We start from the raw sequence: 57,671 nt of genomic DNA on the forward strand, positions 1-57,671 counted from the left end.
CGGGGTATCAACATATCTGGCGTTGACTTTTGGCACGCTGTTGAGTTCTCAAGGAACGGTCGCTTCCTTTGTACTCACCCTCTCGGGCTTTCCTCTGGGCGCTTCCCTTCGGTGTTCCAAACTCTATCAGTGTTTTTCCGGCCCTCTGACCACCGTCCTGCAGACATGCAGAAGGCGATCCGAAGATAGGATCTGACAAGTTGGTTGCTGCCCGGCCAGGACGCAAGGTTGCGCCGCTCAGCCCCAAGCAGGAGTACGACTCTACACGCGGCCGCGGAGCGGGTGCAAATCGCTTTGAGGTATGGTCTAGACCACTTCGGAGTGCTCGCGCGGAACCGGCACTTCAGGTGACATACGCTGCTGAACAGTGTGCCGCCCGGTACCTACAGGGGCGGCCCCATCGATCTCCACCCCTGGGAGGCTTCCCATGACCACCGTGACGTCCCCGCTCGCAGGACGCGCTATCGGACTGGCGGCAGTGCCGGATCCGGTCTTCTCCGGGGCCATGGTCGGCCCGGGCACAGCGATCGATCCCGTACGCGAGCCTTCCGAGGCCGTCTCGCCCGTGGACGGCGTCATCGTCTCTCTGCACCCGCACGCGTTCGTCGTCGTCGACGAGAACGGACACGGCGTGCTCACCCACCTCGGTATCGACACCGTGCAGCTCAACGGCGAGGGTTTCGAGCTGCTCGTGAACAAGGGTGACACCGTCAGGCGCGGGCAGGGTGTCGTCCGCTGGAACCCTGCGGCCGTCGAGGCCGCCGGCAAGTCCGCGATCTGCCCGATCGTGGCGCTGGAGGCCACGGCCGAAGCTCTCTCCGATCTTCGCGACAACGGCGATGTGAAGGCCGGCGACAGTCTCTTCCTCTGGAAGTGACGACGGTGCCGTCCTGTGACGGCGAGTACGACAACCACCGCGGCGGCGGGGTCCGCCGCTCTATCGGAGACGGGTGAGATGGAGACAACGCTGCGAGGCGTCGGGGTGAGCCACGGTGTGGCCATCGGCGAGGTTCGGCACATGGGAACGGCGGTGCTGGAGCCGCCCGCGAAGCAGATACCGGCGGAGGAGGCGGAGCGCGAACAGGGGCGCGCCCGCAAGGCCGTCGAGGCGGTGGCGGCGGACCTGATGGCGCGGGGCAACCTGGCCGGTGGCGAAGCCCAGGCGGTGCTCGAGGCGCAGGCCATGATGGCCCAGGACCCCGAGCTGCTGGCGGATGTGGAGCGGCGGATCGCCGTCGGCAGCACCGCGGAGCGCGGGGTGTACGACGCGTTCGCCTCCTACCGGGAGCTGCTGGCGGGAGCCGGTGAGTACCTCGCCGGCCGGGTGGCCGACCTCGACGACGTGCGGAACCGCATCGTCGCCCGGCTGCTCGGGGTGCCCATGCCGGGCGTCCCCGACAGCGACGAGCCCTACGTCCTGGTCGCCCGCGACCTCGCGCCGGCCGACACCGCGCTGCTCGACCCGACTCTGGTGCTCGGCTTCGTCACCGAGGAGGGCGGGCCGACCAGCCACAGCGCGATCCTCGCCCGGGCCCTCGGGGTGCCGGCCGTGGTGGCGCTGCCGGGAGCCGGTGAACTCGCCGAGGGCACGATGATCGCCGTCGACGGCAGCACGGGAGAGATCTTCGTGGACCCGAGCGACGAGAAGAAGGCGCAGCTGGAGGCGGCGGCTGCCGAGCGGAAGGCGGCGTTGGCCGCCTCCACCGGGCCTGGTGCCACAGCGGACGGTCACAAGGTGCCGTTGCTGGCGAACATCGGTGGGCCCGCTGATGTGGCGGCCGCTGTCGAGGCCGGTGCCGAGGGTGTCGGTCTTTTCCGTACGGAGTTCCTCTTCCTGGACGACAGCAAGCAGGCGCCCTCGGAAGAGAAGCAGGTCGCCGCGTACCGGCAGGTGCTGGAGGCGTTCCCCGAGGGGCGTGTCGTGGTGCGGGTGCTGGATGCGGGGGCGGACAAGCCGCTCGACTTCCTGACGCCGGCCGACGAGCCGAACCCGGCGCTCGGTGTGCGGGGTCTGCGGACGTTGCTGGACCACCCGGAGGTCCTGCGCACCCAGCTGACCGCGCTCGCCAAGGCCGCGGAGGGGCTGCCGGTCTACCTCGAGGTCATGGCCCCGATGGTGGCGGACCGTACGGATGCCCGGGCTTTCGCAGACGCCTGCCGTGAGGCTGGGCTGCGGGCGAAGTTCGGCGCGATGGTGGAGATCCCGTCGGCCGCGCTGCGGGCTCGCTCGATCCTCCAGGAGGTCGAGTTCCTGTCCCTGGGGACGAACGACCTCGCCCAGTACACCTTCGCCGCCGACCGTCAGGTGGGTGCGGTGTCCCGTCTGCAGGATCCCTGGCAGCCCGCCCTGCTCGACCTGGTGGAGCTGTCCGCCGAGGCGGCCAAGGCCGAGGGCAAGAGCTGTGGAGTCTGTGGTGAGGCCGCGTCCGACCCGCTGCTCGCATGTGTACTGACCGGTCTGGGTGTCACCTCTCTCTCGATGGGGGCCGCGTCGATTCCCTATGTCCGGGCGACGCTGGCGAAGTACACGCTGGCGCAGTGCGAGCGGGCCGCTGCGGCGGCACGGGCGACGGACAGTGCCGAGGACGCGCGTAGTGCGGCGCAGGCGGTGTTGTCGGGCGAGTAGGCCCGGTCGGGTCGTCTGCGTTTCCCGGGAGGGGGCGCTCCAGTCAGGTGGAGCGCCCCCTCCCTCGTTTTAGTGCTGGTGCCCCTTGGCGGGCTTCTCCTCCCCGAGGTCGGGCGGCGCGCAGTAGTCGACGTTGGATTCCGGGGAGATCAGATCTCCGGATTCGACGTCGGTGCAGTAGGCGTCGAAGACCTCTCCTGCGGTGAGGGGTTCGAGTCCGTAGGAGCGCATGCGCCAGCCGTAGACGCGGTCGGGTGTGCCCGGGGCGGTGGCGCGGATGACGAGGCCCCCGGGGCTTTCGGTGGCCAGGCCGAGGGCCAGGACCGTGGTGAATTCGAGGGCTTCGGTCTCGTCCAGTTCCAGGGCGGCCCCGTCGTCGGTGACGTGGAGGGCGGCCACGAGGGTTTCGGGCGGTCCGGTGACACTGCAGACGAGGTGGCGGTCGCCCGGTGGCGCCGTGTCGAGGATGCGGACGAGGAGTTCTGCGGCTCGGGTGAAGGCGGCGCGTCCGATGTCCTCGCCGCAGGCGGTGCAGGCGCCGAGGCGGGCGAGGAGGGTGGTCGCGTACTCCCACGTGGCCTGCCGGACGGCCTCGTCGACGAGGGCCGGGAGCAGGTCGGCCAGCGGTCGGCCGTCGTAGGGAAGGGTCGGGCCTGTTGCCGCGACCTGTGCGGTGAAGCGTGAGCGGCTCGACGGTGTGTCGGGGTCCAGGTCCTTCCGTGTGCAGAACTCGGCGTACTCCTCGGGGTCGAAGAGGGCCACTGTGGTGTGGCTGCCTTGCAGGGCCCTGGCCCTGAGGAGGCCTTCCACGTGCTTCAGATAGGTCGCGTGGTCGTCGAAGGTGAAGCTCCGGTAGCGCCGCATGGCCCGGAAGTCGTGATCGTCGGTCAGCAGGCCGATGGTGCCGGCGATCTCGCGGTGCAGGACGCGGCGCTTGGTCCGGTTGTCGGTGTGCGTCATGGTTCCCCCTGTGCACGGTCGGTCAATGCTCACTCACAGTAACCGGAGGCACTGACAGTGAGGGTCGGCTCAAGGATCGTGCGCTCGACCAACGACGAAGGCGCAGGTCACAGCGGCTTTCGCTGCAGCCTGCGCCCTGAGGCCTGGTGACAGGGAGTCGCCCGCGGGCGGTTTCAGGCGCGTTTGCGGGCCAGCTCCTCGTAGAAGTCCAGCAGGCCGAGATTGTCGATGGAGCCCGGATTGACCGCCTTCTCCAGCGGGGTGCCCTGGAGGAGGCGTTTGACGGGGACCTCGATGCGCTTGCCGGTCAGGGTGTGCGGGACGCCGGGTACTTCGATGATCTCGTCGGGGACGTGGCGCGGCGACAGTTGCTCGCGGATCGTCTGCTTGATGCGGTTCAGCAGGGCCTCGTCGAGGACGGCTCCGGGGGCCAGGTGCACGAAGAGGGGCATCCAGTAGCCGCCGTCGGGCTGCTCGATGCCGATGACGAGGGACTCCTTGATCTCGGGGAGCCTTTCGACGGCTTCGTAGATGTCGGCGGACCCCATACGGACGCCCTGGCGGTTGAGCGTGGAGTCGGAGCGGCCGTGGATGACGACGGATCCGCGGGAGGTGAGGGTGATCCAGTCACCGTGCCGCCACACGCCGGGGTAGGTATCGAAGTAACTGTCGTGGTAACGGCTGCCGTCGGGGTCGTTCCAGAAGTGGATGGGCATCGACGGCATGGGGTTGGTGACGACGAGTTCGCCGACCTCGTCGACGAGGGGGCTGCCGCTCGGGTCCCAGGACCGCAGGTCGGTGCCGAGGCAGGCGGCCTGGAGTTCGCCGACGTGGACCGGGAGGGTCGGTACGGCTCCGGCGAAGCACGAGCACACGTCGGTGCCGCCGCTGACGGAGGCGATCCACAGGTCGTCACGGACCTCGTCGTGGAGCCAGCGGAATCCGTCGGGGGGCAGGGGCGAGCCGGTGGTGGCGACGCACTGCACGGAAGAGAGGTCGAAGTCGCGGGACGGGTGCACGTCGGCCTTGCGGCAGGCCATGACGTAGGCGGCGGAGGTGCCGTAGAGGGTGGCCTTGGTACGTTCGGCGATCCGCCACTGGGCGCCGGTGTCGGGGTAGCCGGGGCTGCCGTCGTAGAGGACGATCGTGGTGCCCGTGAGCAGGCCGGAGACGAGGAAGTTCCACATCATCCAGCCGGTCGAGGTGTACCAGAAGAAGCGGTCCTCGGGGCCGAGGTCGCAGTGCAGGCCGAGCTGCTTGAGGTGCTCGACGAGGATGCCGCCCTGGGACTGGACGATGGCCTTGGGCAGTCCCGTCGTGCCGGAGGAGTAGAGCACCCACAGAGGGTGGTCGAAGGGCACCTGCTCGAAGACGGGGTCCGTGTCGGCGGAGGTGAGGGCCGACCAGTCCAGGGCGCCCTCGGGTGCCTCGGTGCCGAGAAGCGGGATGTGGATCACGGCCCGCAGGGTGGGGAGTTCGCGCCGCAGCTCGGTGACCACCTCGCGTCGATCGTGCTCCTTGCCGCCGTAGCGGTAGCCGTCGACGGTGAAGAGCACGACGGGTTCGACCTGCTGGAAGCGGTCGAGGACGCTGCGGGCGCCGAAGTCGGGCGCGCAGGAGGTCCAGACGCCGCCGACCGCGGCCGTGGCGAGGAGCGCGACCACCGCCTGCGGGACGTTCGGGAGGTAGCCGCTGATGCGGTCACCGGGGCGCACGCCGAGGGCGCGCAGTTCAGCGGCCAGGGAGCCGACCTGGCGGCGCAGCTCGGCCCAGGTGACGGGGCGTGGTTCGTGGGTCTCGTCGACGTGCAGGAGGGCCGGTTCGTCGGCGCGGGAGGCGGATGCGCGCAGGGCGTGTTCGGCGTAGTTCAGGGTCGCCCCGGGGAACCACTCGGCGCCGGGCATCGAGCGGTCGCCGAGCACACGCGCGTAGGGCTGCGAGAAACGGACGTCGAACCACTCCGTGACGGCCTTCCAGAAGGTGTCCAGCTCGTCGACGGACCAGCGCTGCAGGGCCGCGTAGCCGCCCTCGGCAGGTGCGCCGTGGTGCTCGGCCGCCCAGGCCTGGAACCTGGTGATCCGTGCGCGGGCGATGCGCTCGGGGTCGGGCTGCCAGAGCGGCTGGGGACTGATGGTCGACATGGTCGGCTCCCGGACTGTGCGCGTCGTGTGCGTCCTCCGCGCACGGGCTGGGGTGTGCGCGTGAGCGGCTGGCACGGACAATGCCATGTGATCGACTTCGACACCAGGGTGCGCCCCACATAGTCCGTGTCGTGAAGATGTGGTCCTGGCACGGGTGAACGGCAGTTGAACGACACGCCCGCGCTGGGCCGTCAGTGGCAGGGTGAGCAGCATGAACGGTCGTGACCTGGTGCGTTCGGTGAGAGCGGTGGCTTCGGTGGGGGCGGCTCAGGGTGTGCGTACCGTACGAGCAGCGTGGCGCAGGCGCCGGGCCGACGCCACCGGGCTGCCGGCGCGGGGGGCGGAGCGTGCGCGGGTGCCCGGGCCCGTGGAGGACGCGGAGCCCGGGCCGGGGGGCGGTGTCGTCCGGTTCAGCCGGTCGGAGCTGCGGATTCTGGTCGCCGTGAACGGGGCCGTGTTCTGGGGCTGGGACGGGGCGGGGCCCGAACCGTCCTACGCACTGGCCGGACGCTGTCCGGAGCCGGATCCGCGGGCGGTCCTGGAGCCGGACAAGGACGGCGGCTGGCGTGTGGTGGCCGAGCGGGTGACGGTCGTGGTCTCGCGGCACGGCGCGGTGGAGGTGCGGACGCCGGGCGGGGTCACCCTGCGGCGTGATCTGCCGCCGCGGTGGTGGGAGCCGGTCGGCGGCGGTCCGGCGCGGTGGATGCAGCGGTCCGAGGTGGGCGCCGACGCGCGGTTCTTCGGGCTCGGGGGGCGTACTTCGGGTCCGCGGCTGCCGGACGGGACGTACCGGCTGTGGAACTCCGATCCCGGCCGCGCCTTCGCGCCCGGGGACGACCCGCTGTACATCACGATGCCGGTGCAGCTGGTGGTGTCCGACAGCGGTACGCATCTGGCGTTCCACGACAGCTCATGGGACGGCACGGTGACGCTGTGCGAGGGCGAGGAGGGCGCGGGGTCCGGGCACGACCGGGCCGGGACGAGCGAGCTGCGGATGGACGGCGGTCCGCTGCGCTGCTGGGTGATGGTGGGCACCCCCGCGCGCGTGCTGCTCGCCTGGGCGTCGCTCACCGGGGCGCCCGCGCTGCCGCCCGCTTGGGCCCTCGGGCACCATCACGCGCGGTGGGGGTTCGGCGGCGAGCAGGAGGTGCGGCGCATCGTCGCGGGTTACCTGGAGCGCGGTCTGCCGCTGGACGCCGTGCACCTGGACATCGACCACCTCGACGCGCACCAGGTGTTCACCGTCGACCAGGAGCGCTTCCCCAAGCTGCCCGTTCTGGCCGAGGAGCTCCGGCGGGAGGGCGTCCGGCTGGTGTCGATCGTCGGGCCGGGCGTGAAGGTCCTGCCGGGCCGTGCCGTGTACGACTCCGGGGCGGCCGAGGACGCGTTCGTGCGGGACGCCGCCGGGAAGGTGGTGGAGGGTGTCGTGTGGCCCGGGGAGGTGGTTTTCCCCGACTTCACGCACGCGCGTGTGCGTGCGTGGTGGGGCGCTCTGTACGAGGAGCGGCTCGCGCAGGGCTTCTCGGGCTTCTGGCACGACATGAACGAACCCACGTCGTTCACCGCCTTCGGCGAGTCGACGCTGCCGCGCTCGTCCCGGCATTCCCTGGAGGGGCGGGGTGGTGACCATCGTGAGGCGCACAACGTGTACGCGCTGTGCATGGCCAGGGCGGGCTTCGAAGGGCTGCGGGAGCTCGCGCCCGAGGAGCGGCCGTTCCTGTTCTCCCGTTCCGGGTGGGCCGGCATGCAGCGTTACGGAGGGACGTGGTCGGGGGACGTGGCCACCGGCTGGCCGGGGCTGCGGGCGTCCTTGGCGCTGGTCATGGGGCTCGGTCTGTGCGGGGTCCCGTACTCGGGGCCGGACGTCGGGGGGTTCGACGGGGTTCCGTCCCCCGAGCTGTATCTGCGGTGGCTCCAGCTCGGCGCGTATCTGCCGCTGTTCCGTACGCACGCGAGTCTGCGGGCGGGGCGCAGGGAACCGTGGGAGTTCGGGGAGGAGGTGCTGGAGCACGCGCGCGTGACGCTCGTCGAACGCCGGCGGCTGCTGCCTTACTTCATGACACTGGCGCATCTGGCGCGGCGTACCGGAGCGCCCTATGTGCGGCCTCTGTGGTGGGCGGCACCGGAGGAGCGGGCGCTGCGCGACTGCGAGGACGCCTTCCTGCTGGGCGACAGCCTGCTGGTGGCGCCGGTGCTGGACCCGGGCGTGGGCCGGCGCGCCGTGCGGTTGCCGCGGGGGCGCTGGTACGACGTCGCGACGGGGCAGGCGTACGAGGGGCCGGGGCAGGTGCTGGTCGACGCGCCGCTGTCGCGCATCCCGGTGTTCGCGCGCGGGGGTGCCGTACTTCCGGTACGTGGGGACGACGGGGGGCTGGAGTTGGAGGTGTGGGCGCCCGCCCGGGGACGGACCGGGGGCGGGCTCGTCGTGCCGGACGGGGGCGAGGGGTGGGAGGAGCCGGAGATCGAGCGCTACAGCGCTCGGTGGATGGGCTCCCGGGTGGTGGTGGAGCGGGAGGGCGACGACGGCGGGGGCGCGCCGCCCTACCCGGTGCGGGTTCGCGGGACCGAGGGATCGTGAGCCGCGCCGTGCCCGGTCGCCACGAGCTGCGCCGGCCCCGGGAGCCGGAGCTGCACCAGGCCCGGGAGCCAGGAGCTGCGCCAGGCTGGGGAGCTGCGCCGGGCCCGGGAACGACACGAGTGCCGGGCCGGGGAGGCATCAGTTCCGTTTCGCGGGTCCGGGAGTTGTGAGCTCCACGACGCCCGGGGAGCTCAGGAGGTCATATGTACCGGCCCTCGAACCAGGCCCGGGCCGCCAGGGTGTGCAGGGGGAAGGCCAGTTCCTCGGGCCTGCGCAGGAGGTGCCAGCCCTCCGTCTCGTCCGTGGCGGCGGAGGAGGGCAGGCTCTCGGCCGGGCGTTCCGGGAGGAGGCCGAACAGCAGCAGGTGTCCGTCGGGTGAGCTCATCGCGTCGGCGAGACGTACGTCCCGTCCGGCCGCGTCGATGCCTGTTTCCTCCCGTAGTTCGCGTATGACGGCCTGCCGCCAGTCCTCGCGGTCGTCGATGTAACCGCCGGGCAGGGCGGTGCCCCCGCGCGCGGGAGCGATGGTTCGGGTGATGACGACCAGGGCGGTGCCCTTGGTGTCGTACACGGGCTGGAGGGCCACCGCGACCGGGAGCGGGTTGCGGTAGGCCACGGCCCCGCACACCGGGCAGGTGCGGGGCCAGCCGGTGATGCCCTCTCCGTAGGGCGCGCCGCAGCTCGAACAGTGGGAGTTCGGCGCGGAGTTGGAAGCGGAGTGCTGAGTTTCGGACACGCGGCGGACTGTAGCCGATCAGGAAGAGGGCGCCATGAGCAGGCTGCTCAGTGAGCGCTGGTGAGCGACTTCCCGGCCACGGGGAAGTCGAAGTACGTGTCCGGATGGGCCTCGGGCTTGAAGGTGTAGTGCCACCACTCCTCCGGCAGGTTCACGAAGCCGAGGTCTTCGAGGGTGTTCTTGAGAAGCAGCCTGTTGGCGCGCTGCCGGCCCTGAACGCGTGGGTCGAGGGTGTGCGAGAGGGTGTCGAAGCAGTCGAAGCCGGTCCCCATGTCGATCGAGTTGTCCGGGAACCGCTCGCCCTGGGGCGCGAAGCACGGTGCCAGGGGCTCTCCTCGGTGGTAGGGCCGAGTGGGCTTCGCCGGCAGCCTGACGATTGTGAGGTCGAGGGTCGAACCGCGGCTGTGGCCGGACTTCGCCGCGATGTACCCGTCGGCGAACAGTCGGGTCTTGTCGACGTTCGGGTAGAACTCGCCCTTCATCGTCTGGTCGTTCAGGTCCTCGGCCCAGCGGACGAAGTGGTCCACCGCGCGCTGGGGCCGGTAGCAGTCGTAGACCTTGAGTGTGTAGCCCTGGCGCAGGAGCCGGCGTTGGGCCTTGTGGAGGGCCTCGGCGGCGGGGCGGGTGAGGATGCAGAGGGGCTGACGGTAACCGTCGATGCGCTCGCCCGCGAAGTTGTGCGGGGTGATGTAACGCATTTCCTGAAGGATCGTCGGGTCCACGCTTCTCAGCGCCACGAAGTCCTTCGGCGCCCTGGGGTCGGTGCCGGCCCGGGCGGTCGGGGTGAGGGCGGTTGATGCCAGCAGGGCGGCGACTGCGGCGATCAGGCCACGTGCCACGGTGGTGAGTCGTGTCATGCCCCTGCGTCTATCAGGAGAGTGGACGCGGGGGGAAGGACAGCGCGGGGATGGCAACCGGCCGTCCCCCCAGGCGGATTCCCCCTGAGCCTTACTCTGTGTGATCGATCGCGCTCTTGCGTGAAGGTCTCATGAACCGTGGTCGGGCGTGCGCCGGTGGCATCCGTCATGCTCCCGGGCAGGTCGATGCGGGTGCGGTGCGACGAGCTGGGGGCGCTGCTGGCCGTGGAGGCAGTGGAGACCGAAGCGGAGTGCTCGGCGGCGCTCGCGGCTGGGGCGCAATCGGCGCAGGGCGGGCTGTTCGCGCCGCCCCGCGCGTCTGCCCGCCGCGGAGGTCTACGTCCCGCCCCCTCCCCCGCCGAGGTGACCGCGCCGCGGTCCGGGCCATCGGTGCGGGAGTTCGTCCGGCCCGCTGCTCTGCTGCCCGCGACAGCGTCCGCGGGGCGGGTGCGGGCCCTGGCACGTCCTGTACGCCGACCGGCCCGCTGCCAAGCTCGGTGACGACTTCCTGGTGCTCGCTGATCCGGACCGGCTCGATCCAGCACCTGCGTGTGCGCCTGCATCGGCGTCGGAGGCCGCGGAATGGGGGTCGAGAGGGGCCGGCAGGGCGTCTGAGGCGCAGGGGACAGGGGTGAGTGGTCGCAGGCCCGACCTGGTCGGGGGGCGGCGCCGGGCACCGGGCGTCAGGACGCATCCGCGGAGGCCATGGCTCCGCGGATCTCCTGCGGTTGAGAAACCGCCAGGTCAGGTGAATCCTGGACACTAGCAAGCGAGGAGTCAGGTGCGGCTGGTCTTTTGCCCCCCGGCGGAGTTCAGCGCAGGCCGGACACCATCAGCCAAGCCTCGCGCGGCTCATCCAGGCCCGCGCGGGTCCGGACCAGATCTGAACAACGACCCGACCGGGCGCCGCCGGACCGAGCAACCGGCCCGCCGGCCCGGCGTGAGCCCGGTGACCGTCCGACGGCCGTCAACCGTTGCGGTCGGCGACCTTGACGCCCTCTGAGTGCCGGTGAACACTTCCGGTGTCAGTCGACATCGCCATACATAGCCGACGCATTCCGGCACTGCGGCGCGTGAAAGCGCCTGCGCCAAGGCCCATTCCCCCAGGGGCGATTCGGCTGCGACGGCACGCTCGTCACGGATGCCGGGCGGGGCGCGGACGTCTCCCTGCCTTCGGCTGAAGTAGCCACGGGAAACGCACCCTGCAGGTGAGGACCGGGGCGGCTCGTCCCGGGCCAAGGCTGAGGAGCAGCCATGACCAACGGAGACATTTTCTTCGGTGAGATGATCGGCACGGCGATTCTGATCCTCTTCGGTGCCGGCGTGTGTGCCGCCGTCACCCTGAGATTCTCGAAAGCCCGGGCCTCCGGCTGGATCGTGATCACGTTCGGCTGGGGTTTCGGGGTGCTGGCCGGCGCGTACACCGCCGCCCCCCTCTCCGGAGGGGTCATCAACCCGGCCGTCACCTTCGGCCTGGCCGTCGACACCGGCGTGTGGAGCAAGGTCTGGGTCTACCTGCTGGGCCAGATCACCGGCGCCATGATCGGGGCCGTCCTGTGCTACCTGGTCTACTACGCCCAGTTCGCGGCCAACGTGCGGAAGACAGGCACCACGGAGGGCACGGCGGACGAACCGGTTCCGACGCTCGGGATCTTCTCCACGATCCCCGAGATCCGGAACCCGATCGCCAACCTGATCACGGAGATCCTCGCCACCATCGCCCTGGTGCTGCCCATCCTGGCCCTGGTCGGCCAGGACAGGCATGTGGAGGGCGTCGGCATCGGCCTGATCCCCGGCGGCGGAGGCATCTACGGGTCGGGGATCGCGATCCTGCTGGTGTCCCTCCTGGTCGTCGGCATCGGCCTGTCCCTGGGCGGGCCCACCGGATACGCCATCAACCCGGCACGTGACCTCGGCCCGCGCATCATCCACTCCATCCTGCCGATCCCGAACAAGGGCACGTCCGACTGGGGCTACTCGTGGATCCCCGTCGTCGGACCACTGATCGGCGGCCTGCTGGGTGGCGTCATCTACAACGCAGCCTTCTGAACCAGCCGAAGGGGTAGCCATGACGGACAACTCCGCGAAGTTCGTCGCAGCCATCGACCAGGGCACCACGTCGAGCCGCTGCATCGTCTTCAACCAGGACGGCGCGATCGTCGCCGTGGACCAGCGCGAGCACCGCCAGATCTTCCCGAAACCCGGCTGGGTGGAGCACGACGCCACCGAGATCTGGTCGAAGGTGCAGGCGGTGGTGGCAGGAGCGCTCGCCAAGGCCGGTCTGAGAGCCGACCAGCTGAGCGCGATGGGGATCACCAACCAGCGCGAGACGACTCTCCTGTGGGACCGGGCGACCGGCAAGCCGGTGCACAACGCCATCGTGTGGCAGGACACGCGGACGGCCGCGCTGTGCAACCAGCTGGGCGGCTCGGACGGACAGGACCGTTTCCGCGAGCAGACGGGTCTGCCGCTGGCGACCTACTTCTCCGGACCCAAGGCGGCCTGGCTGCTCGACAACGTGCCCGACCTGAGGGCGCGCGCCGAACGCGGCGAGATCGCCTTCGGCACCATGGACTCCTGGCTGATCTGGAACCTCACGGGCGGCACGGACGGCGGGCAGCACGTCACCGACGTGACCAACGCCGGACGCACCATGCTGATGAACCTGGAGACTCTCCAGTGGGACTCCTCGATCCTCTCGGCGATGAACATCCCCGAGGCCATGCTGCCCGAGATCCGCTCCTCCTCCGAGGTGTACGGCACCGCCGTCGGCCAGCTCGCCGGCGTACCCGTGGCGTCCGCGCTGGGCGACCAGCAGGCGGCCGTGTTCGGGCAGGCCTGCTATGGCGTGGGCACCGCCAAGAACACGTACGGCACGGGAAGCTTCCTGCTGCTCAACACGGGCGACCGTCCGGTGCCGTCGAAGAGCGGGCTGCTGACGACGATGGGGTACAAGATCGGTACCGAGGCGCCGGTCTACTGTCTGGAGGGCGCGATCGCCATCACGGGCGCGCTGGTCCAGTGGTTCCGGGACCAGCTCGGCATCATCCGCACGGCCGACGAGATCGAGCCCCTCGCGGCGAGCGTCGAGGACAACGGCGGCGCGTACATCGTTCCGGCGTTCTCGGGCCTGTTCGCCCCCTACTGGCGCTCCGACGCGCGTGGCGTGATCACCGGTCTGACCCGGTACGTCACGAAGGCGCACCTCGCGCGCGCGGTGCTGGAGGCGACGAGCTGGCAGACCCGCGAGGTCGTGGACGCCATGTACCAGGACTCCGGGGTGCACATCACCACCCTGAAGGTCGATGGCGGCATGACGAAGAACAACCTGCTCATGCAGCACCAGTCGGACGTGCTCGACGTTCCGGTGGTGCGGCCCAAGATCTCCGAGACGACCTGTCTGGGCGCCGCGTACGCGGCCGGTCTGGCCACCGGGGTGTGGAACGACCTGGACGAGCTGAAGGCGCACTGGCAGAAGGACGTCGAGTGGACGCCGAACATGGATGCGTCGGTGCGGGACCGCGAGTACCACAACTGGCGCAAGGCCGTGGAGAAGAGCTTCGGCTGGGAGGAGGACGGCGACAGCTGACCACGCGCGCGTGGAGCGCCGCGCACCGCTGCGGCCCGTACCCCGGTCGGCGGGGGTGCGGGCCGCGTCCGCAGCCGTCGCGGGGTCAGCCGGTGACGGCCTCACGGCGGTCGGCCGCGTACGCCATGGCGTGCTGGACGACGCCGATGAGTGCCTCCTTGACCGACTCCCGGTCGCGGGCGTCGCACATCAGGAGCGGCACGCCCTCGTCGAGGTCGAGGGCCTGGCGGACGTCCTCGATCGGGTAACGGGGAGCACCCTCGAAACAGTTGACGCCGACGAGGAAGGGGATCGAGCGCCGTTCGAAGTAGTCGACGGCGGCGAAGCAGTCCTCCAGGCGGCGGGTGTCGGCGAGGACGACGGCACCGAGTGCGCCCTCGGAGAGTTCGTCCCACATGAACCAGAACCGCTCCTGGCCGGGCGTGCCGAAGAGGTACAGCACGAGGTCTTCACGGAGGGTGATGCGGCCGAAGTCCATGGCCACGGTCGTGGTGTGCTTGCCTTCCACGCCGCTGGTGTCGTCGACCGGGCGCCCGGCCTCGGTGAGCAGCTCCTCGGTGCGCAGCGGCCTGATCTCGCTGACCGAGCCGACGAGCGTGGTCTTGCCCACGCCGAAGCCGCCGGCCACGAGGATCTTGAGCGTGACGGGCTCGACCGGAGGCTTGCCACGCTCAGAACGCCCGAAGATCATCGATCTCTTCTCCTGCTTGATGGGGGTCGGGCGACGGCGGGCCGTAGCCTCCGCCGCCTGGGGTTTCGATGACGAGTACGTCGCCGCTGACGAGGTCCGCGGAGTCGCTGCCGCCCAGTTCGGTCACCGTGCCGTCGGCGTGCTCCACCCGGTTGGCGCCGAGCGCGCCCGGCTCGCCGCCCGCCATGCCGTACGGGGCGACTCGGCGGTGCTGGGACAGCGTGGAGACGGTCATGGGTTCGAGGAAGCGGATACGGCGTACGGCGCCGTCCCCGCCGGGCCACCGTCCGCCGCCGCCGCTGCCGCGCCGGACGGCGAACTCCTCGAGGCGTACGGGTAGTCGCCACTCCAGGACCTCGGGGTCGGTGAGGCGGGAGTTGGTCATGTGGGTCTGGACGACGGGTGCGCCCGGGAAGCCGTCGCCCGCCCCGGAGCCGGAGGCGACGGTTTCGTAGTACTGGTGGCGTTCGTTGCCGAAGGTGATGTTGTTCATGGTCCCGGAGCCCTCGGCCTGGACGCCGAGCGCCGCGTAGAGGGCGCCGGTGACGGCCTGGGAGGTCTCCACGTTGCCCGCGACGACGGCGGCGGGCGGCTCGGGGGCGAGCAGGGAGCCGGGCGGGACGACGATGCTCAAGGGGCGCAGACAGCCGTCGTTGAGGGGGATGTCGTCGGCGACGAGGGTGCGGAAGACGTAGAGGACCGCTGCGTTGACGACGGAGAAGGGGGCATTGAAGTTGGTCGGCAGCTGCGCGGACGTGCCGGTGAAGTCGATGGTCGCGGCCCGGTGCTCGCGGTCCACGCGCACGGCCACCCGGATGACGGCTCCCGAGTCTGTCTCGTAGGCGTACTCGCCGTCGCCGAGGGCGTCGATGACGCGGCGCACGGCCTCTTCGGCGTTGTCCTGGACGTGCCTCATGTAGGACTGGACGACGTCGAGGCCGTAGTCCTGGATCATGCGGCCGACCTCGTCGACGCCCTTCTGGTTGGCGGCGATCTGGGCGCGCAGGTCGGCGAGGTTGGTCTTCGGGTTGCGGGAGGGGTAGGGCGCCTCGGTGAGGAGGCGGAGGGTCTCCTCATCGCGGAAGCGGCCGTTCTCGGCGAGCAGCCAGTTGTCGAAGAGGACGCCTTCCTCCTCGATGGTGTGGCTGCCGGCGGGCATGGAGCCGGGGGCGATGCCGCCGATCTCGGCGTGGTGGCCACGGGAGGCGACGTAGAAGAGGATCTTCGGATCCCGCTCTCCACCCGCTCCTCGGTCACTCTCCGTGTCGGTCGCCGGTGTCGTGTCGAAGACCGGGGTGATCACGGTGACGTCCGGCAGGTGGGTGCCGCCGTGGTACGGGTCGTTGACCGCATAGGTGTCGCCCGGGCGCATGCGGGGGCCGCGCCGGCGGATGACCTCCTTGACGCTCGTGCCCATCGAGCCCAGGTGGACGGGGATATGTGGCGCGTTGGCCACCAGGTTTCCGTCCGGGTCGAAGAGGGCGCAGGAGAAGTCCAGGCGCTCCTTGATGTTGACGGACTGGGCGGTGGATTCGAGGCGGGCGCCCATCTGCTCGGCGATCGACATGAAGAGGTTGTTGAAGACCTCAAGCAGCACCGGGTCGACTTCCGTGCCGAGATCGGAACTCTGCGTAATCGCGGCGCGTTCCATGACCAGATGCCCGTCGACGGTCGCCGCGGCCCGCCAGCCGTCGTCGACGACGGTCGTGGAACCGGCTTCGGTGATGATCGCCGGGCCGGTGACGGTGTCGCCGGGGGGAAGTTCCTCGCGGCGACGGAGGGGCACGTCGCGCCAGGCGCCGCCTGTGTGGAGACGGACGGTCCGGGACGCGGCGGGGTCGCGGTCGGGGCCGGCGCCGGGGGTCGTGCCGGAGGCGGCTGCGTCGGTTGCATAGGGAGCCAGAGCGGACAGATCGGGGGGTGCGGTGATGCCGGTGGCTTCGACGGAGAGGGCTTCGACGACGATCGGGCGGTCGAGCGTGAAGGAGTACGTGGCGCGATGACGTTCTTCGAAGGCGTGCCGCATCGTGCCGGGCTCGGTCAGCTCGACGGTGAGGGTGGTGTCGGTGCCGTCGTAGCGGAGTTCCGCGCGGCGGGTGACCTGGATGTGCTCCTCGGGGACGTCCTCGGCGAGGAGTTCGGCGCGGGCTGCGGCTTCGAGGGCTTCGGCGGTTTTGAGGACCCCGGGCATGGAGGCGGGTTCGAGGGGGGCTTCGACGGACTGCTCACGCATGGCCGTGGTGTCGGCGAGTCCGATCCCGAGTGCGGACAGGACCCCGGCCATGGGCGGCACGAGGACGGTGCGGATCCCGAGGGCGTCGGCGACCATGCAGGCGTGCTGGCCTCCCGCGCCGCCGAACGTGGTGAGGGCGTAGCGAGTGACGTCGTGGCCCTTCTGGACGGAGATGCGCTTCACGGCGGACGCGATGTTGGCCACGGCGATCTGCAGGTACCCCTCGGCGACCTGTTCCGGCGTGCGGTCGTCGCCGGTCCGCTCGCCGATCAGCCCGGCGAGGGCGGTGAAGCGGTCCCGGACGACTGCCCCGTCGAGCGGCTCGTCACCGTTCGGGCCGAAGACCTGCGGGAAGTGGGCGGGCTGGATCCGGCCCAGCATGACGTTGGCGTCGGTGACGGCGAGCGGCCCGCCACCGCGGTAGCAGGCGGGCCCCGGCTCCGCGCCCGCCGAGTCCGGCCCTACGCGGTAGCGGGAGCCGTCGAAGTGCAGCACCGAACCGCCACCGGCCGCGACGGTGTGGATGTCGAGCATGGGGGCGCGCAACCGGACGCCGGCGATACGGCTGGTGAAGACCCGCTCGTACGCGCCCGCGAAATGCGAGACGTCGGTGGAGGTGCCGCCCATGTCGAAGCCGATGACCCGGTCGAAGCCGGCGAGCTGGGACATGCGGGCCATGCCGACGATGCCGCCGGCCGGCCCGGACAGGATGGCGTCCTTCCCGCGGAACTGCCCGGCCTCGGTGAGGCCGCCGTTGGACTGCATGAACATCAGCCGTACGCCTTCGAGCTGGTCGGCGACGTGCCGGACGTAGCGGCGCAGCACGGGCGAGAGGTAGGCGTCGACGACGGCGGTGTCCCCGCGGGGGACGAGCTTCATCAGGGGGCTGGTCTCGCTGGAGAGCGAGATCTGCGGAAAGCCGATGCGGGCGGCCAGCTCCCCGACGGCCTCTTCGTGCGCCGGGTGGAGGTGGCTGTGCATGCAGACCACGGCTACGGCCCGGATCCCGTCGTCGAACGCCTCCTGGAGGGGCCCGGTGAGCGCCTCCAGATCGGGACCGCGCAGGACGGTGCCGTCGGCGGCGATGCGCTCGTCGACCTCGACGACCCGCTGGTACAGCAGTTCCGGCAGGTCGATGCGGCGGGCGAAGATGCTCGGGCGGTTCTGGTAGGCGATGCGCAGGGCGTCGCGGAAGCCGCGGGTGATGAGCAGGAGTGTGCGCTCGCCCGTGCGCTCCAGGAGGGCGTTGGTGGCGACGGTGGTCCCCATGCGGACGCTGTCGACGGGGTCGCCGGAGCCGGACAGCAGGGTGCGAACGCCCTCGACCGCGGCGTCGGCGTAGCGTGCGGGGTTGTCCGAGAGCAGCTTGTGCGTGAGCAGCCGGCCGTCCGGGCGCCGGGCGACGACGTCGGTGAAGGTGCCGCCGCGGTCCACCCAGAACTGCCAGCCAGTCACGTCAGTACCCCGCTTCCGCGCTGCTCACAGCGCCCGGAGGCCGTTGATCACGTCGCGCAGAATACTCTCGTCCGGCAGCTCGGCAGGGGGCACGGGCCGGTTCACATGGACGAATTCCGCGTCCACGAGATCTCCGACGAGGACCCGTACCACTCCGATGGGCAGGTCGAGTTCCGCTGCGAGTTCGGCGACCGACTGCGGGATGTCGCGGCACAGTTCGACGATATCCACATGCTCCGGGGAGAGCATGTGGTCGGCTTCCGGATCGTCCGCCTGCGGCTCCGCGACCACGACCGCGATCAGGTCCAGGCGGTGCTGGCCCTGGCTGCTGGTGCGGCCGCGGGTCATGGCGTACGGGCGGACGACCGGCCCGGCTTCGTCGTCGAACCAGTGGCTTCTTCCCTGACCGTCAGCGCTCATGCCATCCCACTACCCGCCTGCGGGCAGATCGGTGCGCGGTGCGGCCGCCAGATGCACGCCCACTCGCTTCACGAGGAGCGTCATCTCGTAGGCGACCTGGCCGACGTCGGAGTCGGCGTCCGAGAGGACGGCGAGGCAGCTGCCGTCGCCGGCGGCCGTCACGAACAGGAAGGCGTCGTCGAGTTCGACGACCGTCTGGCGGACGTTGCCGGCCTCGAAGTGGCGTCCCACGCCCTTGGCGAGGCTGTGGAACCCGGAGGCGACGGCAGCCAGGTGTTCGCTGTCCTCCCTGGTCAGGTCCTTGGACAAGCCCGTCGGCAAACCGTCGCCGGAAAGCACGAGGGCCTTGCGGATACTCGCGACACGGTCCACCAGATCATCGAGGAGCCAGTTCAGCTCCCCCCTGTTGGTCGCTGTGTTGCCGGTCGCCTTCGGTGCGGTCATCGACCGTCCCCCTCTTTCGTTCCTTGTGGTGCTGCGCCGCTGTGGGCGGCATCGCCCGCGGCGTTCTCCTCACGGCCGCGCTGCCAGCCACGCTGGAGCGATGCCATGCGGCTGCGTACTTCATCGGCGTCGCGTTCGACGGGCTCTGCCCTTTCCTCGCTACGCGGCTCCGAGCTCCGCTTCAGTTGCGGAGCCAGGTTGGCCTGCCGGACGCGCCGGGGCAGTGGAGCGGTGCCGGGGCCGGACTGTGGTGCTGAACCGGTTCCCCGGGACGTTGCGTCCGATCCGGCCTCGTGGCCCGGCGCGCCGCCGGTGGTGGCCGGCGTGGAGCCGGAGCGGTGGTCCGATCGTTCCGGGCCGCTCGAGGCGATCTCCGCGCGGCGGGTACGCCTGGGCAGAGCGGACGGCTCCGACCGGTCGACGGCGGCGCCGCCCGGTGAGGCAGGGGACTCCGCCGGGTCCTCGGTGCGGCCGGCCGAGCCGATGCCACGACGGCCCGCATCCGTCCCGCGACGGCGGGCCGGCAGCGGCGGCGGTGTGTCCGGCAGGGCGTCGCCCCGACGGCTGCCGTCCGAGGGGCTCTCGGTGCGGCGCCGAGCTGGAAGCGCGGGTGCGGGTTCGGGTCCCGCCCCGCCGGTGTCGCGACCGGGCGTCGGCTCCTCGCCCCGGTGGCGTGACGGGAGCGCCGAGGTGGCGCTCGCATCCGTTCGACCGGTGGTGCGGGTCGTCTCCTCGTCCGTCCGGCCCCGCCGGGGGCGCTGGCCGGTCACCGGGCGCCCGTGCGAGCTGACCAGCTTGGGGGTGTTGCGGCGGGGCAGCGCGCCGGGGGCGCCCAGCTCGTCGACACTGTCGGTCCGCTCCCCCGTGCCGCGGACTTCGGCGGGCTGCCGGCGCGGATCGGTGCGGCGGCCGGCGCTCTCGTCCGGGTCGCGGGTGAGGGAGTGCCGGGGGCGGAACAGACCGCCGTGTTCACTGTCCTCGTCCTCGATGGCGCCCGGGAAGTCTCCGATGGCGTCCAGGTCGACGGGGGCCTCCAGCTCGACCGGACCGTCCAGCAGGGCGGCGGGCAGGCCGGGGCGCTGCGCGGGCGCGTGGGACAGAGCGGCGCGGCGGCCGGCCTGGGGCTCGTGCTCCGGGGCCAGCTGGGGGCGGTCGAGACGGAACCCGATTCCGTTGGTGTCCGGGACGTCGTCGGTGAGCAGCGTGTCGGGGATGAAGACCACGGCGGTCGTGCCGCCGTACGGGGAGGGCTGCAAGGACACCCGGACGTTCTGGCGCTGCGCGAGCCGGCTGACCACGAACAGGCCGAGCCGGTCGGTGTCGGACAGCTCGAACTCCGGCGTCTCGGCGAGCCGGAGGTTGGCGTCCAGGAGTGCCTCCGCGGCCATGCCGAGGCCACGGTCGTGGATCTCCAGGGTGAAGCCGTTGGCGACACGCTCGCCCAGGACCTGGACGGCGGTGTGCGGCGGCGAGAAGACCGTGGCATTCTCCAGGAGTTCGGCCACGAGATGCGTGAGGTCGGCGACGGCCGGGCCGGTGATGGCGTTCCGGGGCAGGCGACGGACCTCGATGCGCTCGTAGTCCTCGACCTCGGCGACGGCGGCGCGTACGACGTCCATGAGCTGTACGGGCTTGCGCCACTGACGGGAGGGCGCGGCGCCGGAGAGGATCACGAGGCCCTCGGCGTGCCGGCGCATGCGGGTGGTGAGGTGGTCGAGGCGGAACAGGTCGGCGAGTTCCTCGGTGTCCTCGGTCCTGCGCTCCATGGCGTCGAGGAGGGTGAGCTGCTTGTGGAGGAGGACCTGGCTGCGGCGCGCGAGGTTGACGAAGACCTCGGAGACTCCGGCGCGCAACTCGGCCTGCTTGACGGCGGCTTCGACGGCCGCGCGCTGCAGGGTGTTGAGGGCCTGGCCGACTTCGCCCATCTCGTTCTTGTCGTATTCGAGGCGGGGGACCTCGGTCTCGACGTCGACCTGCTCGCCCGCGGAGAGGCGGCGCATGACGCTCGGCAGGCGCACTCCGGACGCCTCGTGGGCCTCCAGGCGCAGCTGCCGCAGATCGCGGATGAGGGTACGGCCGACGCGTACGGACAGGAAGAGGGAGAGCAGGAGTGCGATCAGGCCGAGGGCACCGGCGATGACCGCCTTGGCGATGACACCCACGGCCACGGGGTGGACGCGGTCCTGATAGCGGTCGTTGGCCTGGTCGTTGAGGGTGCCGAGCTCGTCGAGCACGTTGCCGGCGGCGCTGTCCCAGCTCTTCGCGGAGACACCGCGGGGGGTTCCGGCCCCGGAGGAGACAGCGGCTTCCTCGGCCACGCGCAAGGGGGCGGAAGAGGCGTTCTTCCAGAAGCTCTGGTAGCGGTCGCGCTCGGCCACGGGCAGCAGCGGCAGGTTGACGTCGTACATCAGGGTGCGCTGGGCCACGAGGTCGGAGATGTCCCGCTCTTCGGAGTGGGAGATCCTGCCGACGATCAGGGCGGAGCCGAGGAGGGCGTCCTCGCGGGAGAGCAGTTCGCGGGCGCGGGCGAGATTGGCCAGCGCTCGGTACTGCTTGTCCAGTTCGATGTTGTCGACCACGTGCAGGTTGGCGAGGAGGACGTAGCAGGGGTCGACGAGCCGGTTGTAGAGGTCGAGGGCCTGGGTGCGGTTGACGGTGCCGTCCTCGACGCTGCGGCGCAGCGACTCGATGCCGTCGAAGCCGTCCAGGACCGCGGTCAGCCGCTCGTCGGTGTCCGCGCCCATCGCGTCGCGCACGTCGGGGTTCCGGGCGTTGTCGCGGATGCCGCTGACGGCCTTGTCGGTGGCGGACCGGCTGCGCCGGAGCGCGGCGAGACCGTCGGACGCGCGGGGGTCGGCCAGGTAGACGAGGGTCTGGCGGCGTTCTTCCTGGAGGACGCGGACGGTGTCCTCGATGGGGTAGCCGATCTTCTCCACCACGGACGACACATTGAACAGGTCGCTCGCCTCACGTCCCGTGAGCACGGTGGCGAAGGTCCAGATCGCGGTGAGGGACACCAGCGGCACGAGAAGCAGCGCCACGATCTTCCGGCGGATGGACTTCCCGCGAAAGCGCATGGCCTCCCCCAGCTCGGGCCCCCGGCTACCGGGGGTACACATGTGCGTCAACAAACGGCGCGAGCCTACTACCGACCCACAGGGAACTCGAAGGCCGGTCCGGAACCTGAACTTCCGCGCCAGCCGCGAGGCGTGGCGAGTTGTCCGGGCATTGCGGGAGTTGTCTCTCCGAAACCGGTGGTGGCGGCGCGGGTCAACCCACGAGCGACTCGTGGGCGGTTGGCTGAAATTTTTCGGTTTCCGGGAATCTTCGTGAGCGGCCGTTCGTACTTCCCTACGGGAAACGGGGGCGGAATCGGTCGCAGGAGCCGCATCCCGCATCTGGGCGGCGTAAGACAGCGCAAGCCGGGCAGCCACTGGGGAGCACGGGTCTTCGGATGCGAGCGAGCGGTCTGCTGGCGGTGGGGAGTGACACGGTGATGGGCACGGCGGAACGGCGCGGTGCGTCCAGGGCTGGTGGGGCGCAGCTGACGGGGCATCAGGATGTTGATGCGGCCGAACGCGACATCTCAGGGGGCACGGTGGAGCCCTCGAGACACGAGACGGGAGTTCTGCATCGCGGGGCGAGTCGCGGTGCCGGGGAGGGGCGCTACCACCGGCCCCTGTGGGTCGAGGAGCCCGCGCGGCGGCGCCGGCTGCCGGATCCGGTGCGGACGGCGGCCGTACGAGCGGTCCTGCTCATAGCCGTGACCCTGATCCAGGCCATGGTGGCCTTCCTGTGCACGATGGCCGGGTCCTGGCTGGCATTCCCCATGGTGATCAGCAGTGTGGTCAGCACGATCGCCGCCACCTGGGGAGCGCTCGACGTGTGGGTGACACGCCAGGTCTGGAATCAGCGCAACGGCGTGGTGTCCGTGCCGAGCAGCACGGCGCGGGCCCTGCGGCGCGAGCGGCGGCGGACCCGGCGGCAGGAGCGTGCCGCCGAGCGGGCGCAGGGGCGGATACGCCGGCGGGGTGGAGCGGGGCAGTTGTCCCACTCGTGAGGCAGGACGGTGTCGCCGGCGACGACGGTGTGCGGTAGGGCCGTCACGCAGCCGTCGCCGCACGGGACGCCGTCCCTCAGGGCCAGGGCCGAGCCGACGAGGCACGCGGTGTCGGGGACGGCCCCGATCAACACCCGTATGTCCCGATGTCCGGCGGGCAGAATGGGGCGGTTTCAAGCAGTCCGGCGCCGGACGCGAACTCGGGCCCCGGGGCGCGCCGAGTATCGGGAGACGAATTTCATCTGGCGCAACATCCGCCCCACGCATCAGGGTTGGTTCGACTGATCGAACCGAGCCTGAGACACCCATTGGGGAACCGCCCATGAGAACAACCGCAGAGTCGACCGACCCACACGGCCGGGACGACGCCGAACTCACCGAGTTCGGCTACAGACCCGAGCTCAAACGCACCCTCGGCAACTTCCACACCTTCGCCGCGGGGATCAGCTACATCTCCATCCTGACCGGCACCTTCCAGCTGTTCTACTTCGGCTACGGCAGCGGCGGCCCCGCCTACTGGTGGTCGTGGCCGATGGTCTTCGTCGGCCAGTTCATGGTGGCGCTGTGTTTCGCGGAGCTCGCCGCCCGCTATCCCGTGGCGGGCTCCGTCTACAACTGGTCGAAGAAGATAGGCAACCCGCATCTGGGCTGGCTCGCCGGCTGGATGATGCTGATCGCCTCGATCGTGTCCATATCGGCCGTCGCGCTGGCCTACCAGCTGACGCTGCCGCAGATCTCGTCGTTCTTCCAGTTCGTGGGGGACGGCACCGGTACGTACGACGTGGCGACCAACGCGGTCATCCTGGCCGCGGTGTTGATCCTGTTCACGACCCTCGTGAACGCCTTCGGCGTCAAGCTGATGGCGCGGATCAACACGGCGGGCGTGTTCATCGAGTTGATCGCCACCGTCGTACTGATCGTCCTGTTCGCGGTCCACATCACGCGCGGTCCGCAGGTCGTCATGGAGACGCACGGGACCGGCGCGGGTTACGGAAACGGCTACCTGGGCGCCTTCCTGGTGGCCTCGCTGGCCTCGGCGTACGTCATGTACGGCTTCGACACGGCCGCCTCGCTCGGTGAGGAGTCCCTGGACCCGACCCGTAACGCGCCCCGCGCCATCATCCGGGCGATCGTGGCCTCTTTCGTCCTGGGCGGCCTGATCCTGCTGCTCGCGCTGATGAGCGTGTCCAGCCTGAAGGGCGACAAGCTGTCCACGGACGGCCTGCAGTACATCGTGCTGGACGTGCTCGGTCCGACGGCCGGCAAGGCGATGCTGTGGTGCGTGCTGATCGCGGTGACGGTGTGCGCCCTGGCGGTCCACACGGCGGCGGTCCGGCTGGCCTTCGCGATGGCCCGCGACAACAACCTGCCGGCGTCCTCGAGGCTGGCCCGGTGCCACCCGCGGTTCCAGACGCCGGTCCTGCCGACCGTGATCATCGGGATCCTGGCGCTGGCGATCCTGGTGGTCAACATCCGCCAGCCGCAGATCTTCACCGTCGTCACCAGCATCGGCATCATCATGATCTACCTGGCCTATCTGGGTGTCACGGTGCCGCTGCTGGTCGCGCGGCTGCGCGGGAAGTGGCAGCCCGCGGGCGAGGGCCGGTTCTCCCTGGGCCGCTGGGGCCTGCCGGTCAACATCCTCGCGGTCCTGTGGGGTGCGGCCATGACGCTCAACCTGATCTGGCCGCGGGCCGCGGTCTACAACGCCTCGGCTCCCTACCACTGGTACCTGCGCTGGGGTGCGGTGCTGTTCGTCGCCGTCATCGCGGGCGGCGGTTTCGCCTACTACTGGTTCGTCCAGCGGCACCGGACCGGGGTGCTCGCCGAGCACCGTTCCGAGGCCCCGGCCACCGCTCCCGTCGCCGCCCCGGCGGCCGACTGAAGACCGGGGGAGAACCCATGAGCGCCGGGCGTCAGGGAGACCTCACTAGGGCGTCGTGGACGCCGGGCGCTTGTACATCCTGGTCGCCGTGATCTCGCTGTGGACCGCCTCCCCCGCCTGGGGCTGTTGCGGCAGGCCCGGGCGGAGGTGTTCCTCGACGCTGATGTACTTGAGGCCGGCCCTCAGGTCGGCGTCGTTGCGCATGCGGATGACGAGGGGGAACTCGGCCAGCGCGGTGGTGTCGAACAGACCCGTGGTGTAGAGGAGCTGCACGCCCAGGGCGTCCGACACCGCCCGCTGGAGTTCCAGCAGATACGTGGCGTTGGCGCGGCCGATGGGGTTGTCCAGGAAGAGCGTGCCGGCGTGCCGGTGTTTGTCGCGGCCCCGGTCGTTTGAGCGCAGCGCGGCCATCGTGCAGTAGAGGGCGATGGCGGCGGTGAGGAGCTGGCCACCGGAGAAGACGTCGCCCATCTGCCCGACGGGGACGCGCTCGGCGCGCAGCACGGCGTCCGGCTTGAGGATCTCCACGGCGACGCCCTTGGGCTGCAGCGCCGCGGCGACGCCCCGCAGCAGCAGGGACATGCCGTCGCGGCGCAGGTCGGAGTTCTTCTTGACGGCGGCGCGGGTCGCCTCGTCGATGACCTCGCCGAGCCGCTCGGTGAGGGTGGCCTGGTCGGGTTCCTCGAAGCGGATGCGGAGGAACTCCTGCCCCGACCATTCGCCCAGACCTTCCGGCAGTCGCGAGAGCCGCTGGGCGGAGCGCAGGGTGGCCAGGGCCGACTCGACCAGGCCGCGCAGGCGGTCCACGATCGAGTCGCGGTTGCGCTCCAGCTGTTCCAGTTCGTCGGTCAGGACGCGCAGGCGGGGGGCGAAGGCGTCCGCCCACTTCTGGGCGTGCTCCGGCAGGGCGGAGGCGGGCAGTTCACGGATCTGCTGGCGAGCCGGGGTGCGGACCTGCTCGTAGCGGGTGGAGTTGGCGTGCCGGACGAGGATGTCGCTCGCCTCCCGGACGGCGGCCTCGGCGGCGGACAGGTCGGCGGCGCAGCCGCGCAGCGAGCGCCGGGCCTCGGCGGCCGTCTGCCGGGCCTCCTCCGGGCTGCCGGCGTACGGCTCCGTCTCCTCCTGCTCCTCCTCGCCGGCGTGCTCGCGCAGCAGGTCGCGGAGCATGGCGGCGATCTCGTCGAAGCCGCTCGCCGCGTCCTCGGCGGCCCGGTGGGCGTCGAGGAGTTCGGCGTGTGCCTCGCGTGCCCGGTTCAGCGCCTCGGTGTGGGAGGCCAGTTCGGCCGTGGCGGTGCGCAGCAGGGTCTGCGCGTGTTCGGCGTCGCGGGGCCGGATGTCCTCGGGAAGGTCGGTGTGGGCCTCGCCGTCGTCGGCGGGGGCGAGCCGTTCGGCCTCGCCACGCAGCCGTCCGAGCTGCTCGCTCGCGGTCGACATCCGCGTTTCCAGGAGCTGGACCAGCTCCTCGGCGCGGGCGGCGGCGGCCTGGCGGCTGGGGCCGTCGGAGCCGTCTGGTGATTCGAGGAGCTGCTCCGCACGCGTACGGACCTTGTTGCTCAGCCGGTCCAGCTCCGCGCGGGCCGCGCTCTCGTCGCTCTCGGCACGGGCCTGCTCGGCGCGCAGGTCGGCGCCCACGCCGACCTTCTCGTACAGCTGGGACGCGGCCCGGTAGGCCTCGCGCAGGGCGGGCAGGGAGGCCTTGGGGGTCTGGTCCTCGTCCTCGGGCACGTCGTCGGGAGCGCCCGCGATCTCGGAGCGCTCGGCGCGCAGCGCACGGGCGGTGCGTCGGGTGTCGTCGGCGGCGCGCTGGGCGGCCCGCCGGTCCTCGTCGGCGGCCCGGGCCCGCTCGAGGCAGGCCTGGGCGCTCGCCTCGGACTCGGCTGCCTCGTCGGCCAGTTCGCGCAGCTTGACCTGCCAGCCGGCGCGCTCGCGCAGCCGGAAGGCGAGCCCGGCCAGGGCATCGGCGGAGCGGCGGGCCTTCTGCGCGGCCTCCTGCCGCTCGTCGCGGACGCGCGCGGCCTCGGTGGCGACCTCGTCGGCCTCGGCCCGCAGGGTCCGGGCTTCGGCCAGTTCCGCCTCCGACTCCTCGGCGAACTCGTGGGTGTCGTGGGCGGCCCGGGCCAGTTCGGTCAGCCGGCCGGCGGGGCAGCCGGTGCGCCAGGAGGCGAGCCGGGCGGCCAGTTCACGGTCCTTGCCGAGCCGGGCGGCGAGGGTGCGGATCTCCTCGTCCCGCTCGGTGGCCCGGGCGCGCAGCGCCTGCCGCTCCTCGTCGGCGGCGTGCTCGTCGTGCATGGCCGGGTTCGGCGGCACGAGGAACACGTCGCCGCTGTCGGTGTCGGGGGCCGGGGTCGGGGCGAGCAGGGCGGCGGCGGTGCCGACCGCCACGGCGGAGCGGGGCAGCAGTGCCGCGTCGCCCAGCGCCTCCCGGGCCCGGGCGTGGGAGGCCGGGTCGGTGATGATCACGCCGTCGACGAGTTCGGGCCGGGCGGCCAGCACGCGGGCGTGGTCGGCCGGGTCGACGGCCTGGGCGAGATAGCGCCAGCCGGGCAGCGCGGGGATGCCGTGCTCGCCGAGGAACTCGACCGTGGCCAGCACGTCCGGGCCGGGGGGCAGCAGTCCGCCGTCGCCGAGCGCGCCGAGGATGCGGGAGTCGTCGGCCGCGGCCGTACGCAGCTCGAACAGCTGCCGCTCGGCGGAGGAGACGGAGTCGTCGAGCAGGTCGCGCAGGTCGTCGGCGAAGCGGTCGAGTTCCTCGGGGGTGAGCCCCTGATCGCCGGCGGCCGGCTGCGGGGCCGGGTCGCCGTCCGTGCCGTGCCGGGGCTGCGGGATGCCGGGGCGGGTCTGCGGGGTGAGGCTGAGCAGTTCCGCCAGCCGCTCCTCCCCCGCGAGCGCCTCGGCGGTGCGGCGCTCGGCCTCGTACGACCGCTCCGCCGCCGTGGCCGCGTCGGCGGCGCGTGCCGCGGTGAGTTCCGCTCGGCTCTCGGTGGCAGCGGCTTCGCGTGCCTGCTCCGTGGCCCGGCGGGACGCCTCACGGGCCGCGTCCCAGGCCGCGACGGCGGTCTTCTCGGCGTCGCTGGCGGCCAGGGCCGCGCGGGCCGGGTCGGCGTCGGGTGCGGAGTCGTCGAGCCAGCCGGCCCGGACCGCCTCGGCGGTCTCCTGCTCGACCTCGGCGAGGCGCTGCTTGAGGTGCCCGATCTCGCTGCGGGCGCGCTGTGCCTGGGTGGCGGCGGCGGTGGAGTCCCGGTAGGCGGCGTCGCTGACCTCCTGGAGGGCGGCGGAGCGCTCCTCCTCCTCGTTGGCGTGGCTCTCCGCTTTCTCCGCGGCGGCGTGCAGGGCCCGTACGAGATCGACGGCGGCCTTGGAGCGGGCGGCCAGGGCGGGGGCGGCGTCCCGCTCGGCCTCCTGGATCGCCGCGGACACGCGGGTGACGCGGTCGGAGGCGGCGCGGTGGCGCAGCACGGCCTCGGCGGCCTGCCATGCCGCGTAAAGGGTGCGGGCGTCGGCGAGCTCGCGCTTCTGCGCGGCGGCGGACTTCTCGGCCCCGGCGAGAGCCAGCGAGGCGTGCCGGTAGGCGATTTCGGCGGAGATCAGGGCGCTGCGCTCGCGGGCCGCCTCGGCGTGGGTGACGGCGTACGCGGCGGCGGTGACCCGCTGGGCCAGGTCGGCGGCCCGGACCCGCTCCCGCACACCGCGTGCGGACAACCGGCGGGCCAGTGTCCGGGTCCGGCGCTCGGCCGTGGAGTGGATGTCACGGGCGCGTGAGCGGGCCTCGGCGGCCTCGACGATCCGTCCGAGGAGGTCGACGGACCCGGCGGTGAAGTCGCGTTCCGCGATCAGCTCGGCGCGCCGGCCCAGCTTGTTGCCGAAGCCGCTGACCAGGTCGGCGAGCCCGTCGGTGTCGCGGGTGTCGGTGACGGCGCGCAGCAGCAGGTCGGTGAAGTCGGAATCCTTCTTGACGGCGAAGAGACCGGCGGCCTCGCCTTCGTCGGCGTTCATCTCGCGCTGGTAGCGGAAGAGTTCGGGGTCGAGGCCGAGGTCGCCGAGGTGCTCGATCCAGCGGTCGTGGGTCTCCTCCCAGTGCACCTCCAGGTGCGGGTAGTTCTTGCCCGCCTCCGTGAGGGCGTCGCGGAAGCCCTTCATGGTGCGGCGCCGCCCGCGCGCACCGGACTGGCCCTCGGCCGGGGCCCGTACGGCGGTGGCCTCCGCCACGGGGAGGTTGTCCAGGCTCAGTCCGGGCCCGGGCCGGAAGGAGTACCAGGCCTCGGCGAACTTCCGCGGGTCGTTGGAGACCTGCCGCCCGCGCCACTCGCTGACCTTGCCGACGACGACGCACTCGCCGGTCAGCACGTGCTGCCACTCCAGCGCGACATGCCCGCAGTCGTCGGCGAGCAGGAACTTGCGCAGCACGCCGGAGCTGGCGCCGCCGAGGGTGTTGCGGTGGCCCGGCAGCATCACGGAGAAGATCAGCTTGAGCAGCACCGACTTGCCGCCGCCGTTCTCCAGGAAGAGCACGCCCGCGGGCGCGGGCCGGCGCGGCGGGCCGACCGGTTCCTCCTCGAAGAACTCCGCCTGGGCGGGCGCGGGATCGGGCACGATCTCGCCCACACCGCGCAGGTCAAGCACGGTGTCGGCATAGCGCGCACCGGCGGGCCCGATCGAGTAGAGGCGGACCCGGGACAGCTCGTACATGGCGGACTCTCGTAAGTCTTCGTGAGATGGGGAGTTCAGGAGGAGTGGAACGGCAGCCCGGCGTCGGCGACCAGCTCCAGGTCGTCGCTCTCCTCGGCGGGCAGCAGCGTCGGCGTGCCGTCGGTGACCGGGACGACACCCAGGTCCAGCAGCTCGGCCAGGGCAGCGCTGCCGGCCAGGTCGCGGACCTGGAGCTGGTAGCGGGCGGTCGTGCGGTACGTGCCGCCGTGGTCGTCGCCGGTGCGCTGCAGGAAGCCGGATTCGGTGAGGAACGCGGCGGCCTTGGCGACGATGCCGGTGGTGGAACCGGCCAGGCGGCGGGCGTCCTTGGTGGCGCCGGTCGCGCTGCGCCGTACCCAGATCCGCCAGGCGGCCTCCAGGCCGGGCGCGTCGGTCGCCGGGTCGGTGTTCTCGCCCTGCTCCTCGGCGCGCTCCTCCAGCCGGCGGCAGGCCTGGCGGACGAAGGCGTCGACGCCGTTGACCGTAATCCGGCCGATGTAGCCGTCGTCGGCGAGGTCCTCGGGGCGCGGGTACGCCATGGCGGCGACGGCGAGGTGGGCGAGCCCGTGCAGGAACCGGTCACCGCCGTCGGCGGACGTACGACGCGCGTAGTCGCCCATGCGCACGGCGAACACCGAGTCCTCCGCGGCGGTGACGGCCATGCCCGCGCGCGGGGACACCTCCAGCACGATCAGCCCCAGCCCGGTCGCCACGGCGTCCGCGAGCCGCGCGAAGGGCGGGTCCTCGCGGTAGCGCCGCAGCAGGTCCGCGTACTCCTGGTCGCGGGCGGGCTGCAGCTTGGGCTGCAGCCCGAACGACACGAGCCGAGCCGCGTCTGCGGCGTCGGCGGGAGTGACGGCGGCTCCGGCCGCGGGGGCCGGTCCGTCCGGCTCGCTCCACTCGACATGCTCGCTCACGGTCGGGACTCCTTGTGCCACTCGTACTGACTCATGCTGCTTCCGTCCGGTCCGCCGCCATCCCCGCCGCGTCCAGCAGCGCGGTGCCGACGATCAGATCCGCGCCGCCGAACTCCGGATCGTCCAGCTCGGTTCCGTCGTCCACGGCGAACAGCAGCTTCTGCTCACCCTGGCGGTAGGCCGTGCCGACCGGCGGGCTGGCGGCGTGCACCGCCAGCAGGGCCACCAGGTACGGCAGCTCGGGGTCCTGCCGCCGGGCCTCGGCCAGCAGCCCCGACAGCCGGCGCGGCGCGTCCGCGGGCAGGTCGAGCAGCTCCTGCGCCGCCGCCAGCTGTTCCTCGCTGAACCGGCTGTCGTCCGGCGTGGCGATCAGGTCGGGCTCGGGCATCTCGGCACCCAGGTGCTCGCGCTCCACCGGCGGCGTCAGCAGTATGTCGACCAGGTCCCCGACCCGGACGGACACGGGCGTGCGCAGCCCGGTGCCGCGGCCGAAGAAAGCGTCGGTGACGCGGACGGCCTGCTCCAGCGGGAGCGGCAGCACGGGCGAGAAGAGGTGCCCGTAGAGGTCTGTGCCCGAGGTCGTCAGGGGTGTGGCGAAGGCCTGCCGGTCCTGTTCGGCGCGGAACAGCGGCCCGGCCTCCAGCAGCCGGGACTGGAGCTGGGTGTGCCGGCGGATGCAGTCCTTGACGATGTCGACGAGCTCGGCGGTGCGGCGCTTGTGTTCGGGGTCCTCGGACTCGTCACGGGCCTTGCGGATGTTGGTGAGGATCGCGTTCTCGTGGCGGTAGCGGTCGGCGACGTGCTCCAGGGCCTCGGCGATCATGTCGGGCACGGCGGAGAGCCAGTCCACCGCGCGCACGTTGCGCCGGGTCGCGTCCAGGGCGCGGCGCAGGGTCTCGGAGTACTGCACGGTCCGGTAGCGGGCCTGTTCGGCTGCGAGCTGGGCGTCGGCGAGCCGGCCGCGGCTGATCAGGATCTCCAGCTTGACCTCGGCGGCGATCTGCGCACTGGTGACGTCCGTGTCGAGGGCGCCGACGAGGACGTTGACCGCCTCGTCCGTCGTGCGGAGGTAGACCGTGCCGCCGGGGCCGGGGACCTCTTCGATCAGCTTGAAGTCGTAGTCGCGGCGCACATAGGTGCCGTCCGCGCCGAACGTGCCGTACACGGCGCGGAATCCGCGGTCGACGCTGCCGACGTTGATCAGGTTCTCCAGGACCCAGCGGGCCACCCGCTCGTGCTCGGCGGCGGGGCGCTGTGCGGCCTGGGCGGCGATGCGCGGGATGAGGCGGGCGACGATCTGGTCGTGGTCCGCGCCCGTGTCGAAGTCCATGTTCAGGGTGACCAGGTCGATGGCCGCGAGGGCGACCTCCGCCATGCCGTACACCGAGTACTCGCCGGCCAGGTTGGCCTTGCGCGCGTCCAGGTCGTGCAGCGGCGCGGTGCAGGCGAGCGCGCGCAGGCGCCGCGCCAGGCCCTCGTCGGCGGCCGGCCCCGGGGCGGGGCGCGGCCCCGCGCTGAGCTGGGGCGGAACGCTGTCCGTCGATGCAGGCGAAGTCACGGTGCACAGACTAGGTCCTGGGTCTGACAACCACCCAAACGACGCGGTACGCCCTTGGGGCCGCGCCCCTCAGCGCCGACCCGCCGCCCGGTACACCCCTGGATCCGCGGCCCTCGGCCGTCTTCGCCGACCCGCCGCCGGTACACCCCAGGAACCGCGGCCCTCGGCCGTCTTCGCCGACCCGCCGCCGGTACACCCCAGGAACCGCGGTCCTCAGCCCTCCTCGCCGACCCGCCGCCGGTACACCCCAGGAACCGCGGTCCTCAGCCCTCCTCGCCGACCCGCCGCCGGTACACCTCGACCACGCGGTCCAGCGAGTCGTCGAGGTATCCCGCGAGCAGGGTCTCGGCCTTCTTGCGGTCCCCGGCCTGAAGAGCCTCAAGAATTGCGACATTTCGCGCAATATAGGGCTCGTGCAGCCGCTGCGGCTCGTCCACCACGTGGAACGCCAGCCGCAGTTCGGCGAAGACGCTCCGCATCAGCTCGGCGGTGCGCTCGCTCGCGGCGAGGGCGACCAGTTCCCGGTGGAAGTGGATGTTGGCCGTACCCACTCCTTTCCAGTCACCTTCCCCGGCCGCCGCCCGTCCCTCCGCGACCGCCCCGGCGAGCCCGTCCAGGGCGTACGGCGGCTCACCGAGGCCCCGGACGACGGCGCACTCGACGAGCCGCCGGGTGCGGTAGATGTCCTCGACGTCCTCCACGGTCAGGACCCGGACGAAGACCCCGCGGTTCAGCTCGTGGACGAGCAGCCGCTCGTGCGTGAGCAGCCGGAACGCCTCGCGCAGGGTGTTGCGGGAGACGCCGAGCGCACCGCCGATGCTGTCCTCCGACAGACGGGTGCCCGGCGGGAAGTACCCCTCGGCGATCCGGCTCCTGAGGATGTCCGAGACCCGTTCCGCGGTGCTGGTGCGCCCCAGGAGGGCCCGGTCGTCGGCGAGGTCCTTCAGCTGCTCTGCCATGCCGGAATTCAATCGCAGATCGCAAGAACGAACCAACACGGGTATTGAAGGATCGTTGAACAATCCTCTACGGTGCTACGCACAGCGTCGCGGCGACGGGGCCGCTTTCCCCGCCGCTCCCCCATCGCGGCGCCGACCGCCTCCGTACGGCACGGCTCACCCCGAAGCACCCTCCGTCCTCCCTCTGCGAGGTGCCCATGAGCTCGACCCCTCCACCGCAGGCCCTGACCGACGAAGCACGCCCCTCGACGACCGAACGCGCCTCGGACGACGGGGCGTTCGGCTGGCTGCGCGCCCTGGGCCCGCGCGGCCGCCGCGCCTTCGCCGGTGCCTTCGGCGGCTATGCCCTGGACTCGTACGACTACTTCACGCTGCCGCTCAGCATGGTCGCGCTGTCCGCCTACTTCGGCCTGAACAGCGGCCAGACGGGGCTCTTCACCACGGTCACGCTGGTGGTCTCCGCGGTCGGCGGCGCCCTGGCGGGCGTGCTCGCGGACCGCGTCGGCCGGGTGAAGGCGCTGATGCTCACGGTGATCACGTACGCGGTGTTCACCGTGGCCTGCGGTTTCGCGCCCAACTACGAGACGCTGCTGGTCTTCCGCGCGCTCCAGGGCCTCGGATTCGGCGGCGAGTGGGCCGTCGGCGCGATCCTGGTCGCCGAGTACGCGAGCGCCAAGAATCGAGGGCGCACGCTCGGCGCGATCCAGAGCTCCTGGGCCGTGGGCTGGGGCCTCGCCGTGATCGTGTACACCCTGGTCTTCTCGGTGGCCGGCGACGACCTGGCCTGGCGCATCATGTTCTGGACCGGCGCGCTGCCCGCGCTGCTCGTCATCTGGCTGCGGCGCAGTGTGCACGACGCCCCCGAGGCCGCCGCGGCGCGTGAACAGAGCGCCGAGAAGGGCTCCTTCACGGCGATCTTCAAGCCCGGCCTGCTGCGGATCACCCTCTTCGCGGGACTGCTCTCGACCGGGGTCCAGGGCGGCTACTACACGCTGGCCACCTGGGTGCCGACGTATCTGAAGTCCGAGCGCGACCTGTCGGTCGTCGGCACCGGCGGCTATCTGACGTTCCTCATCTCGGGCGCCTTCATCGGCTATCTGACCGGTGGCTACCTCACCGACAAGCTGGGCCGGCGGCGCAACATCTGGCTCTTCGCCCTGCTGTCGGCGCTGTGCATCCTGGCGTACGCGAACATCCCGAGCGGCGCCAACACCCTGCTCCTGGTGCTCGGTTTCCCGCTCGGGTTCTGCATGTCGGCGATCTTCAGCGGCTTCGGCTCCTACCTGAGCGAGCTGTACCCGACGGCGGTGCGCGGGACGGGGCAGGGATTCACGTACAACACCGGCCGCGCGGTGGGTGCCGTGTTCCCCACCATGGTCGGGTTCCTGGCCGACAGCTGGGGCGTCGGCGGCGCGCTGGTCTTCGGCGCGATCGGCTACGGCATCGCGGCGCTGGCGCTGCTCGGGCTGCCCGAGACGCGCGGGAAGGAGCTCGCGTGAACCGCACCGGCACCGAGGACCGCCCCCTGCTCCTCGTGGACGAGCACGCGCGCGCGTGGAGCCCCGCGACGGCCCGGGCCCGCTTCCGGGAAGGCCTCACGGGGCCCACGGCAGGCGTCGCGGCCGGCCACACCCAGGTCAACCTGATCTCGGTGCCGGCCGACTGGGCCTACGACATGCTGCTGTTCTGCCAGCGCAACCCCAAGCCCTGCCCGGTGCTCGACGTCACGGACGCCGGCTCCTGGAGCACCGTGCTGGCCGACGGCGCGGACCTGCGCACCGACCTGCCGCGCTACCGGGTGTGGCGGGACGGCGAGCTGGTGGACGAACCGACGGACGTGCGCGCGTACTGGCGGGACGACCTGGTGACGTTCCTCATCGGGTGCAGCTTCACCTTCGAGTGGGCGCTGGGAGAGGCCGGCGTGCCGATCCGCCACGTCGAGCAGGGCCGCAACGTCCCCATGTACGTGACGAGCCGCCAGTGCCGTCCGGCGGGGCGGTTGCACGGGCCGCTGGTGGTGTCCATGCGGCCGGTGCCGCCCCGGCAGCTGGCGGCGGCGATCCGGGAGAGCAGCCTCATGCCCGCGGTGCACGGCAGCCCCGTGCACTGCGGCGATCCCTCCGGGCTCGGCATCGCCGACCTCCGCCGCCCCGACTTCGGGGATCCGGTGGACACCGAGCCGGACGACATCCCGGTGTTCTGGGCGTGCGGAGTGACCCCGCAGGCGGCCGTGACGGCCTCGCGGCCGCCGTTCGCCCTCACGCATGCCCCGGGGCAGATGTTCCTCACCGACGCCCGCGACGAGCAGTACCGCGTGGCCTGACAGGAGACACGGCACATGACCTCGATCGACCTGAACGCCGACCTCGGCGAGGGCTTCGGCCGCTGGCGGCTCACCGACGACGAACGGCTGCTGTCCGTCGTCACCAGCGCCAACGTGGCGTGCGGCTTCCACGCCGGGGACGCGGTCACGATGCGCCGGGTGTGCGAGCTGGCGGCCGAGCGCGGGGTCCGGATCGGCGCCCAGGTGTCCTACCGGGACCTGGCCGGGTTCGGGCGGCGCGCGATGGACGTGCCGCCCGCCGAGCTGGCGGCCGAAGTCGCTTACCAGATCGGCGCGTTGCAGGTATTCGCACAGGCTGCGGGCGCTCGCGTGGCCTACGTCAAACCGCACGGCGCGCTCTACAACCGGGTCGTGCAGGACGAGGAGCAGGCCGCCGCTGTCGTCGACGGCGTGCTCCTCGCGGACGCCGCGCTGCCCGTGCTCGGACTGCCCGGCTCGCGCCTGCTGACGCTCGCCGGGAAGGCCGGACTGCCGGTCGTCACCGAGGCGTTCGCGGACCGGGCCTACACCGACGCGGGCACCCTGGTACCGCGCACCCTGGAGGGCGCCGTGGTCACCGACCCGGACGCCGTCGTGGAACGCTCCCTCGGCCTGGCCCGTTCCGGCGAGGTCGTCTCCCACTCGGGGACGCGCATCGAGGTGCGCGCGCGTTCGCTGTGCCTGCACGGCGACACCCCGGGCGCGGTCGAGCTGGCCCGCCGGGTGCGCGAGCGGCTGGAGGCCTCGGGGGTCCGGGTGGAGGCCTTCGCATGAACGTGCTGCCCGTCGGCGAGGACGCCCTGCTCGTCGAAGTCTCGTCGGACGACGAGGCCCAGTCCCTGCACGCGGAGCTGCTGCGGCGCCGTGCGGAGGGAACGCTCTCGGCCCGCGAGATCGTGCCCGCGGCCCGCACGGTCCTCGTCGACGGCCTCGACGCCCCCACCCGGCTGGCCGCCGAACTGACCGCCGCGGAGCTGCCGTCCGCTCCCCCACGCGCGCGTGCGGTCGTCGAGATCCCGGTGCGCTACGACGGGCCGGACCTCGGCGACGTCGCCGCGCACTGGGGCGTTCCGGAGAGCGAGGTCGCCCGCATCCACGCGGAGACGGAGTTCCGGGTCGCTTTCTGTGGCTTCGCACCCGGGTTCGGCTACCTCACCGGACTGCCGTCCCGCTACGACGTCCCACGCCGGGCCACTCCGCGCACGGCCGTCCCGGCGGGGTCGGTCGCGCTGGCGGGCCCGTACACCGGCGTGTACCCGCGCTCGTCGCCGGGCGGCTGGCAACTGATCGGCACGACGGACATCGTCCTGTGGGACCACGCGCGGGTACCGGCCGCGCTGCTGTCGCCGGGCACGCGCGTGCGGTTCGTCCCCTTCACCCCCGAGGCGGGGGCATGACGGACCGTGCGCTCGCCGTCGTCCGGGCCGGCGCCCTCACCACGGTGCAGGATGCGGGCCGGCCCGGCCATGCCCATCTCGGCGTTCCCCGCTCGGGGGCGCTGGACCGGCCCGCCGCGGACCTCGTCAATCGGCTCGTCGGCAATCCGCCGGGGACGGCCGTGCTGGAGACGACCCTCAACGGCTGTTCCGTACGCCCCCGTTCGACCGTCACCGTGGCGGTCGCGGGCGCGCCCTGCCGGGTCACGGTGGAGGGCCGGCCCGTGGCCTGGGGTGCGCCGGTGCGGGTGCCCGCGGGGGCGCTGCTGGACGTCGGGCCCGCGGTGTCGGGTGTGCGCGCGTACGTGGGGTTCGCCGGGGGCATCTCGGTCGAGCCGGTGCTGGGCAGCCGGTCGACGGACCTGCTGTCGGGGCTCGGCCCGCCTCCGCTCGCGGACGGGACGGTGCTGCCCCTGGGCCGGCCGGTGGGCGTGCACGCCTGCGTGGACGTCGTCCCGCAGCCGGCTCCTCCGGCCGAGCTGGTACTGCGCGTGACGCTCGGCCCGCGCGACGGCTGGTTCACGCCACAGGCCGTCCGTACCTTCGTCTCCCGCGCGTTCAGGGTGTCGTCCGCGAGCAACCGCATCGGGCTGCGCACGGAGGGACCCGCCCTGGAGCGGGCCAGGCCCGGCGAACTGCCCAGCGAGGGCATGGTGCTGGGCGCCGTGCAGGTGCCGCCGGACGGCAGACCGGTGGTGTTCCTGGCCGACCACCCGACCACCGGGGGCTACCCGGTGATCGCCGTGGTCCGCACGGCCGACCTCCCGGCCGCCGCCCAGGCGGTTCCCGGCACGCCGGTCCGCTTCGTGGCCGTACGCCGCCGCTGAAGGGATCGAACGGTCACTGCCCACCGGCCGGGGCCGCCGACAGGCCCGCCAGTGCGGCGGACACCGCGGCCGAGGCCCGCAGGTCGAGCCGGGCGCTCGTGCCCCGGGCGCGGTGCCGGAGTTCGTCGGCGGCCAGGGAAAGGAGCTGGGGCAGCAGGTCGGTGCACCGACGGGCCACCCAGCCGGTGCCGGCCGTGGCCAGCCACCACAGGCTCGCCGACCTGGTCGGGGCGGGGAACTCGGGCTCGGCCGAGGGTGCGGGCCCGGTCGCGAGACCTCGCTCGGCGAGCAACGTGTGGAAGCGCAGGGCGAATTGCCGGTGTCCGCGCTCGCCAGGGTGCAGCCGGTCCGCGCTCCACAGGGCACGGTCGGTGATCCAGTCGCCCTCGCACGCGTGCAGGTGCAGCGCCCCGTACCGCTCGGACAGGGCGTGCACCACCGCGTTCACGGCCCGTTGCCGCCGGGTCAGCGGGTGGGCGAGAGCCCCGGGCAGGCCGAGCATGGTGCCCGGGTCGGGCAGGCAGGCGGTGAGCAGGACCGCGCCCTGCTCGCTGCAGGCCGCGTACACCCGGTCAAGCCGCGCGGCCACGGCCCCGATGTCGAAGGTGCAGCGCAGGGTGTCGTTGACGCCGACGACGACGGACACCAGGTCGGGCCGCAGCTCCAGCGCGGCGGGCAACTGCCGCTCCAGTACGTCCCGGGTCTGTGCCCCGCTCACCGCGAGGTTGGTGAACCCGGCCCGCTCCCCCGCGAACCCGGCCCGCTCTCCGGCGAGCCCGTCCGCGAGCAGCGCGGCCCAACCGCGCCACTCCCCGTCACCGACGGGATCCCCCACGCCCTCGGTGAGCGAGTCCCCGAGGGCGACGAAAACCGAGGGCCCCTCGCGCCGCGGGGGTCTCATGCCACGCCCCGGGGCGCGAACGGCCGGGCGGGACGCGGCGGGACGGCCGCGTCGTGCGCGGCGAGGAACGCGTCGACCGCCGCGTCCCACCCGAAGCACTCCGCACGCGCGCGTGCCGCCTCGCGCCGGTCCGCCTCCAGGCGTTCCAGCAGCAGGTCCACCGCGTCCGCGAAGGCCTCCCCGTGGTCGGCGGCGACGGCTCCGGCGGAACCGATCACCTCCGACAGCGCGGACGAGGCGCTCGCCACCACGGGCGTGCCGCAGGCCAGGGCCTCCAGCGCGGCGAGCCCGAAGGTCTCGGCGGGCCCCGGTGCCAGCACCACGTCGGCGGATGCCTGGAGGGTGCCGAGGAGCCGGCGGTCGGAGACGTGCCCGAGGAAGGTGACCGGCAGGCCGCTCTCGCGCGCCCGCTGTTCGAGCCGGGTGCGCAGCGGGCCGTCCCCGGCCACCACCAGCACCGCCGGGCGCCCGCGCCGCCGCAGCGTCCGCAGGGCGTCCAGCGCGGTGCCGGGCCGCTTCTCCACGGACAGCCGCGAGCACATCACGAGCAGCGTCTCGTCCTCGCGCGCGTGCCGGGCCCGTACCTCCGGGTCGCGCAGCGCCGGGTGCCGCTGCACCAGGTCGACGCCGAGCGGTGCCCGGACGACGTTGCGGGCCCCGATCCGCACGAACTCCCGCTCGGCGAACTCGGTGGTGCACACGACGCGCGCGTAGGTGTGCGCCGTGCGGACGTTGAGGGCGTCGGCGGCACGCCGGGCGGCCCCCTCGGGCAGGCCCCAGGTCCGCAGCACCCCGTCGGCCGACTCGTGGGAGACCATCACGGCCGGGATCCGGGCACGCCGCGCCCACCTGCCGGTCCACCGCAGGGTCGTCCGGTCGGACACCTCCAGCCGGTCCGGCGCGAGCTCCTCCAGAAGCCGGGCCACTCGCCGCCGGTCGGTGAGGACGCGGTATCCGCCGGTGCCGGGCAGCAGCGGCCCGGGGAGGGTGATCACCCTCCCCTGCTCTGTCTCGCGGTCGCTCGTCCGCTCACCGGGGACCACGAGGACGGGGTCGTGCCCCGCCGCTTTGAAGCCCTTGCCGAGTTCGCGCAGCGCGGTGCGCAGCCCGCCGGACGAGGGGGCGACGAAGTTGGCGAGCCGAACGATCCGCAGCGACCGGCGGTCGCCGCTCGCGGGACGGGAGCCGCCGCCGGGACGGGAGCCGCTCATGCCGCCACCGCCGTCCGGCGTCCGGCGAGCACCTGCGCGTAGTGCCCGATGAGCTGGTCGCCCACGGTCGCCCAGGTACGGCCCTCGACGGTGGCGCGGCCCGCCGTGCCGTAGGCGGCCCGCAGCCCGGCGTCGGCGGCCAGGGACCGCACCGCGTCGCGGACGGCGGCCGCGTCGTGCGGCGGCACCAGCAGCCCGGTGCGCCCGTGCGCGACCAGGTCGAGCGGGCCTCCCGCGGCGGGTGCCACGACGGGCAGGCCGCTGGCCATGGCCTCCTGGACCGTCTGGCAGAAGGTCTCGAAGGGGCCCGTGTGCGCGAAGACGTCGAACGAGGCGAAGATCCGGGCGAGGTCGTCACCGGTGCGCCGGCCGAGGAAGACGGCGCCGGGCAGCGCCTGTTCCAGGCCGGGCCGGCTGGGGCCCTCGCCGACGATCACGACCCGGACGCCCTTCAGGCCGCAGGCGCCGGCGAGGAGCTCGACCTGCTTCTCGGGGGCGAGCCTGCCGACGTAGCCGACGATCAGCTCGCCGTTCGGGGCGAGTGCGCGGCGCAGGGCGTCGTCGCGCCGGTCGGGCCGGAACCGCTCGGTGTCCACCCCGCGCGGCCACAACCGGACCCGCGGCACCCCGTGGGTCTCCAGGTCGTGCAGGGCCGCGCCGGACGGCGCGAGGGTGAGGTCGGCGGCGCCGTGCACGGCACGGATGCGCCGCCAGGCGGCGGCTTCCCCGGCGCCCATGTACGTCCGGGCATAGCCGGCCAGGTCGGTCTGGTAGACGGCGACGGCGGGGACGCCGAGGCGCGCGGCGGCGGCCATGCCCCGCACGCCGAGGACGAAGGGGCTGGCGAGGTGGACCACATCGGCACGGTGCTCGACGAGGGTGGCGGCCAGGCGGCGGCTCGGGAGGGCGACGCGGACCTGCGGGTAGCCGGGGAGCGGGAGCGAGGGGACGTGGACGACGGGGCACGGCGCGGAGGCGTCGGGCTTGTTCCCCGGTGCGGGGGCCGGGGCCACGACGACGGGGGCGTGACCGCGATCGACGAGGTGCCGGGCGGTCTGGAGCGCGCAGTGGGCCACGCCGTTCACGTCGGGGGGAAAGGATTCGGTCACGATGACGACACGCATACCGGTGTTGTCGCCGTGCCGGACGTGGCCGCGTCAACGTGGATCTTTCCGGGCGGGGAACGTCCCATGAGCGTTCCGAGGTGCACCCGCACAGGTCGGGCGGCGTCCATGCCCTCCTGGCCCTAGGGTCGTCCCCCGTTCACCTTCGAGGCGGGAATCCGCTCCGGCGTCCCGTCGAGGAGGGGGCGTCCAGCCGTTACACCGCGGTCTCCTCGGGACCGATCCTGCTGCGTACGGCCGTCTGCACCTCGGCCTCCTCGGCCGGGTCGGAGGCGAGCCGGCGCAGTCGCTCGACGACGCGGGTGTCTCCGGTCTCGGCGTGCCGCGCGGCGATCTCCCGGGTGGTCTCCTCGCAGTCCCACAGGCATTCGACGGCGAAGCCGGTGGCGAAGGAGGGGTCGGTGACGGCGAGGGCGCGGGCGGCCCGGCCGCGCAGATGGGAGGAGGCCGTCTCGCGGTAGACGTGGCGCAGCACGGGGGCGGCACAGGCGATGCCGAGGCGTCCGGTGCCGTCCACGAGGGTGAGCAGGGTCGGCGCGTCGGGTCCTTCGCCCCGGACGGCCTCGCGCAGCGCCGCGAGGACCAGGTCCCGGTCCTGGACCCCGCCCCGGCAGGCGAGGACCCGCCCGGCGGCGGCGCCCAGCGCGTCCGGGCGCCGGGCCCAGCCCCGCGCCCGGTCCACGGCGGCCAGGGAGCGCATCCGTTCGAAGGCGTCGACGGCCGCGTCCACGACGAGCGTCGAGCCGGTGGCCACAGCGCGCTCGATCAGATCGAGGGCCTCGGGATCGTTGCCGTCGGCGAGGTACCTGAGGGCCGTGCACCGGGCCCCGTCGGTGCCGTCCTCGGCCGCCCGGACGATCTCGGCCCGGTCCTCGGGCCCGGCCACGGCGCTGAGGCAGCGGGCGGCAGGCACATAAAGGGCGGCTCCCCGGTCGATGCCCTGCTGGGCCCATTCGAAGACGGCCTGCACGCTCCAGCCCGGGCGGGGGCCGGAAGGGCGCATCTGCCGCTGCCAGCGGTCGAAACAGCCCGTCTCGTGAGCGGCGCGCACGCGGGTGGCGACGGATGCGCGCGGGTCCTCGGCCCACAGCCGCCAGGGCCGGGGCTCGAAGGCGTCCCGCACGGTGGCGGCCAGCTCGGCATCGCCCTCCGGGTCGGCCGGGAACCGGGCGAGGACGGGAGCGGCGAGGGCGCGCAGGCCCGCGTCGTCGTCCCTGAGGGCCAGCTCGTCGAGGGCCCAGGCCCAGTTGGAGCCGTGGGCGGCGTACCTGCGCAGCAGTTCGAGCGCGTCCCGCCTGCCGTAGGAGGCGAGGTGCCCGAGGACGGCCAGGGCGAGGCCGGTGCGTGACTCGTCGCTGTCGAGGACGTCCTCGGCGCCGAAGAGATGGGCCTCGACCTCGTCCAGCTCGCCGTTCAGGTCGAGGTAGAGGCGGGCGTAGTAGAGGGAGCGGTTCTCCACCTGCCAGTCGTGGCGGGGATCGCGCAGCACACAGTGGTTCAACGCCGCCAGCGCCTCGGGGCGCGGGGCGGTGAGCGCGTGCAGCGTGCCGTCGCCGCGGCCCCGCTGGAGCAGGCCGAGCAGCGTACCGCTGGGCGCTATGACCGGATCGAACATGGGAAACAGCCTCACATCAAGCGTCGACGCAACCGGGGACGTGTACTACCTGGCCGCGTGACAACACGTCGGAGTGCCCGCCGTTTCCTGCTTGCTGTAGACCATCTTCCTCTGCCTCTCGTCGGTGGCCCTTGCGGACCGCGTCACGGCCCGCGCGGTGCGGCAAAACCTGCCCAACCATCACGTCCGTGAACCACGTCGTCATGATGACTCGGCACTTCCGTCTGCCGCGACCGAAATTTCGGCGGCCCTTTACCGCCTCCCCCGTTTTCGTTGTCGTGCCAGGTCAGACCGGTCGGCTCAGCGCTCGCCGAACAGTTCGAGCAATTCCGTCCGGCCGAACATCCGGGCGGTGTCGACCGCCGAGGGCGTGCCGGCGGACGGGTCGGCTCCACCCTCCAGGAGGGCCTTGATCACGTCCGTCTCACCCTTGAAGACCGCCCCGGCGAGCGGGGTCTGGCCTCGGTCGTTCACGCGGTCGGCCTCGGCACCGCGGCCGAGCAGGGCGCGCACCGCCTCGGAGTGGCCGTGGTAGGCGGCGAGCATCACGAGCGAGTCGCCGCGGTCATTGGTGAGGTTGGCCGGAACACCAGCGTCCACATAGGCCACGAGCGGCTCGGTCTGTCCCCGCCGGGCCAGATCGAAGATCTTGGTCGCCAGCTCCACGACCTCGGGGTCGGGGACTTCGGTCATCGGACGGACCGCCTCTCCACTACGCATCGCCTCCGGTGCGTACGCCTGCGAGGGCGCAGCCGTACGAGTGAATCGCCAGGGTACTGGCTCGCGCGGCACATGACCCGATGTGCCCGAGGTAAAGATCAGCACAGACCCGGACAAGTGCAACAGTCCGGCCTTACCGGGCCCGGGACCACTGCACCGTGCAGGGTAAATCGTACGAATTTCACCCTGTTGCACCTTTTATCGTATGGATACAAGCTGTGAGCCTGGAAGTACTCATGGTGACTGTCCCCGCGAACCAGGAGATCTCAAATGATCCTCTCCATCTCAGGCGTGGTCCTGCTCGGCATCGTCGTCTTCATCTTCTTCCGCAAGGACGGACTGAAGGCGTCGCATGCCGTGGTCGCCATGCTGTTCGGCTTCTATCTGGCGAGCACCGCCATCGCCCCGAGCATCAAGGCAGGCGGCGAGAGCCTGGCGAGCCTCCTCGGCGGAATCAAGTTCTGACGCCCCCGTTCCCCGGACGCATCCCGCCCGTACGCACTCTCTGGAGGCAGAAGTGGCCCGGCGCCCCCTCCCCCGCATCCTGAGCAACGGCAGCGCGCAGCTCGCCCGTAGCCGGGAGCTGGCCCGGACAGCCGCCGACAGCGCCACCGACGTCCTCCACCCGCTGATCACGATCACGCGGGGTCTGCGCCGGCTGGCAGCGGCCGGGCGGCGCAGATGGGCCGAGACTCCCAAGGAGCGACGGGGGGCGCTGCTGTTCCTGGTGGCCTCCGTCATCCTGGTCGTGGCGCTGGTGCCGTACGGACCCCTGCTCGCCGCCATCACCCTGATGGCGGCGGCGGCCTGGCAGGGCCGGGAGCGCTCCACGGCGGCGTCGGACGGGCCCGACGAGTCGCAGGCCGAGCGGCTGAAGTCGCTGTACGAGGCGCTCGTGCCGTACTTCTCCGCCGCCGAGGACCCCGAGCCGCTGTACTCCCACGGCGGCGCGTGGGACAAGGCTTTCCCCACCTACGCGTTCGACGGCGGCGGCCGCATCTCGCAGCTGGTGGTGCGCTACCCGGCGTACTTCACCGACGGCGAGCCCGAGGCCCGTGCCCGGATCGAGCACCTCCTCGCGGCCAAGTCGGGCCGGGGCCGCGAATACCACTTCACGTGGGACGAGGAGGGCAACCAGTTGACGGTCGGCGTGCTCCTGCCACTGCCCGTCGACATCGCCGCCCAGCGTTTCGTCACCACCTCCGGCGAGACGGTCCTGGGTTTCACCGACTCCACCCGGGTCCAGCGCACGCTCCCCGTCACCTCCGGGGAGCGGCAGCGGGACGTGCCGCCGGTCGTCTGGCGCACGGGCCTGCGCTCCACCGAGCCGCACCTGCTCGCTCTCGGCCAGCCGGGCAGCGGCACATCCACCCTGTTGCGGTCCATCGCCCTGCAGGCCCTGCTCCACGGCGACGTGGTGATCGTCGACGGCGGGGGCACCGGCGAATACGCCTGCCTGACCGGCCGGGACGGCGTCCTGGCCGTCGAGGCGGGGCTCGCCGGGGTCACGGCCGGCCTGGAGTGGGCCGCGACCGAGACCGAGCGCCGTCTCATCGCCGCCAACCGCGCCCATCAGGCGGGCGATCCGCCGCCCGACGACACCAAGCGCCCGTTGTGGATCCTCCTGGACCGCCCGACGGCGTTCACCCACCTCGCCGCCGCCGACGGCCGCAAGGACCCCCAGTCCCTTCTCCAGGTCCCCCTCCGGCACGGCCGCCCGGCGAACGTGACGGTGGTCGTGGCCGAACAGCTGGACCACGTGGACGCCCTCAGCGATCCCGTTCGCCAGCACACCCGCGCCCGTGTGGTCCTGGGTCCGGCCACGGCGGACCAGCTCGAGTCGCTCCTGGGCGCGCGACCGCACACCACTCCGATCGACGAGCTGCCGCCGGGCCGCGGATACGCCCGCCTGGGCACGGGCCCGGTCCACCGTCTCCAGGTCCCGGCCACGCCGAACCCCTACGACGACGCCACGCCCGACGCCCTCTGCGAGGCGGTCCTGAACCTCCTCCCGCCGCGCACGGCTCCGGCGGACGGCGAGACGATCCCGGAGCAGGACCCGTCGGAAGACCGGCCGGCGGCGGTACCGGCGGAGGAAGAACAGGAACCGGCTCCGACGGAAGCCCGGTCTCGGGATGCGGTGCCGGCCCTGCCGAAGGAGCCCGCGCGGGACCCGGGGCCGGCCCTCGCCCAGGAGCCCCTCCCGGACCCGGTGCCGGCTCTGCATAAGGAGCCCGCGCGAGACCCGGTGTCGGTCCTGACAAAGGAGCCCGCGCAGGACCCGGTACCGGCCCTCGCCCAGGAGCCCCTCCCGGATCCGGTGCCGGTTCTGACCAAGGAGACGTAGACGCGGACTGCGTCCCGCCGGGAGTGCACAGCCCCCAGCGACCCCGCACAGCGCCCTACGCCACGAACGTACGCGGCGGCTCCGCGCTCCCCACCGCACCGCTCTCCACCAGCCCCGCCGCCGCGGCCAGCCGCACGGCCGCCTCCTCGGCCACCGCCCCGCCCACGGTGAACGGCAGCCGCACATACCCCTCGAACGCACCGTCCACCCCGAACCGCGGCCCCGACGGCACGCGCACTCCCACGCGCTCCCCCGCCTCGGCCAGCCGAGACCCGGACAGGCCCCCGGTCCGCACCCAGAGCGTCAGCCCGCCCCGAGGCACCTCGAACTCCCACGTGGGCAGCTCCCGCCGCACCGCGGCCACCAGCTCGTCCCGGTTCGCCCGGGCCTGATCCCGCCGCACCTCCACCGCCTGCTCCCAGCCCCCGGTCCCGAACAGCCAGTTCACCGCCAGCTGCTCCAGCACCGGCGTGCCGAGATCGGCGTACGCACGGGCGGCGACCAGACTGCGGATCACGTCCGGGGCGGCCCGCACCCACCCGATCCGCATCCCGGCCCAGAAGGCCTTGCTCGCCGACCCCACCGTGATCACCGTGGACCCGGCCGGGTCGAACGCGCACACCTGCCGGGGCATCAGCACCTCCGGGTCGAGCCACAGCTCGCTCATGGTCTCGTCGGCGATCAGCACGGTCCCCGCGGACCGCGCCGCGTCCACGAGGCGCCGCCGCTGGTCGTCGTCCGCGAGCGCCCCGGTCGGGTTGTGGAAATCGGCGACGACATACGCGATCCGGGGCGCCGCGTCCCGCAGGACCTGCCGCCAGCGGTCCATGTCCCACCCGGTGAGCCCCTCTGCCATGGCGACGGGCACCAGCCGTGCCCCGGCCTCCCGCATCAGCTGGAGGATGTTGGCGTACGAGGGCGACTCGACGGCGATGCGCTCGCCCCGCCCGGCGAACAGATGACAGATGGCGTCGATCGCGCCCATCGCGCCGGTCGTCACCATGATCTGCTCGGGCATGGTCGGGATCCCGCGGGCGGTGTAGCGCTCGGCGATCATCGCCCGCAGCGCGGGCAGACCGGCGGGATAGTCGCCGTGGGTGTGCGCGTAGGGCGGCAGTTCCTCCAGGGCGCCCTGAACGGCCCGTGTGAGCCAGGGCTCGGGGGCGGGGAGCGCGGCGCAGCCGAGGTCGATCAGGGAGCCGAGGGCCTCCGGCGGCAGGGGCTCGAGACCGCGCGCGGGCAGCGGGTTCCCGGCCGGGACGGCGGTCCAGCTCCCCGCACCGCGCCGGGACTCCAGGAACCCCTCGCTGCGCAGCGCCTCGTACGCGGCGGCGACCGTCGTGCGGCTGACGGACAGGGAGAGGGCGAGTTCACGTTCGGCGGGCAGCCGGGCCGCCACCGGGACGCGCCCCTCGAGCACCAGCAGACGGATGCCGTCGGCGAGCGCGCGGTAGGCCGGCGGCCGGCGTGTTCCGGGTCCCGCCGGGCGGTCCTGCTGGGAGCTGAGGAGCCGCGCGAGCTGTGCCGCACCCACGGCCGAGGTCCATTCCGCCATCGAAATCAGTCCACCTTCCCCGGATTGGCCATGGATGGCCTCTCCATCCAAGCCACAGGGTGTCATGCAGCAGTCCACTATCACCACTGGGGGCACAACATGGCCACGCAGGGGCGCCTCGCCCGTCGGCTCGTCCAGCTCTACGCGGGGCTCGCGCTGTACGGCGCGAGTTCGGCACTGCTCGTCCGGTCGGGGCTCGGTCTTGAGCCGTGGAACGTGCTGCACCAGGGTCTCGCCGAGCGGACCGGTCTGTCGATCGGCGTCGTGCTGACCCTGGTGGGCGCCGCGGTGCTGCTCGCGTGGATCCCGCTGCGGCAGCGGCCGGGCCTGGGCACGATCTCCAATGTGCTGGTCATCGGCATGGCGATGGACGCGACGCTGGCGCTGGTACCCGACGCGCACGGGCCGGCGCCGCGCATCGCGCTGATGGTGGGGGGAATCGTCCTGAACGGCGCCGCGACCGGCCTGTACATCGCGGCCCGCTTCGGACCGGGCCCTCGCGACGGCCTCATGACGGGGCTGCACCAGCTCACGGGCGTCTCGATCCGCCTGGTCCGCACCGGCATCGAGCTCGCGGTCGTGGCGACCGGCTTCGCCCTGGGCGGCACCGTCGGCATCGGCACGCTCCTGTACGCCCTCGCGATCGGCCCGCTCGCCCAGATGTTCCTGCGGGTGTTCGCCGTCCCCCCGGCATCCGTCGGCAGCACGGCCGTTGCCACCGGTCAACCCCGAGGAGCGATACTGCGTTCGTGACCCCGCGGATACGCCATCCCTACCTCGACCATCCCGGCCCGATCGCCTTCGCCCACCGGGGCGGGGCCGCGGACGGCCTGGAGAACACCGTGCGGCAGTTCCGTCGCGCCGTCGAAGCGGGTTACCGGTACATCGAGACCGATGTCCACACCACGCTGGACGGCGAACTCGTCGCCTTCCACGACGCGACGCTGGACCGGGTGACGGACGGCGGGGGCCGGATCGCCGACCTGCCGTGGCACGAGGTGCGGCAGGCGCGGGTGGCGGGCCGGGAGCGGCTCCCCCTCTTCGAGGAGCTCCTGGAAACCTTTCCCGACGTGCGCTGGAACGTGGACGTCAAGGCGGAGGGCGCCCTGCTGCCCTTCCTCGACCTGGTCGGGCGGACGGACTCCTGGGCCCGGGTGTGTCTCGGCTCGTTCTCCGATGCGCGGGTGGTGCGCGCCCAGCGGCTGGCCGGTCCGCGCCTGGCCACGTCCTACGGCACACGGGGCGTGCTCAACCTGCGGCTGCGCTCCTGGGGGCTGCCGGCCGCGGTGCGCCGCTCGGCGGTGGCCGCGCAGGTCCCCGAGATCCAGTCCGGCATCCAGGTCGTGGACCGGCGCTTCCTGCACACCGCCCACGCGCGCGGGCTCCAGGTGCACGTGTGGACCGTCAACGACGCCGAGACGATGCACCGGCTCCTCGACCTGGGCGTGGATGGCATCATGACCGATCACATCGACACACTGCGCAAGGTCATGGAGGACCGCGGCGTCTGGGTCTGAGAGTCCGGGCACCTCCCCTCCGCGCGTTCACGGGGAAGCGAGGGCACGGGTGGGCGACGACACCGTGCGGACACCACCGGCCGACGGGGCCGCGGAGCTGAGACGCGAACAGCGCGGCTGGTACTTCTACGACTGGGCCTGCTCCGTCTACTCCACGAGCGTGCTCACCGTGTTCCTCGGCCCCTACCTGACCTCGGTCGCCGAGTCGGCGGCCGACGCCGAGGGTTACGTCCACCCCCTGGGCATCCCGGTGCGGGCCGGGTCCTTCTTCGCGTACTCGGTGTCCCTGTCGGTGATCGTGGCCGTCCTCGTGATGCCCCTGGTCGGCGCCGCCGCCGACCGCACCGGCCGCAAGAAGCCCCTGCTCGCGGCCGCCGCCTACACCGGCGCCACGGCCACGGCGGCCATGTTCTTCCTGGACGGCGACCGCTATCTGCTGGGCGGTGCCCTGCTGATCGTCGCCAACGCCGCGCAGTCGGTGGCGATGATGCTCTACAACTCCTACCTGCCGCAGATCGCCCCGCCCGAGCAGCGGGACGCGGTGTCCTCCCGCGGCTGGGCCTTCGGCTACGCGGCCGGCTCACTGGTCCTCGTCGTGAACCTGGTCCTCTACACCGGACACGACGGCTTCGGCCTCTCCGAGAGCACGGCGGTCCGCATCTGCCTGGCGTCGGCCGGCCTGTGGTGGGGTGCGTTCGCCCTCATACCGCTGCGACGGCTGCGCGATCGCGGGACCGCCGGCCGGGAGGCCGCCCTCCCGGGCTTCCGGCAGCTGGCGGCGACCGTCCGCGACATGCGCCGCCATCCTCTGACGCTGGCCTTCCTGCTCGCTTACCTCGTCTACAACGACGGCATCCAGACGGTGATCTCCCAGGCTTCGATCTACGGCTCCGAGGAACTGGGCCTCGGGCAGTCCACGCTCATCGGCGCCGTCCTGCTGGTGCAGGTGCTGGCTGTGGCGGGCGCGCTGGCGATGGGCCGACTGGCCCGGGTGTACGGGGCCAAGCGCACGATCCTGGGCTCGCTGGTCGCCTGGACGGTGACGCTGGCGGCCGGGTATTTCCTGCCGGCCGGGGCGCCGGTGTGGTTCTTCGCCCTGGCCGCCGGGATCGGCCTGGTCCTCGGCGGCAGCCAGGCGCTGTCCCGGTCCCTGTTCTCCCATCTGATCCCGCCGGGCAAAGAGGCCGAATACTTCTCGGCGTACGAGATGAGCGACCGCGGCATGAGCTGGCTCGGGCCGCTGCTCTTCGGAGTGACCTACCAGCTGACGGGGAGCTACCGGGACGCGATCATCTCGCTGGTGGCCTTCTTCGTTCTCGGGTTCGCCCTGCTCTCCCGGGTGCCGGTGCGGCGTGCGATCGCCGAAGCGGGGAATCCGGTTCCTGACAGGATTTAGCACTCGGAGCGAAAGGGCTGTAGTGTACGCGTTTGGCCTGCCAGGCGTACCGTTACTGCGCGTCAAAGATGCCGAAACGCTGGGTTATATCTGTTATCAGATGTGACAAACCGGGCGCTGGTGGGTACAACAAGGGCGGCTACGACGGCGACGCATGACCCGGAACGAGACCCGGAACGGGAATCTTTACCGCCGACCGGACGTTGACCGGATGACGACGACAGCGACACCTGTCCTGTGGGCGACAAGCCCGGGAGGCACGATTCATGAGTGAGCGAGCTCTTCGCGGCACGCGCCTCGTGGTGACCAGCTACGAGACGGACCGCGGCATCGACCTGGCCCCGCGCCAGGCCGTGGAGTACGCATGCGAGAAGGGGCACCGGTTCGAGATGCCCTTCTCGGTCGAGGCGGAGATCCCGCCGGAGTGGGAGTGCAAGGTCTGTGGGGCCCAGGCACTCCTCGTGGACGGCGATGTCCCTGAAGAGAAGAAGGGCAAGCCCGCGCGTACGCATTGGGACATGCTGATGGAGCGGCGCACCCGTGAGGAACTCGAAGAGGTCCTCGAGGAGCGCCTGGCGGTTCTGCGTTCCGGAGCGATGAACATCGCTGTTCATCCCCGTGACAGCCGTAAGTCGGCATAGTCCCCCAGGGCCTGGCCCGAACAACAGCGCATCACAAGACCGCGGGCGCCGTACGTGAAGTACGGCGCCCGCGGTCTTGCGCATGTCCGGTGCCCGGACGGCTCAGTGCGTCAGCGGCGGGTGCGGCGGCTGCGGGGCGTCGCCCGGCTTGTCCTTGATGACCTCGCCCTGGACGACCTTGCCGTCGGGCCGGCGCATACGGGCCTGCTGGAAGGCACCACCCAGGCTGCCCGCGCCGGCCTCCCGGAGCTTGCGCTCGAAGGTGCGCTCCGCCGAGCGGCTCACGATCTTCTGGACCGGCGGCAGCAGCAGGAGCAGGCCCACCGCGTCCGACACCAGACCGGGGATCATGAGGAGCAGGCCGCCCAGCATCATCAGGCCGTTGCCCTCGCTGTTGGACCGGGCCGCTTCGGGCATCACCCCGCTCTGCTGCTGTTGCACCGCCTCGGAGAGCTTGCGGAAGGCCCGCCGTCCGGCCCTCTTGATGACGACCGATCCCAGGACGAGACCCGCCAGCAGAACGAGGAAGACCACCAGCCCACTGGTAGCGCCGGCGACCAGGGTGAGCAGCCAGATCTCCAGCACGAGCCACACGGCGACGCCCAGCGGCAGGAACGTACGCAGCCGGGAGCGCTTGGGCCGGGCAGGGGACAGCGGGGTCTGAGCGCCAGTCGTCATGCCTCCAGTGTGCCTGGCCCCGGCTCAGCGCGGGATAAGGCCCCCATCAGCTGTTTCTGTGAGCGGCCGCCCGGCGAGCGGCGCGCTCTCACGCCTTCGAGGGCTTGCCGCCGCGCCCCGTGACCTTGCCGACCCGCTCCCCCACGCCCCACGCCGTGACGCGCCACAGCGCCTCGACGAGGATGTCGCGGCTCATCTTGGAGTCGCCGAGCTCGCGCTCGACGAACGTGATGGGCACCTCGATCACGTGGTAGCCGGCCTTGACCGCACGGCGGGCGAGGTCGACCTGGAAGCAGTACCCCTGGGAGGCGACCTCGTCGAGGCCGAGGCCCTCCAGGGTCTCGCGGCGGAACGCACGGTAGCCGCCGGTGATGTCGCGCAGCGGCAGGTCGAGCGCCAGCCGGGAGTAGAGGCTGCCGCCCCGGGAGATCACCTCGCGGGACTTCGGCCAGTTCACCACCCGGCCGCCCGGCACCCAGCGCGAGCCCAGCACCAGGTCGGCGCTCTTGAGGGCGGTGAGCAGACGGGGCAGTTCCTCGGGCTGGTGGGAGCCGTCGGCGTCCATCTCGATCAGGACGCCGTAGTCGCGCTCCAGGCCCCAGCGGAAGCCGGCGAGGTAGGCGGCGCCCAGGCCCTCCTTGCCCTTGCGGTGCAGCACGTGGACGTGGTCGTCCTCGACGGTCAACTCGTCGGCCAGCTTTCCCGTGCCGTCCGGGCTGTTGTCGTCGGCCACGAGTACGTGCGCCTCGGGGACGGCCTCGCGTACCCGGCCGACGATGCTCTTGATGTTCTCCGCCTCGTTGTAGGTCGGGATGATCACCAAGGCCGTGCCGAGCGGGCCGAACTTCCTCTCCCGGGCTTCTGCCGCGAGGGTTCCGTCGCCGTCGTTCACTGCTGCCCCTTCATGTTCATACGCAGAGGTCCACCATAGTGGGCCCGGCCTGCGATGACGTGACAGGACGTTCGAATCGCGGTGTCGAATCCGAAAGACGGAGGTAAGAGCGCGCCTCCGGGTGCGCGCGTGCGGCGGATGGGGGCCCGGCGCCCTTCGGGCCGACCTGGGATCCGCCGGCTGCGGATCGACCTGAAGCCGTTGTCTACTGAGCGCGCGGGCCCCACCCGGGTCACACCTCCCCGACCGGCCGGAACGTTCTCTCGGCGCTGCGCCGGCCTGAGCCTGGCTCCCAGCGACGGTGCCCCGGTGCGGCACACCGTCCCTGACCCGGCGGCGCCGCGGCGAGTGCTCGGACGTTCCCCGGTCGGGCGTCCGGTGGTGGACTCGGCCGAACCTACCGGCCTCCTGCGGCCGCCTGTCAACAGCCGTTCGACCTGCGCGTATCACGGCAAAGCCCTGGTCAGCGCCGAGGAAACGCAGGTCGCGTGCCGGGGGCTCGGCGCACGACTTCATGCGCGCCACCCCCGTAGATCACTCGCCCGGCCGTACGAAGACCGTGCGTCCGCCCACCACGGTGCGCAGACAGACGGGCAGGTCGTGGCCCGGAGTCAGGTCGGGAAGACCCGGGGTGCCGGAGCGAGGGTCCGTCGACCAGCGGGCGACGCGGTCGTCCGGAGCCTGGACGACGAGTTCACCGGTGCGCCAGACGGCGTAGTCGGCGGGGGCGCCCGGGACCAGAACGCCCGCGTCGTCCCGTCCCACGGCCCGCCAGCCGCCGCGCGTGTGCGCCGTGAACGCGGCGCGCACGGAGACGCGGTGCTCCGGCGTGCGATGGAAGGCGGCGGCCCGGACCGTGCCCCACGGGTCGAGCGGGGTCACCGGGCTGTCGGAGCCGAACGCGAGCGGGACACCGGCGCGCAGCAGGGCCGCGAAGGGGTTCAGGCCACGGGCCCGCTCAGCGCCCAGACGCTGCGCGTACATGCCCTCCTCGCCGCCCCACAGGGCGTCGAAGGCGGGCTGCACCGATGCCGTGAGGCCTAGTTCGGCGAAGGCGGCGACACTCTCCGGGGTGAGCATCTCGGCGTGCTCGACACGGTGCCGGGCGGCCCGGATCCGGCCGAGCCCGAGCTTCTCGGCGGCGGCGCGCACCCCTTCCACCACGGCGTCCACCGCCGCGTCGCCGATGGCGTGGAAACCGGCCTGCAGGCCCGCCTCGGTACAGGCCACGACGTGCGCCGCGACCGCGTCGGCGTCCAGGTAGGCGATGCCGGTGTGCGCGGCGTCGGCGTACGGCTGGTGCAGACAGGCCGTGTGCGAGCCGAGGGCGCCGTCGACGAACAGGTCTCCCGCGGCGCCGGCCGCGCCCAGCTCCCGCGCCTTGGCGACGTCCTGCTCGGCCCAGTAGCCGACGACCCGCGGCCCGGGTTCATCGCCCACGAGGCGCAGCAGGCCGGTGAAGTCGTCCTCCGAGGAGATCTCCGGCCCGGCGCACTCGTGCAGCGTGCCGATCCCGAGCGACACGGCGTGCGCGAGCGCGGCGCGCTGGGCGTCGCCGCGCTGCTGCGGCGTGACGGCGGCGAACGCGGCGGCACGTACGGCGTGATGGGCGTCGGCGGTGAGCGGTCCGTCCACCCGGGCGGCATCGGGGACCAGGTCGAGCAGGGCCGTGGTGACGACCGCGGAGTGGACGTCGATCCGGCTGAGGTAGAGGGGCCGGTGCCCGGTGGCCTCGTCGAGTTCGGCGCGCGTCGGGGGCCGGCCCCCGGGCCAGCGGGCGGCGTCCCAGCCTTGTCCGAGCAGCACCCGGTCGTCGGGACGGGCGGCGGCGAAGTCGCGTACGAGGGCCAGGGCCGCTTCGAGGGAGGGGGCGCCCGACAGGTCGAGCCCGGTCAGGGCGAGCCCCGTCGCGGTGGTGTGCACATGCGCATCGGTGAATGCGGGGGTGACCAGTGCCCCGTCGAGGTCGACCACCTCGTCGACCCCGTCGGCGAAGGCGTCGGCGGCCCCCTCGGACCCCACCCAGGCGACCTGCCCGCGCTCCACGACCATCGCGGTGGCGAACGGATCGGCAGGGCTGTGGACCTCTCCGCGACGGAGGAGAACGGTCTTGGGCGGGGCGGTGGACTCACTCATGGAGCACAGTCTCACAGGGGCGGGGGCGACGCCCGCAGCAGGGGCGCGGGGAACTGCGCGAACACCCCTCCACGACCCGACCCGCCCCCGGGCGACGGTCAGATCCGCGGCGGCCGCGCCTCGTACGGCGTGGACAACACGACGGTCGTCCGCGTCGACACCCCCGCCAGCGACCGCACCCGCGCCAGCAGCTCCTCCAGCTCGTGGGGCGTCGCCACCCGCACCTTCAGGATGTAGTTCTCGTCGCCCGCGACACTGTGGCAGGCCTCGATCTCGGGCACGCCGGCCAGCCGGTCCGCGATGTCGTCCGGCGCACTGGGATCGAACGGTTTCACCGAGATGAACGCCGTCATCGGCAGCCCGACGGCCTCCGGGTCGACGACCGCGGCATAGCCCCGGATGACGCCCCGCTGCTCCAGCCGCCGCACCCGCTGATGCACGGCCGACGTGGACAGCCCCGTGGCCTTGCCCAGGTCGGTGTAGCTCATCCGCCCGTCCTTGACGAGCAGCTGCACGATCTGTCGGTCCAGCTCCTCCATGGCGCAAGAACCTACAGGGCGGTTGATCTCCTCCGATACCTGAGCACCCCAGGTCATGCCCGGTTCGTGATGTGGCCGGAAGCCGGCTGTCAGCCATCCGGGGGACAAACGCACCGCAGTGGACACCCGTGCGGGGTATGTGACGAACGCCACAGGGCTCGAACAGGCTCCGTGATGTTCTCGTGATTACCGCCCAGGGGGGACGGGAAGTGCTTGCTGTGGTCGAGGCCGCAGTGCCTGATACGGCCCAGCCCGAGGGGGAGAATCCAATGCAGAGCCTCAAGCGCCCTGGTCGCACCGCACCCAAGCGGCAGCTCGTCGTCGAGCCCGAGCCGGAGGGCGTCGAACGCGACGCCTACGACGACGAACTCGACGCCTACGACACGTTCGAGATGTTCCGGGTCGTCTGCCCGGACTGCGCGCAGCCCATCGCCCTGCTGGCGGACGAGGAGGTTCTGCCGGAGCACGCGCTGTGCGCCTCGCCGTGGAACCCCTTCGGACTCACGGTCTGCGCCGGAACCGGCCGCAGGGCCACGGACGCCCGCCCCGCGGACGAGTCCGTGGAACCCCAAGAGCAGGACACCGCCCTGCTGTTGACGCTCCCTCAGGGCCTCGACTGGCGGACCCAGCCCTTCTCGCACGTCGGCGGCCCGGGCTCGCGCCCCATCAGGGTCCCGGTCATGCGCCGCGCGGCCTGAGCACCGGCTTTCCCGCCCGCTCGCTCCCGTTACGTGACCGCCCCGCGCCACGGCTCGGCAGACCGCCGTGGTGCGGGTTCGGCGCGTCCCGGCACGCGGCGCCGGCCGATTCGATCCGACCGTTGCGCGCGGGATCCGGACGCCTCTGAACGCACGCCCGATTCCACGCTCCGGTGACCTGTCCAGGCTCTGCCGCGTTGCCCTGGTATGACCCCCATCTCCTCAGCGACCGGGCGTCAGCGCCTCCTGTACGTCCCGCCGCCCGCAGAATCGCTTCGGCCGACTCCGCCCCGCTATCAGGACCCGCCGATCTACCGCGACTTGATGCGGACCTGGGCCGAGGGCGGCCGCACCCTGCCGGGTCGGCACGACCCGGAATGGATGCGGCTCGCGGCCCCCTGGCGGGGCCTCGACCAGTTCAGCGTCCCTCTGGACCCACGAGATGGCGGGCGATGACCATCCGCTGGATCTGATTGGTGCCCTCCACGATCTGCAGCACCTTGGCCTCGCGCATATAGCGTTCGGCCGGGAAGTCGGCGGTGTAGCCGTAGCCGCCGAGGATCTGCACGGCGTCGGTGGTGACCCGCATCGCCGTGTCGGTGCAGTGCAGCTTGGCCATGGCGGCCTGCCTGGCGAACGGCCGGCCGGCGTCCTTCAGCCGTGCCGCCGCGAGGTAGAGCGCACGGCCCGCCTCGATCTGCGTCGCCATGTCGGCGAGCATGAAGCGCAGCCCCTGGAAGTCGGCGATCGGCTTGCCGAACTGGCGCCTCTGGGCCGCGTAGGCCACCGCCTCGTCGAGCGCGGCCTGCGCCACTCCGATCGCGCATGCCGAGATGCCGAGCCGCCCCGAGTCGAGCGACGACAGGGCGATCGCGAAGCCCTGCCCCTCCTCGCCGATGCGCCGGTGGTCGGGCACCCGGACGCCGTCGAAGTGCACCTGCGCGGTGGGCGAGCCCTTCATGCCCATCTTCTTCTCGGGCACGGCGGCGCTCAGGCCCTCCGCGTCGCCCGGCACCAGGAAGGCCGTGATCCCCCGCGGCCCCTCCTCGCCGGTGCGGGCCATGACGGTGTAGAAGTCGGCGATCCCGCCGTGGGTGATCCAGGCCTTGGTGCCGGTGATCACCCAGTCGTCGCCCTCCCGCACGGCCTTGGTGCGCAGGGCGGCCGCGTCCGATCCGGAGTGCGGCTCGGAGAGGCAGTAGGCACCGAGCAGGCCGCCGCCGAGCATCGCCGGCAGGTGCTCGACCTGCTGCTCCTTGGTGCCGTAGGCGGCGAGGGCGTAGGAGGCCAGGGAGTGCACGCTGACGCCGAGGCCGACGGTGAGGCGGGCCGCGGCGAGCTCCTCCAGGACCTGGAGATAGACCTCGTAGGGCTGGTCGCCGCCCCCGTACTCGGAGTCGTAGGGCAGGCCGAGCAGTCCGGAGCGGGAGAGCAGCGTGAACAGCTCACGCGGGAAGCGGCCGGCGTCCTCCTCCTCGGCCGCCTTCGGGGTGATCTCCTGCTGCGCGATGTCGCGCACGAGCGAGATCAGGTCCCGGGCCTCCTCCGTGGGCAGTTGTCGGTCCACCGGCTGCGGGGCGCGGTCGGGCATGGCGACGCTCTCCTCCCTGTCGGGCACTGGCGGACGGGCCCATGGGTGGGGGCGGCGCCGCCGGGTCGTTCTGGTGCCTTGCCGATGCTTGCAGTCCCGGGTCGCGGAAGCTGCTGACCAGCGGCTGTGCGCTGTGAGTATGCCCGATCGGAGGCATCGAGTCACCAGTTAACGACCGCTCACTTCAGGAGAGGTCCGCGCGGGCCGGGCGGCGAGATTGGTCCGCACCATTGACCCAAGTGGTCTAGTCCTCCTACTGTTTCGCACCACCGATTCACCGCGTTCATGCCAATCGGCACGCGTTCCCCTCTCCCCACGAGGAGACACCGGATGCACACCCCCCACCGTGCCCGCTTCCGGGCCATCGTGTCCGCGGCCTGTTGCGCCGTCCTCGGCGCCGGCCTGCCGGCCGCGGGCACCTCAGCCAGCGCGGCGACCTCGGCTCAGGAGGCCGCCGCAGTCGCGAAGGCCGCTCCCGGCGCCAGGGCCGCCGGCTCCAAGGTCATCGGGTACTTCACCGAATGGGGCACCTACGACCGCAAGTACCACGTCTAGAACATCGAGACGTCCGGTTCGGGCGGCAGGCTCACCCACATCAACTACGCCTTCGGCAACGTCACCGGCGGCAAGTGCGCCATGGGCGACGGCTACGCGGCCACCGACCGGACCTACACCGCCGCCGAGTCCGTCGACGGCAAGGCCGACACCTGGGACCAGCCGCTGCGCGGC

At 72.2% G+C, this 57,671-nt stretch carries 43 protein-coding genes and 2 pseudogenes (1 of these 45 running past the window's edge); 21 read left to right on the forward strand and 24 right to left on the reverse strand.

What is annotated here, in order from left to right; genetic code table 11:
- The first annotated feature begins 427 nt into the window (after nt 1-427).
- Nucleotides 428-877: a PTS sugar transporter subunit IIA gene (locus ABTX60_RS38180; protein WP_352101529.1), complete on the forward strand. Its 450-nt coding sequence runs from the start codon at nt 428-430 to the stop codon at nt 875-877.
- A 78-nt stretch (nt 878-955) separates the two neighbouring features.
- On the forward strand, nt 956-2,626 hold the full coding sequence (ptsP, locus tag ABTX60_RS38185) for a phosphoenolpyruvate--protein phosphotransferase (protein WP_352101530.1): 1,671 nt from the start codon (nt 956-958) through the stop codon (nt 2,624-2,626).
- A gap of 69 nt (nt 2,627-2,695) precedes the next feature.
- On the opposite strand, the gene ABTX60_RS38190 is transcribed toward ptsP, so the two are convergent.
- Entirely contained in the window at nt 2,696-3,586 is an 891-nt protein-coding gene (locus ABTX60_RS38190) for a DUF8829 domain-containing protein (protein ID WP_352101531.1), read from the reverse strand.
- Between the two features lie 173 nt (nt 3,587-3,759).
- A complete protein-coding gene (locus tag ABTX60_RS38195; protein ID WP_352101532.1) occupies nt 3,760-5,727 on the reverse strand; it encodes an acetoacetate--CoA ligase in 1,968 nt (655 codons plus the stop codon).
- A 211-nt stretch (nt 5,728-5,938) separates the two neighbouring features.
- Between ABTX60_RS38195 and ABTX60_RS38200 the strand changes: the two genes are divergently transcribed.
- Complete coding sequence (locus ABTX60_RS38200) at nt 5,939-8,305, forward strand: glycoside hydrolase family 31 protein (protein WP_352101533.1); 2,367 nt, start codon at nt 5,939-5,941, stop codon at nt 8,303-8,305.
- A 199-nt stretch (nt 8,306-8,504) separates the two neighbouring features.
- On the opposite strand, the gene ABTX60_RS38205 is transcribed toward ABTX60_RS38200, so the two are convergent.
- Entirely contained in the window at nt 8,505-9,041 is a 537-nt protein-coding gene (locus ABTX60_RS38205; protein ID WP_352101534.1) for an NUDIX domain-containing protein, read from the reverse strand.
- Between the two features lie 47 nt (nt 9,042-9,088).
- Complete coding sequence (locus ABTX60_RS38210) at nt 9,089-9,898, reverse strand: M15 family metallopeptidase (RefSeq protein ID WP_352101535.1); 810 nt, start codon at nt 9,896-9,898, stop codon at nt 9,089-9,091.
- A gap of 180 nt (nt 9,899-10,078) precedes the next feature.
- Between ABTX60_RS38210 and ABTX60_RS38215 the strand changes: the two are divergent.
- The 3 genes and pseudogenes from ABTX60_RS38215 to glpK all read left to right on the forward strand — a co-directional run.
- Nucleotides 10,079-10,357, forward strand: a pseudogene (locus ABTX60_RS38215) (diguanylate cyclase); the annotation flags it as partial.
- Between the two features lie 795 nt (nt 10,358-11,152).
- Nucleotides 11,153-11,947: an MIP/aquaporin family protein gene (locus ABTX60_RS38220; RefSeq protein WP_352101536.1), complete on the forward strand. Its 795-nt coding sequence runs from the start codon at nt 11,153-11,155 to the stop codon at nt 11,945-11,947.
- A gap of 19 nt (nt 11,948-11,966) precedes the next feature.
- Entirely contained in the window at nt 11,967-13,487 is a 1,521-nt protein-coding gene (glpK, locus tag ABTX60_RS38225; RefSeq protein ID WP_352101537.1) for a glycerol kinase GlpK, read from the forward strand.
- Between the two features lie 85 nt (nt 13,488-13,572).
- Here the strand turns inward: glpK and ABTX60_RS38230 are convergent, their stop codons facing one another.
- The 5 genes from ABTX60_RS38230 to ABTX60_RS38250 are packed head-to-tail and all read right to left on the reverse strand — an operon-like array spanning nt 13,573 to nt 21,807.
- A complete protein-coding gene (locus tag ABTX60_RS38230; RefSeq protein WP_352101538.1) occupies nt 13,573-14,178 on the reverse strand; it encodes a GTP-binding protein in 606 nt (201 codons plus the stop codon).
- Complete coding sequence (locus ABTX60_RS38235; protein WP_352101539.1) at nt 14,159-17,866, reverse strand: hydantoinase B/oxoprolinase family protein; 3,708 nt, start codon at nt 17,864-17,866, stop codon at nt 14,159-14,161. The genes ABTX60_RS38230 and ABTX60_RS38235 overlap by 20 nt, the downstream gene beginning before the upstream one ends.
- Nucleotides 17,867-17,890: 24 nt before the next feature.
- Nucleotides 17,891-18,286 (reverse strand): DUF742 domain-containing protein, encoded by a 396-nt coding sequence (locus ABTX60_RS38240; RefSeq protein ID WP_104778870.1) that lies wholly within the window; start codon nt 18,284-18,286, stop codon nt 17,891-17,893.
- Nucleotides 18,287-18,295: 9 nt separating this feature from the next.
- Nucleotides 18,296-18,730 (reverse strand): roadblock/LC7 domain-containing protein, encoded by a 435-nt coding sequence (locus tag ABTX60_RS38245; RefSeq protein WP_352101540.1) that lies wholly within the window; start codon nt 18,728-18,730, stop codon nt 18,296-18,298.
- Nucleotides 18,727-21,807 (reverse strand): sensor histidine kinase, encoded by a 3,081-nt coding sequence (locus ABTX60_RS38250; protein ID WP_352101541.1) that lies wholly within the window; start codon nt 21,805-21,807, stop codon nt 18,727-18,729. The genes ABTX60_RS38245 and ABTX60_RS38250 overlap by 4 nt, the downstream gene beginning before the upstream one ends.
- A gap of 419 nt (nt 21,808-22,226) precedes the next feature.
- Between ABTX60_RS38250 and ABTX60_RS38255 the strand changes: the two genes are divergently transcribed.
- Nucleotides 22,227-22,790 (forward strand): hypothetical protein, encoded by a 564-nt coding sequence (locus ABTX60_RS38255; RefSeq protein WP_352101570.1) that lies wholly within the window; start codon nt 22,227-22,229, stop codon nt 22,788-22,790.
- 322 nt (nt 22,791-23,112) lie between these two features.
- The gene (locus ABTX60_RS38260; protein ID WP_352101542.1) at nt 23,113-24,675 is read left to right on the forward strand and encodes an APC family permease; all 1,563 of its coding nucleotides are present in this window, start codon (nt 23,113-23,115) and stop codon (nt 24,673-24,675) included.
- A gap of 45 nt (nt 24,676-24,720) precedes the next feature.
- Here ABTX60_RS38260 and ABTX60_RS38265 read toward each other — a convergent pair whose 3' ends face one another.
- From ABTX60_RS38265 to ABTX60_RS38280, 4 genes are all read right to left on the reverse strand, one after another.
- Nucleotides 24,721-29,361 (reverse strand): coiled-coil domain-containing protein, encoded by a 4,641-nt coding sequence (locus ABTX60_RS38265; protein ID WP_352101543.1) that lies wholly within the window; start codon nt 29,359-29,361, stop codon nt 24,721-24,723.
- 35 nt (nt 29,362-29,396) lie between these two features.
- A complete protein-coding gene (locus ABTX60_RS38270; protein WP_352101544.1) occupies nt 29,397-30,278 on the reverse strand; it encodes a hypothetical protein in 882 nt (293 codons plus the stop codon).
- A gap of 31 nt (nt 30,279-30,309) precedes the next feature.
- Nucleotides 30,310-31,836, reverse strand: coding sequence for a hypothetical protein (locus tag ABTX60_RS38275; protein WP_352101545.1), 1,527 nt, complete (start codon nt 31,834-31,836; stop codon nt 30,310-30,312).
- 263 nt (nt 31,837-32,099) lie between these two features.
- Entirely contained in the window at nt 32,100-32,795 is a 696-nt protein-coding gene (locus ABTX60_RS38280; RefSeq protein ID WP_352101546.1) for a GntR family transcriptional regulator, read from the reverse strand.
- Nucleotides 32,796-32,992: 197 nt separating this feature from the next.
- Between ABTX60_RS38280 and ABTX60_RS38285 the strand changes: the two genes are divergently transcribed.
- From ABTX60_RS38285 to ABTX60_RS38305, 5 genes are read left to right on the forward strand one after another with little or no spacing between them, the layout of a single operon-like run.
- Nucleotides 32,993-34,294 carry an MFS transporter gene (locus tag ABTX60_RS38285; protein WP_352101547.1) on the forward strand — a complete coding sequence of 434 codons (1,302 nt, stop codon included), beginning with the start codon at nt 32,993-32,995 and terminating at the stop codon, nt 34,292-34,294.
- Nucleotides 34,291-35,118 carry a putative hydro-lyase gene (locus tag ABTX60_RS38290; RefSeq protein ID WP_352101548.1) on the forward strand — a complete coding sequence of 276 codons (828 nt, stop codon included), beginning with the start codon at nt 34,291-34,293 and terminating at the stop codon, nt 35,116-35,118. The genes ABTX60_RS38285 and ABTX60_RS38290 overlap by 4 nt, the downstream gene beginning before the upstream one ends.
- A 15-nt stretch (nt 35,119-35,133) precedes the next feature.
- Entirely contained in the window at nt 35,134-35,892 is a 759-nt protein-coding gene (locus tag ABTX60_RS38295; RefSeq protein WP_352101549.1) for a LamB/YcsF family protein, read from the forward strand.
- Complete coding sequence (gene pxpB, locus ABTX60_RS38300; RefSeq protein ID WP_352101550.1) at nt 35,889-36,515, forward strand: 5-oxoprolinase subunit PxpB; 627 nt, start codon at nt 35,889-35,891, stop codon at nt 36,513-36,515. Before ABTX60_RS38295 ends, pxpB begins: the two co-directional genes overlap by 4 nt.
- A complete protein-coding gene (locus ABTX60_RS38305; RefSeq protein WP_352101551.1) occupies nt 36,512-37,381 on the forward strand; it encodes a 5-oxoprolinase subunit C family protein in 870 nt (289 codons plus the stop codon). The genes pxpB and ABTX60_RS38305 overlap by 4 nt, the downstream gene beginning before the upstream one ends.
- 13 nt (nt 37,382-37,394) lie before the next feature.
- Here ABTX60_RS38305 and ABTX60_RS38310 read toward each other — a convergent pair whose 3' ends face one another.
- The 5 genes from ABTX60_RS38310 to ABTX60_RS38330 all read right to left on the reverse strand — a co-directional run bounded on the left by ABTX60_RS38310 (nt 37,395) and on the right by ABTX60_RS38330 (nt 42,925).
- Nucleotides 37,395-38,282 carry an SGNH/GDSL hydrolase family protein gene (locus ABTX60_RS38310; protein WP_352101552.1) on the reverse strand — a complete coding sequence of 296 codons (888 nt, stop codon included), beginning with the start codon at nt 38,280-38,282 and terminating at the stop codon, nt 37,395-37,397.
- Nucleotides 38,279-39,493, reverse strand: a complete 1,215-nt coding sequence (locus ABTX60_RS38315) for a glycosyltransferase (RefSeq protein WP_352101553.1) — start codon at nt 39,491-39,493, stop codon at nt 38,279-38,281. The genes ABTX60_RS38310 and ABTX60_RS38315 overlap by 4 nt, the downstream gene beginning before the upstream one ends.
- Nucleotides 39,490-40,617, reverse strand: a complete 1,128-nt coding sequence (locus ABTX60_RS38320; protein ID WP_352101554.1) for a glycosyltransferase family 4 protein — start codon at nt 40,615-40,617, stop codon at nt 39,490-39,492. Before ABTX60_RS38320 ends, ABTX60_RS38315 begins: the two co-directional genes overlap by 4 nt.
- A 196-nt stretch (nt 40,618-40,813) precedes the next feature.
- Nucleotides 40,814-42,232 carry a HEAT repeat domain-containing protein gene (locus ABTX60_RS38325; RefSeq protein ID WP_352101555.1) on the reverse strand — a complete coding sequence of 473 codons (1,419 nt, stop codon included), beginning with the start codon at nt 42,230-42,232 and terminating at the stop codon, nt 40,814-40,816.
- A 300-nt stretch (nt 42,233-42,532) separates the two neighbouring features.
- Nucleotides 42,533-42,925: an ankyrin repeat domain-containing protein gene (locus ABTX60_RS38330; protein WP_352101556.1), complete on the reverse strand. Its 393-nt coding sequence runs from the start codon at nt 42,923-42,925 to the stop codon at nt 42,533-42,535.
- A gap of 297 nt (nt 42,926-43,222) precedes the next feature.
- Between ABTX60_RS38330 and ABTX60_RS38335 the strand changes: the two genes are divergently transcribed.
- Entirely contained in the window at nt 43,223-43,417 is a 195-nt protein-coding gene (locus tag ABTX60_RS38335; RefSeq protein ID WP_030843336.1) for a hypothetical protein, read from the forward strand.
- Between the two features lie 52 nt (nt 43,418-43,469).
- Nucleotides 43,470-45,299 carry a hypothetical protein gene (locus ABTX60_RS38340; RefSeq protein ID WP_352101557.1) on the forward strand — a complete coding sequence of 610 codons (1,830 nt, stop codon included), beginning with the start codon at nt 43,470-43,472 and terminating at the stop codon, nt 45,297-45,299.
- Nucleotides 45,300-45,354: 55 nt separating this feature from the next.
- On the opposite strand, the gene ABTX60_RS38345 is transcribed toward ABTX60_RS38340, so the two are convergent.
- Nucleotides 45,355-46,854 (reverse strand): SCO1417 family PLP biosynthesis transcription factor, encoded by a 1,500-nt coding sequence (locus ABTX60_RS38345; protein WP_352101558.1) that lies wholly within the window; start codon nt 46,852-46,854, stop codon nt 45,355-45,357.
- Nucleotides 46,855-46,953: 99 nt separating this feature from the next.
- On the opposite strand from ABTX60_RS38345, the gene yczE reads away from it, so the two are divergent.
- The 4 genes from yczE to ABTX60_RS38365 all read left to right on the forward strand — a co-directional run bounded on the left by yczE (nt 46,954) and on the right by ABTX60_RS38365 (nt 50,408).
- Entirely contained in the window at nt 46,954-47,607 is a 654-nt protein-coding gene (gene yczE, locus ABTX60_RS38350) for a membrane protein YczE (RefSeq protein ID WP_352101559.1), read from the forward strand.
- A complete protein-coding gene (locus tag ABTX60_RS38355; protein ID WP_352101560.1) occupies nt 47,604-48,371 on the forward strand; it encodes a glycerophosphodiester phosphodiesterase family protein in 768 nt (255 codons plus the stop codon). Before yczE ends, ABTX60_RS38355 begins: the two co-directional genes overlap by 4 nt.
- Nucleotides 48,372-48,420: 49 nt before the next feature.
- Nucleotides 48,421-49,767, forward strand: coding sequence for an MFS transporter (locus ABTX60_RS38360; protein ID WP_352101561.1), 1,347 nt, complete (start codon nt 48,421-48,423; stop codon nt 49,765-49,767).
- A gap of 266 nt (nt 49,768-50,033) precedes the next feature.
- Complete coding sequence (locus tag ABTX60_RS38365) at nt 50,034-50,408, forward strand: RNA polymerase-binding protein RbpA (protein WP_030247095.1); 375 nt, start codon at nt 50,034-50,036, stop codon at nt 50,406-50,408.
- Nucleotides 50,409-50,510: 102 nt separating this feature from the next.
- Here the strand turns inward: ABTX60_RS38365 and fxsA are convergent, their stop codons facing one another.
- From fxsA to ABTX60_RS38385, 4 genes are all read right to left on the reverse strand, one after another.
- Complete coding sequence (gene fxsA / locus ABTX60_RS38370; protein WP_352101562.1) at nt 50,511-51,086, reverse strand: FxsA family membrane protein; 576 nt, start codon at nt 51,084-51,086, stop codon at nt 50,511-50,513.
- An 88-nt stretch (nt 51,087-51,174) separates the two neighbouring features.
- Nucleotides 51,175-51,978, reverse strand: coding sequence for a polyprenol monophosphomannose synthase (locus ABTX60_RS38375; protein WP_352101563.1), 804 nt, complete (start codon nt 51,976-51,978; stop codon nt 51,175-51,177).
- A gap of 534 nt (nt 51,979-52,512) precedes the next feature.
- Complete coding sequence (locus tag ABTX60_RS38380) at nt 52,513-54,114, reverse strand: amidohydrolase (RefSeq protein ID WP_352101564.1); 1,602 nt, start codon at nt 54,112-54,114, stop codon at nt 52,513-52,515.
- Nucleotides 54,115-54,212: 98 nt separating this feature from the next.
- Entirely contained in the window at nt 54,213-54,653 is a 441-nt protein-coding gene (locus ABTX60_RS38385) for an Lrp/AsnC family transcriptional regulator (protein ID WP_006136660.1), read from the reverse strand.
- A gap of 269 nt (nt 54,654-54,922) precedes the next feature.
- On the opposite strand from ABTX60_RS38385, the gene ABTX60_RS38390 reads away from it, so the two are divergent.
- Nucleotides 54,923-55,351, forward strand: coding sequence for a hypothetical protein (locus tag ABTX60_RS38390; protein ID WP_352101565.1), 429 nt, complete (start codon nt 54,923-54,925; stop codon nt 55,349-55,351).
- A gap of 418 nt (nt 55,352-55,769) precedes the next feature.
- Here the strand turns inward: ABTX60_RS38390 and ABTX60_RS38395 are convergent, their stop codons facing one another.
- Nucleotides 55,770-56,942 carry an acyl-CoA dehydrogenase gene (locus ABTX60_RS38395; protein WP_352101566.1) on the reverse strand — a complete coding sequence of 391 codons (1,173 nt, stop codon included), beginning with the start codon at nt 56,940-56,942 and terminating at the stop codon, nt 55,770-55,772.
- Nucleotides 56,943-57,272: 330 nt separating this feature from the next.
- Between ABTX60_RS38395 and ABTX60_RS38400 the strand changes: the two are divergent.
- Nucleotides 57,273-57,671: pseudogene (locus tag ABTX60_RS38400) on the forward strand (glycoside hydrolase family 18 protein); it runs 864 nt beyond the window's last position.

Origin of the sequence: Streptomyces sp. NPDC126510 (assembly GCF_040302345.1) — a bacterium.
Taxonomy (GTDB): Bacteria; Actinomycetota; Actinomycetes; order Streptomycetales; family Streptomycetaceae; genus Streptomyces.

Coding starts and splice junctions, on each gene's coding strand:
- ABTX60_RS38180 (WP_352101529.1), top strand. CDS start 428: ATGACCACCGTGACGTCCCCGCTCGCAGGACGCGCTATCGGACTGGCG.
- ptsP (WP_352101530.1), top strand. CDS start 956: ATGGAGACAACGCTGCGAGGCGTCGGGGTGAGCCACGGTGTGGCCATC.
- ABTX60_RS38190 (WP_352101531.1), bottom strand. CDS start 3,586: ATGACGCACACCGACAACCGGACCAAGCGCCGCGTCCTGCACCGCGAG.
- ABTX60_RS38195 (WP_352101532.1), bottom strand. CDS start 5,727: ATGTCGACCATCAGTCCCCAGCCGCTCTGGCAGCCCGACCCCGAGCGC.
- ABTX60_RS38200 (WP_352101533.1), top strand. CDS start 5,939: ATGAACGGTCGTGACCTGGTGCGTTCGGTGAGAGCGGTGGCTTCGGTG.
- ABTX60_RS38210 (WP_352101535.1), bottom strand. CDS start 9,898: ATGACACGACTCACCACCGTGGCACGTGGCCTGATCGCCGCAGTCGCC.
- ABTX60_RS38220 (WP_352101536.1), top strand. CDS start 11,153: ATGACCAACGGAGACATTTTCTTCGGTGAGATGATCGGCACGGCGATT.
- glpK (WP_352101537.1), top strand. CDS start 11,967: ATGACGGACAACTCCGCGAAGTTCGTCGCAGCCATCGACCAGGGCACC.
- ABTX60_RS38230 (WP_352101538.1), bottom strand. CDS start 14,178: ATGATCTTCGGGCGTTCTGAGCGTGGCAAGCCTCCGGTCGAGCCCGTC.
- ABTX60_RS38240 (WP_104778870.1), bottom strand. CDS start 18,286: ATGAGCGCTGACGGTCAGGGAAGAAGCCACTGGTTCGACGACGAAGCC.
- ABTX60_RS38245 (WP_352101540.1), bottom strand. CDS start 18,730: ATGACCGCACCGAAGGCGACCGGCAACACAGCGACCAACAGGGGGGAG.
- ABTX60_RS38250 (WP_352101541.1), bottom strand. CDS start 21,807: ATGCGCTTTCGCGGGAAGTCCATCCGCCGGAAGATCGTGGCGCTGCTT.
- ABTX60_RS38255 (WP_352101570.1), top strand. CDS start 22,227: ATGGGCACGGCGGAACGGCGCGGTGCGTCCAGGGCTGGTGGGGCGCAG.
- ABTX60_RS38260 (WP_352101542.1), top strand. CDS start 23,113: ATGAGAACAACCGCAGAGTCGACCGACCCACACGGCCGGGACGACGCC.
- ABTX60_RS38265 (WP_352101543.1), bottom strand. CDS start 29,361: ATGTACGAGCTGTCCCGGGTCCGCCTCTACTCGATCGGGCCCGCCGGT.
- ABTX60_RS38280 (WP_352101546.1), bottom strand. CDS start 32,795: ATGGCAGAGCAGCTGAAGGACCTCGCCGACGACCGGGCCCTCCTGGGG.
- ABTX60_RS38285 (WP_352101547.1), top strand. CDS start 32,993: ATGAGCTCGACCCCTCCACCGCAGGCCCTGACCGACGAAGCACGCCCC.
- ABTX60_RS38295 (WP_352101549.1), top strand. CDS start 35,134: ATGACCTCGATCGACCTGAACGCCGACCTCGGCGAGGGCTTCGGCCGC.
- pxpB (WP_352101550.1), top strand. CDS start 35,889: ATGAACGTGCTGCCCGTCGGCGAGGACGCCCTGCTCGTCGAAGTCTCG.
- ABTX60_RS38305 (WP_352101551.1), top strand. CDS start 36,512: ATGACGGACCGTGCGCTCGCCGTCGTCCGGGCCGGCGCCCTCACCACG.
- ABTX60_RS38310 (WP_352101552.1), bottom strand. CDS start 38,282: ATGAGACCCCCGCGGCGCGAGGGGCCCTCGGTTTTCGTCGCCCTCGGG.
- ABTX60_RS38315 (WP_352101553.1), bottom strand. CDS start 39,493: ATGAGCGGCTCCCGTCCCGGCGGCGGCTCCCGTCCCGCGAGCGGCGAC.
- ABTX60_RS38320 (WP_352101554.1), bottom strand. CDS start 40,617: ATGCGTGTCGTCATCGTGACCGAATCCTTTCCCCCCGACGTGAACGGC.
- ABTX60_RS38325 (WP_352101555.1), bottom strand. CDS start 42,232: ATGTTCGATCCGGTCATAGCGCCCAGCGGTACGCTGCTCGGCCTGCTC.
- ABTX60_RS38330 (WP_352101556.1), bottom strand. CDS start 42,925: ATGACCGAAGTCCCCGACCCCGAGGTCGTGGAGCTGGCGACCAAGATC.
- ABTX60_RS38335 (WP_030843336.1), top strand. CDS start 43,223: ATGATCCTCTCCATCTCAGGCGTGGTCCTGCTCGGCATCGTCGTCTTC.
- ABTX60_RS38345 (WP_352101558.1), bottom strand. CDS start 46,854: ATGGCGGAATGGACCTCGGCCGTGGGTGCGGCACAGCTCGCGCGGCTC.
- yczE (WP_352101559.1), top strand. CDS start 46,954: ATGGCCACGCAGGGGCGCCTCGCCCGTCGGCTCGTCCAGCTCTACGCG.
- ABTX60_RS38365 (WP_030247095.1), top strand. CDS start 50,034: ATGAGTGAGCGAGCTCTTCGCGGCACGCGCCTCGTGGTGACCAGCTAC.
- fxsA (WP_352101562.1), bottom strand. CDS start 51,086: ATGACGACTGGCGCTCAGACCCCGCTGTCCCCTGCCCGGCCCAAGCGC.
- ABTX60_RS38380 (WP_352101564.1), bottom strand. CDS start 54,114: ATGAGTGAGTCCACCGCCCCGCCCAAGACCGTTCTCCTCCGTCGCGGA.
- ABTX60_RS38385 (WP_006136660.1), bottom strand. CDS start 54,653: ATGGAGGAGCTGGACCGACAGATCGTGCAGCTGCTCGTCAAGGACGGG.
- ABTX60_RS38390 (WP_352101565.1), top strand. CDS start 54,923: ATGCAGAGCCTCAAGCGCCCTGGTCGCACCGCACCCAAGCGGCAGCTC.
- ABTX60_RS38395 (WP_352101566.1), bottom strand. CDS start 56,942: ATGCCCGACCGCGCCCCGCAGCCGGTGGACCGACAACTGCCCACGGAG.